The sequence below is a fragment of the Carboxydocella sporoproducens DSM 16521 genome (assembly GCF_900167165.1).
In the GTDB taxonomy this organism is placed as follows: Bacteria; Bacillota.
On the sequence record NZ_FUXM01000013.1, the window covers coordinates 1 to 48,588 of the forward strand.

General features: G+C 50.2%; 58 protein-coding genes, 1 other RNA gene and 1 other annotated feature. Of the genes, 17 read left to right on the forward strand and 42 right to left on the reverse strand.

Translation table 11 applies throughout. The features are described 5' to 3' along the window. Window positions 1–260 precede the first annotated feature (260 nt). Window positions 261–1,685: an FAD-binding oxidoreductase gene (locus tag B5D20_RS06520; protein WP_423230531.1), complete on the forward strand. Its 1,425-nt coding sequence runs from the start codon at window positions 261–263 to the stop codon at window positions 1,683–1,685. Beyond that, entirely contained in the window at window positions 1,686–2,960 is a 1,275-nt protein-coding gene (locus B5D20_RS06525; RefSeq protein ID WP_078665429.1) for a (Fe-S)-binding protein, read from the forward strand. Here the strand turns inward: B5D20_RS06525 and B5D20_RS06530 are convergent. From B5D20_RS06530 to B5D20_RS13850, 5 genes are all read right to left on the reverse strand, one after another. Further along, entirely contained in the window at window positions 2,929–3,795 is an 867-nt protein-coding gene (locus B5D20_RS06530) for a Ger(x)C family spore germination protein (protein ID WP_078665430.1), read from the reverse strand. The two genes, B5D20_RS06525 and B5D20_RS06530, sit on opposite strands and share 32 nt — an antisense overlap. 26 nt (window positions 3,796–3,821) lie before the next feature. Then, on the reverse strand, window positions 3,822–5,540 hold the full coding sequence (polX, locus tag B5D20_RS06535) for a DNA polymerase/3'-5' exonuclease PolX (RefSeq protein ID WP_078665431.1): 1,719 nt from the start codon (window positions 5,538–5,540) through the stop codon (window positions 3,822–3,824). A gap of 2 nt (window positions 5,541–5,542) precedes the next feature. Then, entirely contained in the window at window positions 5,543–6,451 is a 909-nt protein-coding gene (locus tag B5D20_RS06540) for an MBL fold metallo-hydrolase (protein WP_078665432.1), read from the reverse strand. A 46-nt stretch (window positions 6,452–6,497) separates the two neighbouring features. Then, on the reverse strand, window positions 6,498–8,294 hold the full coding sequence (locus tag B5D20_RS06545) for a putative bifunctional diguanylate cyclase/phosphodiesterase (RefSeq protein WP_159071796.1): 1,797 nt from the start codon (window positions 8,292–8,294) through the stop codon (window positions 6,498–6,500). A gap of 119 nt (window positions 8,295–8,413) precedes the next feature. Beyond that, on the reverse strand, window positions 8,414–8,572 hold the full coding sequence (locus tag B5D20_RS13850; RefSeq protein WP_159071795.1) for a hypothetical protein: 159 nt from the start codon (window positions 8,570–8,572) through the stop codon (window positions 8,414–8,416). A 121-nt stretch (window positions 8,573–8,693) separates the two neighbouring features. Between B5D20_RS13850 and B5D20_RS06550 the strand changes: the two genes are divergently transcribed. Together B5D20_RS06550 and B5D20_RS06555 are read left to right on the forward strand one after the other, a co-directional pair. Then, complete coding sequence (locus tag B5D20_RS06550; RefSeq protein WP_242952050.1) at window positions 8,694–12,200, forward strand: multicopper oxidase domain-containing protein; 3,507 nt, start codon at window positions 8,694–8,696, stop codon at window positions 12,198–12,200. A 68-nt stretch (window positions 12,201–12,268) separates the two neighbouring features. Continuing rightward, on the forward strand, window positions 12,269–13,633 hold the full coding sequence (locus tag B5D20_RS06555; RefSeq protein WP_200803477.1) for a hypothetical protein: 1,365 nt from the start codon (window positions 12,269–12,271) through the stop codon (window positions 13,631–13,633). Window positions 13,634–13,655: 22 nt separating this feature from the next. Here B5D20_RS06555 and B5D20_RS06560 read toward each other — a convergent pair whose 3' ends face one another. From B5D20_RS06560 to B5D20_RS06570, 3 genes are read right to left on the reverse strand one after another with little or no spacing between them, the layout of a single operon-like run. Further along, on the reverse strand, window positions 13,656–14,918 hold the full coding sequence (locus tag B5D20_RS06560; protein WP_078665435.1) for a YheC/YheD family protein: 1,263 nt from the start codon (window positions 14,916–14,918) through the stop codon (window positions 13,656–13,658). Beyond that, complete coding sequence (locus B5D20_RS06565; RefSeq protein ID WP_078665436.1) at window positions 14,884–16,236, reverse strand: YheC/YheD family endospore coat-associated protein; 1,353 nt, start codon at window positions 16,234–16,236, stop codon at window positions 14,884–14,886. The genes B5D20_RS06560 and B5D20_RS06565 overlap by 35 nt, the downstream gene beginning before the upstream one ends. Further along, entirely contained in the window at window positions 16,217–17,119 is a 903-nt protein-coding gene (locus B5D20_RS06570; protein ID WP_078665437.1) for a hypothetical protein, read from the reverse strand. Before B5D20_RS06570 ends, B5D20_RS06565 begins: the two co-directional genes overlap by 20 nt. 119 nt (window positions 17,120–17,238) lie before the next feature. On the opposite strand from B5D20_RS06570, the gene B5D20_RS06575 reads away from it, so the two are divergent. Next, window positions 17,239–17,604, forward strand: a complete 366-nt coding sequence (locus B5D20_RS06575) for an alpha-helical endospore appendage domain-containing protein (protein WP_200803478.1) — start codon at window positions 17,239–17,241, stop codon at window positions 17,602–17,604. Window positions 17,605–17,851: 247 nt separating this feature from the next. Here B5D20_RS06575 and B5D20_RS06585 read toward each other — a convergent pair whose 3' ends face one another. From B5D20_RS06585 to ltaE, 22 genes are all read right to left on the reverse strand, one after another. Continuing rightward, complete coding sequence (locus tag B5D20_RS06585; protein ID WP_078665439.1) at window positions 17,852–18,139, reverse strand: alpha-helical endospore appendage domain-containing protein; 288 nt, start codon at window positions 18,137–18,139, stop codon at window positions 17,852–17,854. 85 nt (window positions 18,140–18,224) lie between these two features. Beyond that, a complete protein-coding gene (locus tag B5D20_RS06590; RefSeq protein ID WP_078665440.1) occupies window positions 18,225–18,530 on the reverse strand; it encodes an alpha-helical endospore appendage domain-containing protein in 306 nt (101 codons plus the stop codon). Window positions 18,531–18,590: 60 nt separating this feature from the next. Next, window positions 18,591–19,619 (reverse strand): AI-2E family transporter, encoded by a 1,029-nt coding sequence (locus B5D20_RS06595; RefSeq protein WP_159071794.1) that lies wholly within the window; start codon window positions 19,617–19,619, stop codon window positions 18,591–18,593. 13 nt (window positions 19,620–19,632) lie between these two features. Continuing rightward, window positions 19,633–19,830 carry a hypothetical protein gene (locus tag B5D20_RS06600; RefSeq protein WP_078665442.1) on the reverse strand — a complete coding sequence of 66 codons (198 nt, stop codon included), beginning with the start codon at window positions 19,828–19,830 and terminating at the stop codon, window positions 19,633–19,635. Between the two features lie 15 nt (window positions 19,831–19,845). Further along, window positions 19,846–20,022 carry a hypothetical protein gene (locus B5D20_RS13990; RefSeq protein WP_174182985.1) on the reverse strand — a complete coding sequence of 59 codons (177 nt, stop codon included), beginning with the start codon at window positions 20,020–20,022 and terminating at the stop codon, window positions 19,846–19,848. Between the two features lie 23 nt (window positions 20,023–20,045). Beyond that, a complete protein-coding gene (locus B5D20_RS06605) occupies window positions 20,046–20,510 on the reverse strand; it encodes a PRC-barrel domain-containing protein (RefSeq protein ID WP_078665443.1) in 465 nt (154 codons plus the stop codon). Window positions 20,511–20,605: 95 nt separating this feature from the next. Further along, window positions 20,606–21,697, reverse strand: coding sequence for a tRNA 2-thiouridine(34) synthase MnmA (gene mnmA, locus B5D20_RS06610; RefSeq protein WP_278308368.1), 1,092 nt, complete (start codon window positions 21,695–21,697; stop codon window positions 20,606–20,608). Between the two features lie 32 nt (window positions 21,698–21,729). Beyond that, the gene (locus tag B5D20_RS06615; protein ID WP_078665444.1) at window positions 21,730–22,395 is read right to left on the reverse strand and encodes an amino acid ABC transporter permease; all 666 of its coding nucleotides are present in this window, start codon (window positions 22,393–22,395) and stop codon (window positions 21,730–21,732) included. 14 nt (window positions 22,396–22,409) lie between these two features. After that, complete coding sequence (locus B5D20_RS06620) at window positions 22,410–23,066, reverse strand: amino acid ABC transporter permease (RefSeq protein WP_078665445.1); 657 nt, start codon at window positions 23,064–23,066, stop codon at window positions 22,410–22,412. Window positions 23,067–23,124: 58 nt separating this feature from the next. Next, window positions 23,125–23,958: an ABC transporter substrate-binding protein gene (locus tag B5D20_RS06625; protein WP_078665446.1), complete on the reverse strand. Its 834-nt coding sequence runs from the start codon at window positions 23,956–23,958 to the stop codon at window positions 23,125–23,127. 20 nt (window positions 23,959–23,978) lie between these two features. Further along, the gene (locus B5D20_RS06630) at window positions 23,979–24,701 is read right to left on the reverse strand and encodes an amino acid ABC transporter ATP-binding protein (protein WP_078665479.1); all 723 of its coding nucleotides are present in this window, start codon (window positions 24,699–24,701) and stop codon (window positions 23,979–23,981) included. An 83-nt stretch (window positions 24,702–24,784) separates the two neighbouring features. After that, window positions 24,785–25,669 carry a response regulator gene (locus B5D20_RS06635; protein WP_078665447.1) on the reverse strand — a complete coding sequence of 295 codons (885 nt, stop codon included), beginning with the start codon at window positions 25,667–25,669 and terminating at the stop codon, window positions 24,785–24,787. Between the two features lie 12 nt (window positions 25,670–25,681). After that, window positions 25,682–26,908, reverse strand: a complete 1,227-nt coding sequence (locus B5D20_RS06640) for a sensor histidine kinase (RefSeq protein ID WP_078665448.1) — start codon at window positions 26,906–26,908, stop codon at window positions 25,682–25,684. Window positions 26,909–26,930: 22 nt separating this feature from the next. Then, window positions 26,931–27,077 carry a HepT-like ribonuclease domain-containing protein gene (locus B5D20_RS14290; RefSeq protein ID WP_107752917.1) on the reverse strand — a complete coding sequence of 49 codons (147 nt, stop codon included), beginning with the start codon at window positions 27,075–27,077 and terminating at the stop codon, window positions 26,931–26,933. Window positions 27,078–27,106: 29 nt separating this feature from the next. Continuing rightward, on the reverse strand, window positions 27,107–27,442 hold the full coding sequence (locus B5D20_RS06645) for a nucleotidyltransferase family protein (RefSeq protein WP_078665449.1): 336 nt from the start codon (window positions 27,440–27,442) through the stop codon (window positions 27,107–27,109). Window positions 27,443–27,539: 97 nt separating this feature from the next. Continuing rightward, the gene (locus B5D20_RS06650; RefSeq protein ID WP_078665450.1) at window positions 27,540–28,844 is read right to left on the reverse strand and encodes an ammonium transporter; all 1,305 of its coding nucleotides are present in this window, start codon (window positions 28,842–28,844) and stop codon (window positions 27,540–27,542) included. Window positions 28,845–28,967: 123 nt separating this feature from the next. Further along, complete coding sequence (locus tag B5D20_RS06655; RefSeq protein ID WP_078665451.1) at window positions 28,968–29,309, reverse strand: P-II family nitrogen regulator; 342 nt, start codon at window positions 29,307–29,309, stop codon at window positions 28,968–28,970. 2 nt (window positions 29,310–29,311) lie between these two features. After that, a complete protein-coding gene (gene nifU / locus B5D20_RS06660) occupies window positions 29,312–29,689 on the reverse strand; it encodes a Fe-S cluster assembly scaffold protein NifU (RefSeq protein ID WP_078665452.1) in 378 nt (125 codons plus the stop codon). Beyond that, on the reverse strand, window positions 29,679–30,878 hold the full coding sequence (gene nifS / locus B5D20_RS06665) for a cysteine desulfurase NifS (RefSeq protein ID WP_078665453.1): 1,200 nt from the start codon (window positions 30,876–30,878) through the stop codon (window positions 29,679–29,681). The genes nifU and nifS overlap by 11 nt, the downstream gene beginning before the upstream one ends. Before the next feature lie 15 nt (window positions 30,879–30,893). Then, the gene (locus tag B5D20_RS06670; protein ID WP_078665454.1) at window positions 30,894–31,346 is read right to left on the reverse strand and encodes an RrF2 family transcriptional regulator; all 453 of its coding nucleotides are present in this window, start codon (window positions 31,344–31,346) and stop codon (window positions 30,894–30,896) included. 95 nt (window positions 31,347–31,441) lie between these two features. Continuing rightward, complete coding sequence (locus B5D20_RS06675; RefSeq protein ID WP_078665455.1) at window positions 31,442–32,722, reverse strand: replication-associated recombination protein A; 1,281 nt, start codon at window positions 32,720–32,722, stop codon at window positions 31,442–31,444. A gap of 1 nt (window position 32,723) precedes the next feature. Further along, window positions 32,724–33,764: a low-specificity L-threonine aldolase gene (gene ltaE, locus B5D20_RS06680; protein WP_078665456.1), complete on the reverse strand. Its 1,041-nt coding sequence runs from the start codon at window positions 33,762–33,764 to the stop codon at window positions 32,724–32,726. Between the two features lie 142 nt (window positions 33,765–33,906). On the opposite strand from ltaE, the gene B5D20_RS06685 reads away from it, so the two are divergent. Together B5D20_RS06685 and B5D20_RS06690 are read left to right on the forward strand one after the other, a co-directional pair. Then, window positions 33,907–34,569, forward strand: a complete 663-nt coding sequence (locus tag B5D20_RS06685) for a hypothetical protein (protein WP_078665457.1) — start codon at window positions 33,907–33,909, stop codon at window positions 34,567–34,569. A gap of 85 nt (window positions 34,570–34,654) precedes the next feature. Continuing rightward, window positions 34,655–35,062, forward strand: coding sequence for an MbeD/MobD family mobilization/exclusion family protein (locus B5D20_RS06690; protein ID WP_078665458.1), 408 nt, complete (start codon window positions 34,655–34,657; stop codon window positions 35,060–35,062). 39 nt (window positions 35,063–35,101) lie between these two features. Here the strand turns inward: B5D20_RS06690 and trxA are convergent, their stop codons facing one another. The 3 genes from trxA to B5D20_RS06705 are packed head-to-tail and all read right to left on the reverse strand — an operon-like array spanning window position 35,102 to window position 36,562. Then, complete coding sequence (gene trxA, locus B5D20_RS06695; RefSeq protein ID WP_078665459.1) at window positions 35,102–35,431, reverse strand: thioredoxin; 330 nt, start codon at window positions 35,429–35,431, stop codon at window positions 35,102–35,104. Between the two features lie 22 nt (window positions 35,432–35,453). Next, entirely contained in the window at window positions 35,454–35,735 is a 282-nt protein-coding gene (locus B5D20_RS06700) for a metal-sensitive transcriptional regulator (protein WP_078665460.1), read from the reverse strand. Window positions 35,736–35,752: 17 nt separating this feature from the next. Then, window positions 35,753–36,562 carry a tRNA threonylcarbamoyladenosine dehydratase gene (locus B5D20_RS06705; protein ID WP_078665461.1) on the reverse strand — a complete coding sequence of 270 codons (810 nt, stop codon included), beginning with the start codon at window positions 36,560–36,562 and terminating at the stop codon, window positions 35,753–35,755. A gap of 420 nt (window positions 36,563–36,982) precedes the next feature. On the opposite strand from B5D20_RS06705, the gene B5D20_RS06710 reads away from it, so the two are divergent. The 3 genes from B5D20_RS06710 to B5D20_RS13855 are packed head-to-tail and all read left to right on the forward strand — an operon-like array spanning window position 36,983 to window position 37,709. After that, the gene (locus B5D20_RS06710) at window positions 36,983–37,204 is read left to right on the forward strand and encodes a hypothetical protein (RefSeq protein ID WP_078665462.1); all 222 of its coding nucleotides are present in this window, start codon (window positions 36,983–36,985) and stop codon (window positions 37,202–37,204) included. Beyond that, window positions 37,201–37,560 (forward strand): hypothetical protein, encoded by a 360-nt coding sequence (locus B5D20_RS06715; protein WP_078665463.1) that lies wholly within the window; start codon window positions 37,201–37,203, stop codon window positions 37,558–37,560. The genes B5D20_RS06710 and B5D20_RS06715 overlap by 4 nt, the downstream gene beginning before the upstream one ends. Window positions 37,561–37,565: 5 nt before the next feature. Next, a complete protein-coding gene (locus tag B5D20_RS13855; protein ID WP_159071793.1) occupies window positions 37,566–37,709 on the forward strand; it encodes a hypothetical protein in 144 nt (47 codons plus the stop codon). A 36-nt stretch (window positions 37,710–37,745) separates the two neighbouring features. Here B5D20_RS13855 and ssrS read toward each other — a convergent pair. The 3 genes from ssrS to hisS all read right to left on the reverse strand — a co-directional run bounded on the left by ssrS (window position 37,746) and on the right by hisS (window position 41,043). Beyond that, a non-coding RNA gene (gene ssrS, locus B5D20_RS06720) (6S RNA) lies at window positions 37,746–37,930 on the reverse strand. Window positions 37,931–37,976: 46 nt separating this feature from the next. After that, window positions 37,977–39,764: an aspartate--tRNA ligase gene (aspS, locus tag B5D20_RS06725; RefSeq protein WP_078665464.1), complete on the reverse strand. Its 1,788-nt coding sequence runs from the start codon at window positions 39,762–39,764 to the stop codon at window positions 37,977–37,979. A 13-nt stretch (window positions 39,765–39,777) separates the two neighbouring features. Continuing rightward, window positions 39,778–41,043, reverse strand: coding sequence for a histidine--tRNA ligase (gene hisS / locus B5D20_RS06730; RefSeq protein WP_078665465.1), 1,266 nt, complete (start codon window positions 41,041–41,043; stop codon window positions 39,778–39,780). 51 nt (window positions 41,044–41,094) lie between these two features. After that, window positions 41,095–41,327 (reverse strand) — a binding site (T-box leader). 108 nt (window positions 41,328–41,435) lie between these two features. On the opposite strand from hisS, the gene B5D20_RS06735 reads away from it, so the two are divergent. From B5D20_RS06735 to B5D20_RS13665, 5 genes are all read left to right on the forward strand, one after another. Further along, a complete protein-coding gene (locus tag B5D20_RS06735) occupies window positions 41,436–41,630 on the forward strand; it encodes a ferritin family protein (RefSeq protein WP_078665466.1) in 195 nt (64 codons plus the stop codon). A 12-nt stretch (window positions 41,631–41,642) separates the two neighbouring features. After that, complete coding sequence (locus B5D20_RS06740) at window positions 41,643–41,921, forward strand: spore coat protein (RefSeq protein ID WP_078665467.1); 279 nt, start codon at window positions 41,643–41,645, stop codon at window positions 41,919–41,921. A 140-nt stretch (window positions 41,922–42,061) separates the two neighbouring features. Further along, window positions 42,062–42,385: a DUF2325 domain-containing protein gene (locus tag B5D20_RS06745; protein WP_078665468.1), complete on the forward strand. Its 324-nt coding sequence runs from the start codon at window positions 42,062–42,064 to the stop codon at window positions 42,383–42,385. Between the two features lie 37 nt (window positions 42,386–42,422). Further along, window positions 42,423–42,809 (forward strand): YbaN family protein, encoded by a 387-nt coding sequence (locus B5D20_RS06750; RefSeq protein WP_174182984.1) that lies wholly within the window; start codon window positions 42,423–42,425, stop codon window positions 42,807–42,809. A 72-nt stretch (window positions 42,810–42,881) separates the two neighbouring features. Then, window positions 42,882–43,067: a hypothetical protein gene (locus tag B5D20_RS13665; protein ID WP_143311833.1), complete on the forward strand. Its 186-nt coding sequence runs from the start codon at window positions 42,882–42,884 to the stop codon at window positions 43,065–43,067. A gap of 36 nt (window positions 43,068–43,103) precedes the next feature. Here B5D20_RS13665 and B5D20_RS06755 read toward each other — a convergent pair whose 3' ends face one another. The 4 genes from B5D20_RS06755 to B5D20_RS06770 form a co-directional block, all read right to left on the reverse strand. After that, window positions 43,104–43,466 (reverse strand): YckD family protein, encoded by a 363-nt coding sequence (locus B5D20_RS06755; RefSeq protein WP_078665469.1) that lies wholly within the window; start codon window positions 43,464–43,466, stop codon window positions 43,104–43,106. A gap of 16 nt (window positions 43,467–43,482) precedes the next feature. Next, window positions 43,483–43,752: an SHOCT domain-containing protein gene (locus B5D20_RS06760; protein ID WP_200803479.1), complete on the reverse strand. Its 270-nt coding sequence runs from the start codon at window positions 43,750–43,752 to the stop codon at window positions 43,483–43,485. A gap of 313 nt (window positions 43,753–44,065) precedes the next feature. Next, on the reverse strand, window positions 44,066–44,428 hold the full coding sequence (locus B5D20_RS06765; protein WP_078665470.1) for a YckD family protein: 363 nt from the start codon (window positions 44,426–44,428) through the stop codon (window positions 44,066–44,068). Window positions 44,429–44,444: 16 nt separating this feature from the next. Then, window positions 44,445–44,714 (reverse strand): SHOCT domain-containing protein, encoded by a 270-nt coding sequence (locus B5D20_RS06770; protein WP_078665471.1) that lies wholly within the window; start codon window positions 44,712–44,714, stop codon window positions 44,445–44,447. Window positions 44,715–44,913: 199 nt separating this feature from the next. On the opposite strand from B5D20_RS06770, the gene B5D20_RS06775 reads away from it, so the two are divergent. Both B5D20_RS06775 and B5D20_RS06780 read left to right on the forward strand, forming a co-directional pair. After that, window positions 44,914–45,216 carry a hypothetical protein gene (locus B5D20_RS06775; protein ID WP_078665472.1) on the forward strand — a complete coding sequence of 101 codons (303 nt, stop codon included), beginning with the start codon at window positions 44,914–44,916 and terminating at the stop codon, window positions 45,214–45,216. A 94-nt stretch (window positions 45,217–45,310) separates the two neighbouring features. After that, window positions 45,311–45,634 carry a hypothetical protein gene (locus B5D20_RS06780; protein WP_143311835.1) on the forward strand — a complete coding sequence of 108 codons (324 nt, stop codon included), beginning with the start codon at window positions 45,311–45,313 and terminating at the stop codon, window positions 45,632–45,634. A 138-nt stretch (window positions 45,635–45,772) separates the two neighbouring features. On the opposite strand, the gene B5D20_RS06785 is transcribed toward B5D20_RS06780, so the two are convergent. Together B5D20_RS06785 and B5D20_RS06790 are read right to left on the reverse strand one after the other, a co-directional pair. Next, complete coding sequence (locus B5D20_RS06785; protein WP_078665474.1) at window positions 45,773–47,650, reverse strand: divergent polysaccharide deacetylase family protein; 1,878 nt, start codon at window positions 47,648–47,650, stop codon at window positions 45,773–45,775. A gap of 178 nt (window positions 47,651–47,828) precedes the next feature. After that, window positions 47,829–48,377 (reverse strand): hydrolase, encoded by a 549-nt coding sequence (locus B5D20_RS06790; RefSeq protein WP_078665475.1) that lies wholly within the window; start codon window positions 48,375–48,377, stop codon window positions 47,829–47,831. Window positions 48,378–48,588: the final 211 nt, after the last annotated feature.

Sequence of the window (48,588 nt, forward strand, 5' to 3'; positions counted from 1 at the left end):
ACTTTGCTGCTTCTCCAATGGATAATAGTTCCATACTTTTAATGTAGCAAAACAGTTAAATACAATCAATTATAGTCTAGTTTTCTGAAGCTGCTGCTTACCTCCATCCCTCTACCTTCCATCTTATCCAATCGCAGAACCAGAGAAAAGAGCAGGGCTTGCAAAATACTGTATACTTATTCATTTAGGGCAGACAGGAGGAGTGCTGTAGTCGTATAATATTTTAAGATAAGACTCAATATACATGGGAGGGAACCGGGGTGGCCTTAGCCCAACAAATCCAAACAGAAATTATCCGGATGCTTGGCCATGAGAAAGTGCTCACCAGCCCATTGGAGCTGGCTTACTATTCTTATGACAGTTCTTTTCTAGCCCGGGAAAAAAGTTTTTTACCTGATCTGGTGGTTTTCCCGACCTCTACTTCTGAAGTCGCTGCCATTATGAAACTGGCCTGGCAGCATGAAATTCCCGTCACCCCCAGGGGAGCCGGAACCGGGGAAACCTGTGGCTGTGTTCCTGTTAAAGGGGGAATCGTACTGGACCTGAGCCGCTGGAAAACCATCGAAGAAATCGATGCCGCCAATATGCAGGTCTGGGTACGCCCGGGTGTCATTCACGCTGAGCTAAATGAAGCCCTGGCTCCCTATGGACTTTTCTTTCCCCCTGACCCTGGCAGTACCCGTATGTGCACCATCGGAGGCATGGTAGCCAATAATTCCAGTGGCCTGCGGGCGGTCAAATACGGAGCCACAGAAAACTATGTCCTGGGCCTGGAAGTGGTTCTGCCCAACGGGGAAGTGATTATTACCGGTGGCACCCGTTCCAAAGCGGTAAAAAGCGTTACCGGCCTCAATTTGACCAAGGTTTTTGTCGGCTCGGAAGGCACTCTGGGTGTGATCACCAATATCCGCCTGCGCCTCTGGCCCAAACCCAAAGGCCGGGGCATAGCCATGGCGGTTTTCGCCAACCTGGAAGATGCTCCTGCCGCTATCCTGGACGTCTATCGCGCCGGTATCCTGCCTTCCGGCATCGAAATTATGGATAATTCCGCCATCCGGGCGGTAAGTGAATTCGCCCCGGAACTGAATCTGCCGGTGGATGCCCAGGCCATCCTGATCTTTGAAGTGGATGGCAATCCCGCCAGTGTAGCCTGGGAAGGAGAACAAATTCAGCAAATCGTGGGACAGCGGGCCCTGCGCATCGAATGGGCCACTGAACCCAAGCGCATGGCTGATCTCTGGCGCGCCCGTGGCGTGGTGGCAACTGCCGCTGCCCGTGTTCGCCCTGATGGCAGCCGGATTTTCCACGGGGAAGATATTTCGGTTCCATTTACCCAGGTAACCGAGGCGCTGCGCCGCATTCAGGCCCTGGGGGAAGAATTCGGGGTCAAGGTGGTGGTCTATGGCCACATCGGAGATGGCAACCTCCATACCGCCCCGGTCATCGACCCGGAAAACCCGGCAGAAGTGGAACAGGCCCACCGTCTGGCTGATGCTATCCACCGTCTGGCCGTGGAACTGGGCGGTACCACCACCGGTGAGCATGGCGTCGGCCTGGTCCGCGCTCCTTATGCACGGCTGGAACACGGTTCCGCCCTCAAAGCTATGTGGGCAGTTAAAAAAGCTCTGGATCCCAAAAATATCATGAATCCGGGGAAAGTGCTGCTGCCTGAGGAGGAGAGCTAAATGCTGGCCCATGAACCGGAACTGTTAAATCAGCTGAAAAAATGCGTGCGCTGCGGCCAGTGCCGTTCCGTCTGTCCCGTTTTTGCTGTGCTGGGCAAGGAGTCGGCCGCTCCCCGGGGCAAGGTGTTTCTGACCGAAATGCTGCACAAGGAAAAACTGCCCCTGTCGGAGGAAATGGCCGGCCAGCTCACAGCCTGTTTGCTCTGTGAAGCCTGCAGTCAGGAGTGCCCTTCCGGGATTCCCGTGCATCGCTATGTCAGTATCGCCCGCAGCCATCTGGCCAAGAAAGGGTATTATAAATTCAAGCGCCAGCTCTTCGGCAAGCTCTGGCCCAGAACCCGTTTTCTCTCTCTGGCCGGTGAGCTGCTCAAGGCCTATCAGCATCTGGGTATCCGCAGCCTGGCCCGGGGGCTGGGGTTGACCCGGTTGCTGCCCGGCTCTCTAGGGCAGGCGGAAGCCGTCCTGACCACCGTCCCCAGGCAACGGGCCCGTCAGCTGCTGCCCACAGTGACTCCTGCTCAGGGAGAAAAGCGGGGCCGGGTCTATTATTTCCTCGGCTGTGCAACTGACATGCTCTTTCCCCACATCGCCCAGGCCACAGTAAAGGCCTTGAGTCAGCAGGGCTTTGAGGTGGTAATCAGTCCGGAGCTGAACTGCTGCGGTATGCCCCAGCTGGGTAACGGCGCCCGTGATACCGCTGTCAGCCTGGCGGCCAGGGTACTAGAGCAAATCGAAACCGCCGGGGCTCAGTGGGTAGTCAGTGATTGTGCCTCCTGTGGCGCAGCTTTAAAGGAATACCCCCAGCTGCTGGCCGGTACTGAACTGGCAGCCACCGCCCGTACCTGGGCTGAGCGCACGCGGGAAGTTACCGCTTTCCTGGCCGAGCAAGGCCTGCGGGAAATTACCGCTTCCAGTACATTACCCCTGACTGTAACCATCCATGACCCCTGTCACCTGGCCCGGGGCCTGAAACAAAAAGCCGCCCTGCGTCTGTTCCTGCAGCAGCTGCCGGGAGTGGAAGTGCGGGAAATGGCTCAGGCTGACCGCTGTTGCGGGGGGGCCGGCACCTTTTTCGCCACCAACTATCAGCTGTCCCAGACTATCCTGGCGGAAAAGGTAGCCAATATCCGCCAGAGTGGGGCTCAGGTAGTGGTCACTCCCTGTCCAGGCTGTATTTTGCAAATCAGCCATGGCTTGCGGCAGCAGGGACTGCCGGTACTGGTGAAACACCCGGTGGAATTGCTTACTTCCCTTTCGCCCAGGGACTATAAATAGTGGTAGATAAACGCCGTACTCTTACTTTAATCTTCAATTCCAGATGAGCGGTGGGCATTACTTCACTCCACCGCTCTTTCACTTTTTCCCAAATTTCCGGTTTTTCAGCAGCTAGCGCCGCCCCCAGACCGAATATATCGGCTCGGGTCTGGCGTTGTTTGTTCCAGGCCAGTTGAATTTCCTGAAGTATCATTCTGGTTAAGTGCTGTTCCAATTGCTTTACATTCGGACCAGTAGCCGGGTTGGTAAATCCGCTTTTTTCCCCGAGATTGCCTTCCACCTCCAACTCTAATTGATAATAGGGTTTACCATTTCGCCAGCCAGGCTTGAGCCGTCTTTTTTCTATCCGAATAATTTCAAAGGAAATTTTTCCTCCTCCTGGCTGGGGTGCAACGATAATCCCGCTCTGTACCTTGCCTTTAACCCACAATACCCCCCGGGTCTCTCTGGCATCCAGCCAGCCTGCTAGCCGTGTACCTTTTAAAAAGGCTGCCCCAGCCATATAGAGTACTCTTTCCGGCAATAATTCCCCCCGTTGTTCTACCTCCAGCCCTAAAACCTCCCGGCTGTATTTTTGCCAGCTCAGTGGCTCAACCGCTGTCGCCAGCGGTGCCTGTGCTCCCTGGCTGGCCAGGGCAGCAAGAAAATCTCCCATTTTCACTTTTACAGTACCAGAAGTACCAGAAGCAACTTTTTCCACCTGGTCTTTAAGAAAAGTCGCCGGCAGGGGTGTATAAGGAGGAGCATTTTGCAGTACCTGGTAAGCCTTGCCTCTAGCAACCAAAACATAGGGTGTACCCCGTAATTCATGATCAGAGCTGAGAGGATTATGCAATTAAGCATAAAAAATCCCTCCCCGGGTTAGCTTTTCCAAGGAGGGATTTGGCTATTCAGGACATCCTTTGCAGTTAACCAGCCTTTACGGGCGATATTGACCCCATAAATGACATAGCCCAGTTCTTCCCGGCGATGGGCATCGGGATTGATGGCGATTTTAACTCCCAGCTCCCGGGCCCGGCGGCACCAGCGCCAGTCCAGGTCCAGGCGATAGGGATTGGCATTGAGTTCAATGGCCTTGCCATAGCGGGAAGCAGCCTGCAAAATCTCTTCCAGATCCACCGGATACCCTGGCCGGGCCAGCAACAATCTGCCCGTGGGATGGCCCAGCATGGTGACCGCTGGATGCTCCAGAGCTCGCAGCAGGCGCCGGGTCATCAGCTTTTCATCCTGTTTAAAACCGGAATGGACAGAAGCAATAACAAAATCAAAGCTGGCCAGCACCTCATCAGGATAATCCAGCCCACCATCAGGCAGGATATCCACTTCTATCCCTTTCAAGAGGCGAAAATCTATGCCTTCTTCCTGCCACTTACGGTTGAGGACATCAATCTCCCGCTGCTGGCGCTGGATATCCTCCAGGGAGAGACCGTGGGCATAATAAGCAGAGCGGCTGTGGTCAGCGATACCAAGAAATTTCCAGCCCAGCCTGCGGGCGGCCTCAGCCATATCCGCCAGGGTGTGGATGCCATCACTGTAATTGGTATGGACATGCCATACTCCCTTCAGATCAGAAAGGTTCACCAGTTCTGGCAGCTGCCCCTTTTCCGCCACTTCAATCTCGCCCAGACCCTCTCGCAGCTCCGGCGGGATATAAGGCAGGCCCAGGGCTGCATAGGCCTCACGCTCAGAAGTAGCAGCGGCTACCGGTTTCTCTTCCTGGAACAGGCCGTATTCATTGAGCTTTAAGCCCTGTTTTTTGGCCCGCTGGCGCAGGAGAGTATTGTGTTCCTTGCTGCCGGTAAAATGGAGCCAGGTCCAGGCGAATTCCTCTCCTTTGGCCAGCCGCAGGTCACAGTTGATACCAGACATCAGCTCCAGAGTCAGCTTGTTTTCGCCGCCACTTGATACCGCTTTGACCAGGGACAGTTGCTCCAGAGCTGCCCGGAATTGCTGCCAGTCAGTACCCGGGGCCAGTTCCACCACCAGGTCCAGATCCTTGACCACTTCCAGTAAACGGCGCCAGCTGCCCGCCATCTCGGCGCGCTTAACCTGAGGCAACAGACGCAGCTCGGCCAGCAAGTCAAAGCCGATGACATTGGCCTCAGCCCAGCGCCAGCGCCCGGCATATTCCCGCCGTTTCTCGATAGCGGCCAGAATATTGGCCTGGCTTTTGGCCCCAAAACCCGGCAGGGTCAGGAGCCGATTCTCCCGGCAGGCATATTCCAGTTCCCCGGGATTACTGATTCCCAGCTCCCGGTATAAGGTTCCCACTTTTTTCGGGCCCAGTCCGGGTATCGCCAGCATTTCCAGCACGCCTGGCGGAAACTCATTCCGCAGTTCTTCATAGGCAGAGGACCGCCCCTCTACTACCAGCTCCCGGATTTGTTCCGCCAGGCTCTTGCCGATACCTTTGATTTCTTCCAGCTGGCCGCTGTCAACCAGCTGGTTCAGGTCTTCGGTCAGGGTCTCCACAATGCGGGCCCCGCCGTAAAAAGCCCGGGCCTTAAAGGGGTTTTCCCCTTTCAGTTCCAGCAACTTGCCGATTTCTTCCAGCACATGGGCTACCTGTTTTTTATCCATCTTCATTCCCCTTCTGCCAGCTGCAGATGTTTGCGGATGGTCAACTGTTCCCAGGCATTGATCCAGGGATCCACCTGGAAACGGGCAGGATAAAAAATCCCCTGGACTGCGATTTCAGCTACCGAAAGACCCTGACGCCAGAGAGTCAGGATTTTTTCATGTTTATGGTCGATAATTTGCAAGTATTCCTTTAAACGCCGATAAAACTCATCTTTACTCAATAGCTCAGGTACATGCGAGGTAAGATAGTATTTTGCCGGCAGTTCCAGCAAAGCCAGAGCCGACTGCCGGTAGGCGGTGATGTCCCCATCTTCCCCCATATACCAGGGCCCGAATTCCGTCAGATCCACGTCAGCAGTAAAGACCAGTTTCTCCTCCGGGAACCAGAGACAGGCCATGCCGGCAGTATGGCCCGGTGTATGCAGGAAGACCAGGGGTAAATCCCCCAGGTCCATCGGTTCTCCATAAGGATAGGTCCCATCAACTCGGCCGGTGGACCAGAGCCATTCCTGGCGACCCCAGGGAGCCAGACTCTGTCCCTTGATCCGATCAGCCTGCAAATCCGCCAGCCAGGCCGCTACTTTTTCCTCTCCCAGGGCCCAGGTTATCCCAATAGTGCGCACTAGCTGCCGTAAATCCAGTAAATTAGGGGCATCGATGGGATTACTCCAGATTTCCGCCTGTTCTTTAAACAAATAGGTATAGACTACATGGTCAAAATGGTAGTGGGTCAGATAGACCCGCTCTACCGGCAACCTTGCTTTCAGGGCCTGCAGTTTTTCCTCTCCGGCCCCGGCATCCACCAGAGCCTTGACTTCCTTGCCTTCCAGGTAGAGGTTGTTACTGTAAGGAAAATTGGCCCCGCGCTCACCAAAGATTACTTTTATTCTCCCTTTCTCCCGGTCAAACATCTTGCTCCCCCCCCTTTTACCATCATAGGGGTTCTGGCAAGCAATGTCAAATGCGGCGCAGCAGCAAGGGCACAATTTCCCCCGGTGGTAAGGGTTTGCCAAAGTAGAAACCCTGGGCCAGGTGGCACTGGCTTTCCCGCAGAAACTCCAGCTGTTCCCGGGTTTCCACCCCTTCCGCCACTACATGTAAATTCAGGGCCTGTCCCAGGCGAATAATAGCGGTTACCACCGTAGTGTCACTGGGATGATGAGGTGCCTGACGGATAAAGGACTTGTCTATCTTCAAGGCAGTTAAAGGAAAACGGGTCAAATAACTGAGGGAAGAATAACCCGTACCGAAATCATCGATGGCTACATGAATCCCCAGTTCTCGCAGTTCCTTGAGAATATCAATGGTTCGCTCTACATCTTTAATAGCGGTGCTTTCAGTAATCTCCAGCTCCAGCCAGCGGGGATCCAGGCCGGTTTCCTTCAGTATTCCCTTGACCATGGGTACAAAATCATCCTGAAGAAACTGGCGGGCGGAAATGTTAACTGCCACCCGCAGGGAAGAAAGCCCCGCTTCCTGCCAGAGCCGGTTTTGCCGGCAGGCCTGGTAGAGTACCCATTCCCCGATGGGAACAATCAGGCCGCTTTCTTCGGCAAGGGGAATAAAATCGCCGGGGCTGATGGGACCTTTGTCCCGATGTTGCCAGCGCAGTAATGCTTCCACTCCTATCAACTGACCGTTTTCCACCAGCACCTGGGGCTGATAATGCAGGCTTAATTCCTTCTGCGCCAGGGCCTGGTCCAGATCGGCTTTCAGCTGCATGTTTTCCAGGCTTTTGGCCCCCATGTCCCGATCAAAGACCCGGCAAAGATTGCGACCCTGTTCCTTGGCTTCAAACAGGGCGGTATCCGCCTGCCTCATTAATTCCTCTTTATCAATGCCCTGCTGAGGAGCCAGGGTAATCCCGATACTGACGGAAGTATAGATTTTTTCCCCTTTGATCTTAAACGGCTCTGCCATAATTTTAATCAGCCTGCGGGCCAGCTCCAGCGCTTCCTTCTCTGTCCCAATCCCCTGAGCCAGGACGGCAAATTTATCCCCGCTGAGACGAGCAATCCGCAGCTTTTCTCCCCCGCTCTCCAGCAGGCGCCGGGCTGTTTGCAACAGCAATTCATCTCCCGCCAGAAAGCCCAGAGTATCATTGACAAATTTCAACCGGTCCAGGTCCACGAACATAACCGCCACCGTGTCCAGGTTTAGCCTTACCAGTTCTAAAGCCTGGGCCAGCTGCTCACAAAACCAGCGCCGGTTTGGTAAACCCGTCACCGGGTCCCGGTAAGCCATTTGCCGCAATTTTTCCTCCAGTTGCAGGCGTTCCAGTTCCAATACAGCCCGCATGGTAAAAATCTTTAGCACTTTTTCTACCACTTGCTGATCCCGTAGAGGCTGACGATCCAGGGCCAGCAAGAGCCCCAGCAATCTCCCTTCAGCATCAAGAAGGGGAGCAGCAACACAGCTTTCTAACTTTCCCTTCAGGAGAGGGAATGTCGGAGCCTGGCTCAACCCCTGCGGGCAGCAACAAAACTGTCCTGCTATCAGCCTGGCACAGGGGAGTTCCTTCAGATTAAAGCAGAAATTATCCCAGGCCAACCCTTCAGCCCAAACGGCAACAGTGCGCACCTGGTTAGTTTCCGGTAAATATTCACCCACCAGCACATGGCTCATTTTCAACAAGCGGGCCAGATAATAAACAAGCTGCTGGAAAAAAGCCTGACCAGTGGCTCGGGCCAGACTACCAGCAGTATTCTCCGCTAAAGCCATGTCTATTAGATTTTCTCTTTCTTTTTCTTTCATCCTGTTCGCTCTCCTCATGCTGCCATTTTTTATTTTTAATACTTCGCTACAATTCTAATAAATCCTTGTGATTAAAGACTCATTTTTTAAAAGTTGCAATTTTATGGACAATATTTGCATTAATCTCCATCGCAGTCCACATCAACTTTAGCATCCTTAATACGGATACTGATGGACATAAAGTCATTTTCCAGTTTGATTTTTTTCTTTCGCCCATCCTCCGACTGGCGAATTTTCACTTTCAGTTTGTCTTTGCTACAGTCATCATTATGGCCCATTTTGCCCACCTCCGGGCTTTTTTGCTATATTTTATGGGCATAAAGCCAGAAAGGTGTCAAAGCACTCATTTGCCCGGCGGTCCATAATATAGAGAAGGAACAAATAGCGGGAGGGATGCCCGTGTCTGCACCTGCCCGTTACTACCATGTAGTAGCTCTTTCTGTGCCCATCGTGCTCAACAGGGCTGGCGAATACAATCCCAATGGCATGATGTTTGTCCTGAAAGAAAGGGAAGCTGAACTACGGCAACAAATTGCCAGCAACCCCGGACAACCGGTGTCTCTGGTCCAGCCCCTGGTCATCCGGGCCTGTGCCGGCGAATGGGTGGAAGTGCTGCTGGAAAACCAGCTGCCCTTCCCGGTCTCCATGCATATCCAAAAAGCCGCCTATTCCATACAGACAAGTGACGGCAGCCTGGTGGGCCTGAACCAGTCATCCCTGGCCCCACCGGGTGGCTCTATCACCTATCGCTGGTTCTGTCCCCGGGAAGGGGCCTACCTGTTCAATGACCTGGCCAACCCCCTCAGCAGTGAGACTGGCAGCAATGCCAATGGCCTCTGGGGCGCACTGATCGTCGAACCTCCCGGCTCCCGCTGGACCGATCCCGAGACAGGAGGCGAATTGCCCAGTGGCACCGCAGCCGATATTCACCCGCCCGGACGTCCCTCCTTTCGGGAATATGTCGTCTTCTTCCATGACGAATTCCCGGCCGTGGCAGCTGATGGCGGCCCCATCATCGATCCCATGCATCCGGAGCCAGTGGTGGAAGTGCATACCATCAGTTATCGCTCCGAACCCAGCCGCATTCGGCCGCCCCGCGGGGGCTGCAGCGGCGAGGAATGTATGATGAGCTCCTGGGTACACGGTGATCCGGCCACTCCTGTTTTCCACGCTTATATCGGGGACCCGGCGGTTTTCCATCTCATTCATGCCGGAATCAAGGAAACCCATGTCTTTCATCTTCATCTCTACCAGTGGCATCTGGAACCGGATAATCCCCGCTCTCCCATCATCGACTCGATCAGCATCAGCCCCCAGGAAACCTATACCTTCAAACCCCTGTACGGTGCCGGCAGCCTGGCCCGTAGCTTCGGAGACGCTATTTTTCACTGTCATCTCTATCCTCATTTCGATAATGGTATGTGGGGCCTCTGGCGTACCCATGATGTGCTGGAAGATGGCAGCCGTTTCTACCCCGATGGCACCCCCATCAAGGCCCTGCAGCCTTTGCCTGACCGCCAGCCGCCGCCAGCGCCTGCTCCGGAACGCCCCGGCTTCCCCCTCTTTATTCCTGGCATTTTCGGTCAAAAACCCCCGGCTCCCCCACTGGGCATAGTCGGCGTACGAGATCCGACACCGCTGGAACGGGCCGCCTTTGCTGCCAATGCCCGGCCCGGTGCGGTTTTCGCCAATCCAGCCCCTCCCGATGCCCCGGTACGGGAATATGAGATTGTCGGTATCAGCCGTGACCTGGTCTACAATCAGCAGGGCTGGCATGACCCGGAGGGACGCCTGTACGTACTGGCCGAAGATGAAGAGGCTGTCTTATCCGGCCAGAAAGTCCCAGAACCTCTGGTGATTCGGGCCAATGCCGGTGAAGTGGTGCGGGTGAAATTCACCAACAAATTCCCCCTGCAACTGGGTGGCAATGCTTTTCAAAACCGGCATCATACCACTGAAGCCGGTATCCATATCCATCTGGTGAAATTCGATGTTCAATGTTCCGACGGAGCCGCCAATGGCTGGAACTACGACAGCAGCGCCCCTTATGGTGAGACCATTGTCTACCAGTGGTACTGTGACCGGGAATTGCATGCAGTTTTTTTCCATGACCATCAATTTGCCAACCTGCACCAGCAACACGGGGTCTTCGGCGCCCTGATCGTAGAGCCACCTCATTCCATTTATCTCGATCCCGGTACCGGCAAACCCTTGAAATCCGGCACCAGGGCCATCATCCACAACCCTTTCCTGCCGGATTTTCGGGAATTCGTCCTCTTTGTCCATGACTTTGCCCTGCTGTTCGATCGGGAAGGGCAACCCCTGAATCCGCCGCCTTTTCCTGATTCGCCCCAGGACCCGGGCGTGATGGGAATCAACTACCGCTGTACTCCATTTCTGTTCCGTCCCGGGGATCCGGCTTATGTCTTCAGCTCCCGGGTGCACGGCGAGCCCGATACCCCCCTGCTGGAAGCCTATGCCGGCGATCCCGTCCGCATCCGGCTGCTGGATGGGGCCCATGAAGAACAGCATTCCTTTATTATACACGGCCACCGCTGGCACCGTCAGCCCCGGGATCCGGCACCCCCCCGTACTTCCAGCCAGACCATCGGTATTTCGGAAGCCTTCAATTTCTTTTTCACCGCCCGGGCCCGGCAGCGCACCGATTATCTCTATTATTTCGGCGGCATCGATGACCTCTGGCTGGGTCTATGGGGTATTTTCCGGGTCCATGTCCGACCGGTTGCCCATTTGCACCCGTTGCCTGACCGGCAATATCTGCCTCTGACCGCTCCCATCCGGCCATTGCCAGCCGGTCCGGTGCGGCGTTACCAGGTGGTAGCCATGGCTCACCCCATTGTGTATAACCGCTTTGGTGATCATGATCCCAATGGGCTGCTTTTCGCTCTGGCTCGCGATGAGGCGGCCATACGGCAGGGAACGCTTGTTCCCGAACCCTTGCTGCTGCGGGCCAACCTGGGTGAAGTGGTGGAAATCCACCTCACCAACAAACTGCCGGAGTACCTGCCTTCAGCCACCTTCCCGGAAGTGCCCCTGCAAATACCCTGGCCTGCCTCCAGCCGGGTTTCCCTGCACATCCAGACCCTGACCTATCTGGGTCCGGAACAGGATGGCGCTGCCGTCGGCTTTAATCCCGACAGCACTATCCCTCCCGGCGCTTCCCGGCTCTACCGCTTTCAGGCTGACGTCCCGGGCCTGCATTTCTTCTACAGTATGACTGACCTGCGCAACCACCGGCAACGGGGGCTGTTCGGAGCCATAATTGTTGAACCGCCAGGTTCCTACTGGCTTGATCCCTATAGCGGCAAACCCCGCAGCCATGGCGCTCATTTACTCATCTATCCTCCTGGCCAACCGCCCTACCGGGAATTCGCAGTCATTGCCCACAACGGTATTGAACTTTTTGATCAGCAGGGTCAGCGGATACCTGACCCGCAGGAAGTTGAGGACTTTGAAGATCAGGGACATAAAGCCTTCAATTACCGCAGTGAACGGCTGGCTAACCGACTGGCCTTCAACCCCGATCCGGCCCTGGTCTTCAGCTCAGCTGTTCATGGTGACCCGGCAACACCCCTGTTTGAAGCCTATACCGGTGAACCCCTGGTCTTTCACTTCGGCATGGCTGCCAGCAAACCCCGCAATACCTCTTTCCTCATTCACGGCCATACCTGGACTCTGGGGACCAGTATTATCGCCTGCCAGGGAAAAGTGAGCATTGGCAACAGCTGGACCCTGTATTTACGGGAAAAAGCCGGGGGCAGATTCAGAGTGCCGGGGGATTATCTCTACCGGGCGGGGGTCTTACGCTGGGATGTCGAGGCGGGAATGTGGGGGATTTTACGAGTACATGCTGAGAAAAAGAAAAACCTGTTGAAATTAAAATGATGTTCAACGCATATCCCCTGCCTGGCGGACATAAATTGTTAGGGAAATTGTCCGAAGGGAGGGGTTTTATGTTTCTGGCCTATCGCAGTTTGAAACGATTTTTACTAAAAGTAACTGCCGGTATCCTGGCTATCGGCTTCCTGGCCGCCGCTCTGGCTTTTCTGACCCCGGGCAGCAAAGCCCTGAATGTCTGGTCCTGGAAACGCAGCAATTTCAAGGAGGTCATGGAGAAGGAGAAAAAAGAAAAGCCGGAAGTCATGGCCCGGCAGCGCAAATTGCTGGAAGAACGCTATAACCTGACCGGTAAAACCACCAAGGAAGTTACCATGTCCCGTGGTAAACCCATTCCGGTAGGTCCAACCGCCCGTCTAAAGAAAGGGATAACCTGGCAGGAGCTAGCAGGTATGAGCCCGGAAGAAATCAAGAAAAAGGGGCTATTCCCCTATTTGCCTTTACCTCATCCCCATCCGGCCAATGGCGGTATGGTCTTTCCTCCGATACAACTGAAGCAGTTTCCCGAGCTGACCCGCTTTGATGTGGATTTCGATTTACCTGACGCCTATCTGCCGGAATTTCCGCCGGCCATTTTCCTGACTACCCGCCCCGAGCTGGGCGATGTCTCGCGAGGCCAGGTGGTCACTCTGGATAATTTCTACGAGCTGTTCAAGGACATCCTCACCCCCGTCCAGCTGGAAGGCCTGCGCCTGTTAGTCACCCGCTTCCCCCAGCAACAGTTCAATGCTACCGATGACCGCAAATCGGAAAAGCCCAGCCAGGGGGTTTCCTGTTTCGATTGCCATGTTAATGGCCACACCACCGGTCAATTCCATCTTAACCCTGACAACCGGCCCCAGGAAGCCCGTTTCCGCATCGATACTCCCAGCTTGCGCGGCACCTTTATCCAGCAGCTATTCGGTTCCAAGCGTTCCCTGCGTTCCGTCGAGGATTTCACCGAATTTGAACAGCGGTCCGCCTATTTTGATGGCGACCATGTAGCTGCTGCCAAAAAGGGCATCAATCCCCTGTCCCGGGAACAGGTAATGCACATGGCCCAGTTTATTAACATGCTGGATTTCCCACACGCACCCAAGCTGAATGAATATGGTCGCCTCAATCCAGCCAAAGCCACTGAAGCAGAACTGCGGGGAGAGCAGATCTTCTTCGGCAAAGGCCGCTGCAGCAAGTGCCATCCCGCTCCCTATTATACCGACAATCTGGCCCATGATCTGAAGGTTGAACGCTTCTATGAAGGCCGCCCGGAAGGGCCTATCAAGACTTTCCCGTTACGGGGATTAAAGGATAGTCCACCTTACCTGCATGATGGGAGATTGTTGACCATCGAGGATACGGTGGAGTTTTTCAACCTGGTGCTGGAATTGAAGCTGAGTGATCAGGAGAAAAAGGATCTGGTGGCTTTTTTGCGGCAATTGTAAAAACCGCCTGACGGCGGTTTTTTTAATATCCGGCAAGAAAGCGTGCGTAAGCCATGTTTTTATAGTATATTTTTTGCAAAGCTGATCGATCCTTTCCTGCATCCATAACTATCGTATGATTGGGGTCGAGTGAATTCACTTCAATCAGCCATAAATCCAGCTTTTCATCCAAAGCAAAATCGATGCCCAGGTTACCAAGATGTATGCCTTTCTTAACTATTGAATTAGCAATTAACAGGGCAATTTGGCTCAAAGTCTCTTTAAAATTAACTGCTTTCAGACGTTCCCCTACCTGGTAGCGTTCTATGAACTGGCAATAATCCAGAGCTTTGCCCCCTGCAGAAACATTGCTAACTGCTTTCCCCGGATCACCCAATCTTACTATTAAGTCCATAGGTTCCCAATAGCCTTTTTCATTTTTAACAAGAATCAATCTAAAATCAACTATGCTATTTTCGATATTTAGCAGAGTAATTCTTTGTTGCAAAATATAATTTCCGCTATAGATTTTTTGATTAATGTACTCATTGTAATTGTTCTGGTTTATAACTTCGATGCCTTTTCCCTGGCTCCCTTTAATCGGTTTTAACATTAATTCCGAAAATTTTGCAACCATATTAATCAACTGATGTTTAGAAGTAAGTTTGATAGTTTCAGGTATATTAATAACGTTTACAATTTCTTGTTCATCTCTCAACCACAGATAAACTTCATATTTGTCAGGCACATAATCATTAAATACATAGCCACCAGTGTTATTAACCAAAAAATCACGCCACTGCTGGCTTAATCTTATTTTTTTAAAAATAACTGCTGGTATCCCTGTCATTCCTTTTTCCCAATCTTTTTTTTGGGGATTATAAATAAAAGCATTGACTTTTTCCAGTTGTCTATCTATCTGTTCCAAAGAAAACAGTAAAATCACTCCATTAATTTTATGATAACAAGAAGTATAATTTAAAAAAAATTTTCTTCTTTTAGCAACATTACTCTCTGTATATCCTGCCAGTATACCAACAAATGGCCCCAATTCTATACAATGCTCTTTTACAAGAATTTCATAATCGCAAAACAGCGGAATTGCCAGTTTTTGTAATACGTTCTCGCTAATGCCTATTATTTCATCGTTATACTTACCTTCTAAAACAATTTTTATTTCTGTAAAATTTCGACCAAACTTTAAGTAAGTACGTATCCGTTCTGCAATTCCCACTTTAACAGCAAAGGCTTTGCTAATACAAACTGTGTTCTTATGGTCTGGTATTGATTTCAGCCTCACTTGCATGATCAGTCGGTCGCACCTCCCAAATCTCAAATCCGCTTAAAGAAATAGCATATTTCAACGGTTTAGAGGCAATTTCAAAGTATTTGTTTTTGTCTAGTATTTTAAATCCCTTATAAGTCGGACGAAAATTTACTTCAATCAGCCATAGCTTTAAATTTTGGTCAATAGCTATGTCCAAACCAAATTCCCCAAAATTTTCTCCCAAAAAGTCCATTTGATTTGCCACAGAAATAGCCAGGTTATTAATGTCTTGCTCTAATTTCATTAAATTATGCTGTTCGTTATCAAATATATTTTTCAGTTCTAAAACCTTACCACCGCGAGCCAAATTGGTTACAAGTCCTTTGCTGGCAGGTAACCGACATTCTTTACCTGTAACTTCCCATGTCCTATATTTATTTTTCTGGACTATTACTCTCACATCAAAAGGAACACCAGCATAGCTTAGTAGTCTAATATATTCCTGGATAATATATCCTTGTTCTATAAATTTACCTTCTTTAATAAAACTGTTCAGCTCATCCAAATAATAATTTTGAGGTCGTCTGCCCCTGTAGTCATTAACAAAAATTTTGCCATCATCATCTAACTCCAGGAAACAGATCCCTCGACCTCGAGATAAATTAGCTGGTTTAAGGACGATTTTAGTATGTTTTTTCAAAAATTCCGTAACTAATTCAATCGAAGCCAGCCTTTCAGTGTTAGGTAAGTATTTACTTAATTCATTTTCCCGCAGAAAGATATAGGTCTGCCATTTATCAAGTCGCCTTGAGTTAAAAATTTCTATTCCATTATCTATAATTTTTTTAATTTCTCTTTTATTACTACTAAAAGCTCTACGAAAAATAACCTGGGGCAAAGGTAATACTCCATAAAACCAATATTTTTTGTCAGGATTAAAATAGAGGCCGTAAACCTTTTTTTCAGTCCAATCAATATTGCTGGCTTTAAATGCCAGATACAGTCCCCCATATTTTATATTTTCCAGACTATCAGTCAATTCACTTAAATTATTATTATGATACAAATAGCTTTGTTCCCCCAATAAAAAACCCAATACTGGACCAAACTCCAATGATTTATCTGTTACTTTAAGCTGATAACTACAACAAGTTTTAATCATTAGGTTGTCAATTAGTTTTTTGCTGATTTTGATTTCTGTTTCTGGCAGGTCCTTATTAAAAAAAACTCGGGCTTTCCCCTTGCTTTTACCAAAACAGACTTCAGTTTCTATCCCTGAAATTTTTATGAATTCTATACATCCTGATACGACAAGATTTTTGTCACTTTCTAAAGGGCTAATATTGTATAGTTTCATGATTAATTTCTCTCCTTCGGAAAGCTAGGTACGAAATTGCAGTTTCAAGATATAATTTTGCAATCCTTTTTTTATTAAAAATACGAAAATCCCAGCCACTAATATTAATCAAATAAAATTGTTTCGTTTTCGGAATATACGCAAAGTCCATATAGCAGTTAGCCAACCCTGGCAAATACCACATCAAATAATTTAGTAACTCAACCACATCTTTTTCTTCCATAGTTCTCCCCTCAGAATCATAGATAAGCCAATCCCTCATACCCCTTTTTTGACAGTAAATTCGTTTAAACTCTAATTCTTTATAAGTCGCATCAATCTTATAGTATGCATATTTCTTTTTTATTAAGTTATAAAATAATTTTTTTTGAGCATCTTTATCTATTATAGATTTATAGTTGTTCTTGACAATCAAATAACTATCTTTATGGTTTTTAGAGAAATAAAACCAGGGGGCATAAGAGTCTTTTTGCGAAACAGCAATACAATTGGTTATACTTTCAGAGTTCAACCTTTCCAATAAGTATTTATCGTATAACTCGCTGTAACGCAAAATTTCATAAATTTTAGCAGGATAAATTTTATTAATCGGGTTAATCAATGTGATTTTTTCCTCCATCCTAAGCTGTTTCATTATTTTTTTATTTTTAGATTTGCGGAACACTACTGTATTTAAAATGACTTCTGGGACTGGGCCTTCGAATGAAACCTCATCCATTTGGTTGATTAATATTCCTTTTGCTGTTAGATCTACTAAAGATAGCTCATCAAGTGTTAATAAAAGATATTTCTCAATACGTTGAACGGATAATTCTTTAATTATTCTTTTGAAGGTATGTGTTATGATTTTGTTTTTACTAACAATAAACCCAAAATCAACCATTGTTCTGGCCACCCTATACTTTTTTTACCATTGTATGAACAGGGACATTTTGATGTTATACCTAAGGTCAAGTATGCATATATTTTCAACGAAACAAAGTTTTGAAAGGAGATGGCATAATGAGCATGCCGAATATTCCCGAACAAAAATTTAGACCTTCATTTAAGCAGGTGATTATAGATTTACTGGAGTCTATAGCTCTTGAAGAAACCGCCTTATCTCATCTGGTAAATGCTGAAGCTGAAAAAATACAACATATTCTCAATCAATCAAAGAGCATTTGCCCTAGAGAACTCTTAACGATAAACAAAACCGTCAGCCGTATTCTAGATGCAGCGATAATAAAAGAATGGCTATTATTAAAAAAATTAGATTTAATAGCAGAAATTGAAATGAAAAATGAGCCTTCTCAGGATTATGAAAAAACGAAAAATCATTGTGTATTTAATACCTGGACCCCGCCAGAAAAAGAAATAAAAAAATGACCCTTTACGGGGCCCTTATTTTTTTCCTCAATATTTCGGAGGCAAATTTTATCTGTTTCAGGAATATTATCTCCTTATTATTAAGCAATGCTATGATCGCCCGAACCAAACACATACATACTACGCTATATCCTCTTTCTTTAGTATTAATGCTATTCTTTGCAGCAATTCTTAATTCCTGTTCCAAGTTTTTTATTAATGAATTAATTGGGGAGTCGGGTATATACACACACCTCCTCTCTTGCCTTTACGGTGCAGGTATCTGTAGCACATCTTCAAGTTTAAACTGTAAGAGCATTTCTTTTTTGATAACGCTTCGCAATGTTCTTTCTACACTGCGATTAATAGTAATAATGTCCTGCATGGTCGGTGGAGGATCAGCAGCTAATACAAATTGAATTTTTTCTGCCTCGGCATTAATCATGTGCGCCAATCCCAGTTCTTCAAAAGCAATTGAGGCCAGTAGCAGGTTTATTACATCTTCCCTGTCAATTGTAATGTTAGGGTTAATGTCAGGTATGTTCGGAAAAGACATTAAATCTACCTCCTTTCATTCTCACTATCATAGATATTGAATACACAAAAAAAATATGCATAAATTTTTCTTTTAGGGCTTGTCTTTAGGTATGTCCAACATTTCTTTTTTCTTCCTTAATCAGTCTTAATACATCTTGCAGCTTCATACTTAAAACAATTTCTTTAAATAATAAAACTTTAATTACTTCTCTGACTTTATCATTTATCTTAACTAGTTGTCTTATACTCTGGTATGACGTTATCACTTCCTGAAGTTTTTCTGCTTCTGCATTAAGCATATGGGCCAGAGCCAGCTCTTCAAATGCGATCGATGCTAGTAACATATTATTAATATCCCGTCTCGATAATTCAATATCTGGTGTAACATCAGGTAATTGTGGCATCGACATCAAAATCACCCCTTGTCAAGTAGGTGATTTATTATATGCTGAACTTATAGTATGTGACCGCTATTCAACCAGCAGCAAAAACACATAGCGCAAAATCGCCTTGCCGATCGCCGTGAGGGGTACTGCCAGCAGCAGTCCCCACAGCCCCGCCACTTCCCCTCCGGCCAGCAGGGCGAAGATAACCGTCAGGGGATGCAGATTGAGTGCATCCCCTAATATTTTCGGTGAAAGCAAATGGGCCTCTACCTGCTGAATGACCAGAATCACCACCGCAGCCGCCAACGCTTTTGACCAGCTGATCTGCAGGGCCAGCACCACCGCCGGTATCCCGCCCAGGATGGGGCCAAAAAAAGGGATCAAGTCCAGGATACCGGCTACCACCCCCAGAAACAGGGCATAAGGTACCCCTAGCAGGGTCATCCCGATCCCAGTCAGCGCCCCTACCAACAGGCAAATGAGCAAGTGACCGCGGATAAATTTTTTCATTATCTGATCCAGTTCATCCAGCAAAGCCAGCGCATGGAGACGGGCACTGCCAGGCAAAAGCAATTCCCAGCCTTGATGCAGCCGCTGCCAGTCCAGCAGAAAGTAAAAGGCAAGGATGGGAAGCAACAGAATAGTGCCGATCTGCCCGGCCAGGGCCAGAATCCCGGCCGCCCCCTGCGCCAGCCAGCCTTCTACCCCCTCCCGGGCCTGGCCCAGCCGTTCACTCAACACTTTTTGCACCTGGGCGGGCAGACCGGCTCCGTCCAGGCGGGCCAGCCAGTTTTGCCAGAACCCCTCCCAGCGTAACCAGATCCCGGGTAAAACCTCTCCTACCTGGCTCAGCTCCCGCAGGAATACCGGCAGCAAAAAAAAGGCTACTGCCAGCACCAGTCCGGTCATGATTGCATATAACACCAGCAGGGCTTGCAGCCGACTGAGCCCCCGGCTCTCCATCCTCGCTACCAGCGGCCCCAGCAAATAGGCCAGCAGCCAGCCCCCAAGAAACAGAAGTAAGATTTTACGTATCAGCCAGAAAAAAAAGAGCGCCCCCAACAGCATTCCGACCAGGAAACTGCGGCGGGCGATAGTTTTAACTTTGTGCATCCCCATCACCATTTTAATCCAGCATATTTTTGATATCCCTGACACCGTCCCGCACATCATTGACCATTTTGGCCGCCCGGGCTGTGACCCGCCGGGTTTTCCCCAGCAAAGTCCGTTTGGGAGTGGGTTTAAGCTGTGGTCCGGCTACCAAACCGATGATTGCTCCCAGCACACTTCCAGCAACCAGCCCATTCCAGAAACTTCTGGCCATGTTCGACACCTCCTGTTAGAGATAGGGTTCAGCCAGTTCCTCATCCCAGGCCATTAAACTGCCATCCTCAGCTACATCAAATACCTGGATTTCATTGCCCTGACGGCGAAATTCCACAAAACAGTCCCAGCAGTAAAACTGGTCCACTCCCACTTTCCCGGTGCTTTTGCCTCCACAAACGGGACAAATCATGATAAAATGACTCCTTTCTCTCTTCAGGCTTCATTCATAGTTTGACCCGCTTTTTCACTTTCTAACCATATGAGCTGGCCATTTTCCCAGGTTAATTGTTGCCATGGTATTTCAGTTCTTCCCTGCCATAAATCATCAAAAATGGAGCGAGCCAGCTCTATCCCTGCCAGTTTGCCGCTACTTTTATCCAGCACCAAATCCCCCACCAGGCCTATTTCCTGTTTTTGCCGATCATACAAAGGTTGCTCCAGCCAGTTCGGACAGGCTACCATACAGTCCGGCAGCGCTTCCCCGGCCACCACCAGTCCATCCTCCCGCAAATCCAGCAACTGTTCCCAGGTGTACCAGTTATCTTCAGCAGTGGCCAGGGCCCGCAGCTGGCCCTCTTCATCCACCGCCAGCTGACGCACTCGACCCAGCATCTCCCCCTGCGGGTTGTATACTGGCAAACCTGTCAAATGCCGGCCCCGGCACAGATTTTTCTCCATTTTTCATCCCTCCGGTTTTGTTAGTATGTGCAGAGAGGAGGGAAAATAAAAAGAAAACTGCCAGCTTAATGGCAGTTCTGGTAGGTTGCATATATTCATAGTTTTTTAATCACCCCGCCGCCGACCACATACTCACCCTGGTAGAACACCACCGCCTGACCGGGAGTGATGGCACGCTGGGGCTCCTGAAATCTCACCAGCACCCGGTCGCCATTGCCTGCTTTTTCCCCCAGTGGCTGGACGATAGCCGCTGCCGGCCGGGCGGCATAGCGAATTTTAGCCTCCACCGCCAGGGGCTGTTCCAGCACGGGCAGGGCAATCAGATTCAGTTCATCCGCTAACAGCTCGCCGGCATAAACTTCCTCCGCTTCCCCCAGAATCACTGCATTCCGTTCCGGATCGATATCCACCACAAACATGGGCTTACCCAGGGCAATGCCCAGCCCTTTCCGCTGTCCAATGGTATAATGGACAATTCCTTTGTGTTGTCCCAGCACCCGGCCCTGGCGGTCCAGGAAAGGTCCAGGCTTGATTTGCTCACCCAGCTTTTCCTCAAGAAAAGCGCCATAATCATCATCTGGCACAAAACAGATTTCCTGGCTTTCCGGCTTGTTGGCCACCGGCAATTCCAGCTTTCTGGCCAGTTCCCGGGTTTGTTCCTTCACCATTTCCCCCAGGGGAAAGAGGGTATGGGCCAGCTGCTCCTGGGTAAAGGTGTACAGCACATAGGACTGGTCCTTGCGCTGATCCACCCCTTTGCGCAACAGCCAGCGCCCCCTCTGTTCATCATATTCCCGGCGGGCATAATGGCCGGTCGCGATATAGTCAGCTCCCAGAGCCCGGGCCTTGCGCAGGAAGGCTTCGAATTTGATTTCCTTGTTACAGGCAATACAGGGATTGGGGGTTTCCCCCCGCAAATAGGACTGACAGAAATAATCGATTACCTTTTCAGCAAACAATTCCCGAAAGTTGAGGACATAAAAGGGTATCCCCAGTTTGTCACAAACCCGGCGGGCATCATTGATGGAGGAAAGAGAGCAACAGCCCCCGTAATCCTCATCTTCAATTTCCCGCGGGGAGATTTGCAGGGTTATGCCGATAACATTATATCCTTGCTCTTTTAAAAGAGCGGCCGCTACCGAACTGTCCACGCCTCCGCTCATGCCAACCGCCACTGTGGGTTTCACTACAAATCACCTCAGGATATACTATACCACAATCAGTGGCCATAGGCCAACTTGCGTTCCAGGCGGCGGCTGTAGGAAGTCAGGGCATAGCAGATGACAAAATAGATCACTGCCTCCACCAGCAAAGTCTGCATCGGGTTATTGTAACGGCTGAAGAAAACCTGGCCCTGGCTGAACAGCTCCGGTACCGAAATGATGAAACAATAGGAAGTATCCTTGATCAGGGAAGTAAACTGGCTGACCAGGGGCGGTATAATTTTCTTGAAAGCCTGGGGCAAAATAATATAAGCCATAGTCTGGGCCCAGGTGAAACCCTGGGAGCGAGCCGCTTCCCATTGCCCTTTAGGCACCGCCTGAATTCCACCCCGGAAAATCTCCGCTACCAGAGCAGAAGTAAAGATGGTCAAAGCCACCACCCCGGCCCAGAAGGGCGAAAGGCTGATCCCCATCCGGGGCAAGGCGAAATAGGTAAAAAAGATGATCAGCAACAAGGGGCTATTGCGCAAGGCATGGATATAGAGATAGGCCGGCCCGCTCAGGAACTTCCAGCCCGAAATGCGCATCAGAGCCAGCAGCACACCGAAAAACAGACTGAAGGCTATGCTCAGGGCGGCTAACCCCAGGGTCCAGCGCAAACCAGCCGCCAGAAAGGTCAGGTTATTTAAATCCAGAAAGGGAGCCCAGCCACTTGTAGTCATCCTTCAGCCCTCCTTTAATGATAACCTTGAGCTACCCGGCGTTCCAGGTATTCCACCAGGGCACTCAGGGGAATTGTCAAAGTCAGATAGAGTAAGGCAGCAAAAATATAGACTTCAAAAACGATAAAAGTTTCGGCAGAAACCAGGTTGGCATTATACATCAGGTCAGCAACGGCAATGGTGCTGAGAATGGCCGAGTTTTTCACCAGGTTTACCACCTGGTTGCCCAGCGGGGGCAAAGCTACCCGCAAGGCCTGGGGCAGAATGATATAACCCATGGTTTGCAGATAAGTGAAGCCCTGGGAGCGGGCCGCTTCCCACTGTCCTCTGGGAATGGACTGGATGCCAGCCCGAAACACTTCGGCAATATAGGCACCGGTATAAATGCCCAGCCCCAGGGTGCCACAGGTAAATTCCGACAGGCTTACCCCCAAAGAGGGCAAACCCTGATAAAAGAAAAAGACCTGAATTACCAGGGGTGTATTTTGAAAAAACTCCACATACCATTTGCCGATAAACTGGGTTACCGGGTTTTCGATAACCCGCAAAACCGCTACAATTACGCCAATCGCCAGGGCCAGAACCAGGGCCAGCAAGGATACCTGCAGGGTAATGGCCAGCCCGGAGAAGAATTGATCCGAGCGTTGCCAGACATCTGCCCAGTTGGTCATACAAACTACCTCCTCCGGTGCAATTTAAAGGGGTCCCCGGGCAGGGGACCCCGGCCGCTTACTTGGGGGGTTCTTCTTTAAACCACTTTTTATACAGTTCAGCGTACTTGCCGCTGTCCTTCATTTCCTTCAGCCAGTCATTGACAAACTTGACAAAGTCATCATTGCCTTTCTTGAAGCCCATACCGTAGGGTTCGGAAGTAAAGAGCCCGCCTACCAGTTCTACATTAGGATCCTGCTGGGCAAAACCAAGCAAGATGGAGTTATCGGTGGTCATAGCATCAGCCCGGCCATTTTGCAGAGCCAGGAAGGCTTCGGGATAGGTGGGGAATTCCAGCACCTGGGCTTCCGGAGCCTTGGCCCGAATGTTCTTGGCACTGGTGGAACCCTGGACAGTCGCTACTTTCTTGCCTTTCAAATCATCCACTGATTTAATGGAGCTGCCTTTCTTGACCAGCAGGGACTGACCGGCTTCAAAATAGACATCGGAAAAGTCAATTTGCTTTTTCCGCTCTTCAGTAATGGTCATGGTACCGGCCACAATATCCACCTGGTCGTTTTGCAGCATAGGAATCCGGGTTTTGGATTCAACCTTGACGAATTCCACTTTGCTCTCATCACCAAAAATCTTTTTGGCCAGTTCCTTCATCAGGTCGATTTCAAAGCCTTCTACCTGGTTGGTCTGGGTATTGAGCATGCCAAACAGGGGGACATCATACTTGACACCGGCAATCAATTTGCCCCGCTGTTTGATTTGCTCCAGTTTGCCAGCCTTTCCGGCTGCCGGCTGGTTTTCCGCCTGTTTCTGCTCTCCGCCGCCTCCGCAGCCGGCCAGCAGTCCAAGAGACAGGATCCCGGCGAAAGCCAATGCTATCAGTTTTTTCAGTTTCATCGGTTCAACCTCCCTTGTTTTTAGAGAATTTTGCTTAAGAAGAGCCTGGTTCGCTCCTCTTTGGGCTCTTTGAAGAAATGTTCCGGGGTGCCTTCCTCGATAATGCGCCCCTCATCCATGAAAATCACCCGGTCGGCCACTTCCCGGGCAAAGCCCATCTCATGGGTAACCACCACCATGGTCATTCCCTCCCGGGCCAGGGACTTCATTACATCCAGTACCTCATTGACCATTTCCGGGTCCAGGGCTGAGGTAGGCTCATCGAAGAGCATGATTTTCGGCTTCATGGCCAGACCCCGGGCAATGGCCACCCTTTGCTGCTGGCCACCGGAAAGCTGGCTGGGATAGGCGTCAGCCTTTTCAGCAATGCCTACCTTTTGCAGATAGTAACGGGCGATTTTTTCCGCTTCCCGGGGGTCCATTTTTTTGACCTTGATGGGAGCCAAAGTGATATTTTCCAGCACCGTCTTGTGAGGATAGAGATTGAAATGCTGGAAAACCATGCCGATTTCCTGCCGTAAGAGATTTATATTCACCTTTGGGTCATCCAGCCGGAAACCGTCCACTATCAATTCACCGGAAGAAATCTTCTCCAGCTGGTTGATACAGCGCAACATGGTGCTCTTCCCTGAGCCGGAGGGGCCGATGACCACCACCACTTCCCCTTCCCGGATTTCCAGATTGATATCCTTGAGGACATGATGGTTGCCGAAATATTTATTGACATTCTTGAACTTGATCACTGCTCTCACCTCTGGCTCCATTTTGGTGACCAGCCCACAAAAAACTACAAAAAAATAACTGGAGCCTACATTGTATACTCCAGTTATTGATGCGTAACCTCATCATAAAGGGCCATGATGAATTTTTTCAGGTTGATCTTGCCCTTTTCTCCTCGCAATTTGGCCCGTACTTCGTTAAAATCAAAAAAGCGGGGAGCATAGTATTCAAAAAGAGGATCATGGTAATCTTCCGCCCCTAAAGCGGCCAGATGTTCCATAGCTTCGTGTACTGCCCGGCGAATGCGCTGCTCCAGGGTACCCAGATCCACCTCTTCTCCAGTTTCCTGGCGGTAGCGTTCCTGCAATTCCTGATATAGCTCTTTGAGCTGCAGGTTGGCCGGAGTGCGCCCTTCTTCTTCCTTCTCCCGCAAAATCTCCACCAGCCAGTTCAGTTCCCGGCTGCCCATTTCCCCCGCCAGTCCCAGGTCCCGCAAAACCCGGCGCATTTTCTTGCTGCCGCTCTCCCTGTCACTGCTCCGTTCCGGTTGCTGGTTGCCCACCATCCAATCCAATGCTGCCAGGGAATTGCGCACCTGGGCCAGGGATTGGGTCAGGCGCAAATTGGCCAGCACTTTTTGCAAAACCGACACTACTTCCACCCGGTTGATGGGTTTGTGGATATAAAAATCCACGCCCGCCTGATAGGCACCGGCCACCATTTCCTTGTTTTCCACCTGAGAAATCATGACAATGGCCCCCGTAAAACCTCTTTCTTTCAGGGCAGCTACTACCTCAACCCCATCCTGACCGGGTAGCAACAAGTCCACCAGCACTACATCGGGCCGGACCTGCATCACCACCATATCGGCCATTTCCCCGGTCTCCAGTTCCCCGACTACTTCCCCTAAACCTTCCTGTTCGATGATCATACTCAACATGCGCCTGCAGATACGGTCGTCATCGATAATCATGAATTTGAATTCGCCCATATGTCGCCTCCCCTACAAGGGTACTTTTATAGTAAAAACGGTTCCGGTTCCCGGCTGGGAAGACAAACTGATCTCCCCGCCCAGATGCTCTACCATATCCCGGACCTGGGTCAGCCCTATCCCGGTGGAAGGCCGCCCTTCCGGGGTAAATTTGGTGGTAAAACCGGGTTCAAACACCAGCTCCTGGTCCCGGGGGGCAATCCCCGGGCCATTATCGGCTACCAGCAGCTCCAGTTTACCCGCTACCAGCCCGGCCCGCAGGATGATCTGTCCTTCCTCCATGGCCTCCACTGCATTTTGCACCAGGTTGTTCAAGATGGAAACCAGCGGATAAATACGGTCAGTGACATACTGTCCTTCCGCCTCAGTCTGTATTTCGATCTTCCTGCCCAGAGTTTGGGCGTAGGCCCGGTTGGTGGCTGCCACCAGCTCCAGAATTTCCTCTACCGTCAGCACCTCAGTTACCGGCTCTTCGGCCAGCAGCTGATTTAAGCCTTCTTCCAGCCGTTTCAGATCTTTTTTGATTTCATGGACCTCTTTGGCCACATCCAGGGCCATTTTGGCCAGGGGATCAGGAACCGGTTGACGATTTTTCAATTTCTGATAGAGTTCATGGCTGCGCGCCATTACCGTTTCCACCTGGGCCATGGATTTGCGCAGAAAAAAAGCCTCCATGTGCAGGTTAGACCCCACCAGTAACCGCCTGAGCAGGTGTTCCTCTTCCACTTCCCTGGTGGTCCGATGCCGTTCCTGCAGCAGGACATCGGCCAGCAAAACCACGGCTAACCCCCGCAGCACGGCTACGACCAGCAAGGCCCACAGTTTTCCGGGGGTGAGCAGCTCCAGATTGAAACCGGTGCGTACCAGCATCTCCACCAGGTTGGCCCCGCCATCAGCCAGAGCCACCAGTCCCCCCAGTTGCAGGGGCTGTTCCCGCTTGCTCTCCCAGCCCGCATTATGCAAGAAGAAAACCAGGGTCAGGTAGTAGGCCAGGGCCGGCAAATGCAGCCACAAAGCCTCGCTCCAGCTTAGCCCGTGATAGCTGGCCAGCCCTATCCGCCAGGCAACAGTGGTCAGGCCCACCACCAAGCCGGTCAGGCGCAATGGCAGCTGGCGCCAGAATATCAGGGCCAGCAGAAAGAACACACTGCCCAGGCCAAAGCGAAAAGCCGTCCCGAAAGGCTGAATTTTCACTTCCCCCAGCAGGGCCGTACCGATAGCTACCAGTAAAACTAGCATTGTAGTCCTCCAACTAAAGTTTTTATTGCTGTATCTCAGTTTCTTTTAAAATGTTAATTATACTTTTTTTGAAAATAGGGATATTTTTGTTGATAATATTCCATACTACAACAAAATTAATAGCTCCATACTTATGTGCGGCAATATTACGTAACACAACTAAATTCATCTAGTGCCTTATAAATGTCTTCTATATCCTCAAGAATTACCAGGAGTATTTTCCTGTCTCTTGTTTCCATAAATTTCTATAGCCTCCTTTAAAATATCATCTCTCATAACAGGGTTAATACATCTGTATTCTAGAATATCTACATTCTTCTTTAGTGCCCTTTTAACAGCTGCCTCGAATTTTAAGTATTTTTCCAGTTCAAAAGTGTCATCCAATAAAACAAGCAGATCCACATCGCTACTCATGCTGGCTTCCTTTCTGGCATAAGAGCCAAAAACAGCAGCTCTTTTTAACCCAAACTTCCTGAATATCGGTTCAAGTTTATTTTTTATGTCCTCTAAAGAATAAATAGACTCTTTTGACATACTCCCAGTCCTTTCGATTTTGTATTACTATCCTCATTTTATCATAAATTTTCTTTACCTTGCCAGCAAAAAACCGGCCCGAAGGCCGGCACATACTCTAATTGGTTTCTACCTTTTCCACCCAGCTTTCCGCCAGAACTGATGGCAATGCTGCTGTACTGAAGCTACCGTTGACCAGTTCATTATAGGCCTGGAAGCCGTGCTCGGCTATATCCAGTCCCTCCAGTTCCTCTTCGGCACTTACCCTGATGCCGATTGTCGCAGCCAGCAGCCGGAACAACAGGTAAGTTGCAGCAAAAGCAAAGACTGAAACGGCCAGTAACCCAATCAACTGCACCTGGAACAAATGCCAGCCACCGCCATAGAAGAGGCCACCGTCTTTGGCCAGCAAGCCCACCGCCAGGGTGCCAAAACTGCCGCCAACCCCATGGACGGCAATAGCCCCCACTGGATCATCAATGCGCAGGCGGTCAAAGAGACCAATAGCTTCCACCACCAGCAAGCCGGCAATCAGGCCCACCGCTACCGCAGCCGCCGGTTCCAGATAGGCGCAACCAGCGGTTATAGCCACCAGCCCGGCCAGGGCCCCGTTAATAGCCATACTGACATCGGCCTTGCCAAAACGGAACATTGTGTAGAGACAACCCATCGTACCCCCGGCTGCTGCCGCCAGGTTGGTATTGAGAGCAATCAGGCCGATGTCTTTGTGCAAAGCGGAAAGAGTGCTGCCCGCATTGAAGCCAAACCAGCCAAACCAGAGGATAAAGCCCCCCAGTGCTGCCAGCGGGATATTATGTCCAGGAATGGCATTGATAGTGCCATCCTTACCATACTTGCCCAGCCGCGGCCCCAGCACCATCGCCGCCGCCAGGGACGCCCAGCCGCCAACGGCATGCACCGCAGCGGAACCGGCAAAATCCAGCATGCCCAGGTTATGCAACCAGCCATTGCTATTCCAGACCCAGCCGGCAGCCAGCGGGTAAATCAAGCCGGTCGCAACCGCACTGAAGATCAAATAAGCACTGAATTTCATCCGTTCTGCCACTGCACCTGATACGATAGTGGCCACTGCCACGGCAAAGGCAGCCTGAAAGAGCCAGAAAACAGAGACTGGTATATTAAGGCCCAGAAAGCTGAAATCCCCCTGCAGGAAAAAGCCGCTCCTACCAAACCAGCCGTTGCTTTGGCCGTACATCAAGCCAAAACCGATTGCCCAGTAGGCCAGCAGGCCCAGGGCGCAATCCATTAATACTTTCATGATGATATTCAATGTATTTTTGGAGCGGACAAACCCCGCCTCCAGGGCCGCAAAACCGGCTTCCATAAAGAAAACCAGAGCTGCTGCCAGCAAAACCCAGATAGTATCCAGACCCACAGACAGATTTTGCAAATTCAACTCCATTGTCCTTTCTCCTCCTCCTCGTGGAATAAAAAAACAAACGCCGACAAGACAGTCTACCTTGACTGTCCTATCGGCGTCATCGCCTTTTTCAACCGGTACCCCATCGCACCGGGTTAAAACTTATTAAGTAAGAGCTGCCTCTCCTTCTTCTCCAGTTCGAATCCGGATGGCATTTTCCACTGCTGTCACAAATATTTTACCATCACCTACGGCGCCTGTGCAAGCAGAATTTAGTATAACATTCATAATTTCTTCGACACAGGCATTGGGTACCACCAGTTCCAGTTTCACTTTGGGTAAAAGGTTGAGGTTGATTTCCGTACCCCGATAAAGCTGAGTCCGCCCTTTTTGCAGTCCACAGCCTACTACCTGGGAGACAGTCATACCCTTGATCCCGTAGGCTTCTAATGCCTGTTTAACCTCATTCAGTTTCTCCGGCCGAATTACGGCTTCGATTTTTTTCATCCTTACTCACTGCGTCCCTGCTTTTGCAGATAATCCTTGATCGCTGCGTGCAGAGCATCAGCAGCCAGGTTGGAACAGTGCATTTTCTGGGGTGGTAGACCTTCCAGAGCTTCAGCCACATCTTTGTTAGTGACCTGCAGGGCTTCCTGAATGGTCTTGCCCTTGACAATCTCAGTGACCATGGAACTGGTAGCTACTGCTGCCCCGCAGCCGAAGGTCTTGAATTTAATATCTGTAATCACATCATTGTCCACTTTAATGAAAATTTTCATGATATCCCCACAGGAAGGATTGCCGACCTGCCCTACCCCATCGGCATCGGGAATTTCCCCCACATTGCGGGGATTGGTGAAATGGTCCATTACTTTCTCAGTGTACATGATGATAACACTCCTTTGCTTCAATAGTCACTCCCGGTCCCAGGGGAGACATTTCCCGCAGCCGCTGTACAATTTTCGGCAACTCCTCCAGGACATAATCCACATCCTCTTCTGTATTGACCTTGCCCAGGGTCAGGCGGAGGGAACCGTGAGCTACTTCATGGCTCAGCCCCATGGCCAGCAAGACATGGGAAGGATCCAGGGAACCGGAAGTACAGGCTGAACCACTGGAAGCGGCGATACCCTTCATATCCAGCATTAAAAGCAGCGATTCGCCCTCAATGAAGTGGAAACTGAAATTGACATTATGGGGCAGCCGTTCAGTCGGATGGCCATTGAGCTTGACATAATCCATTTTTTCCATAATGCCTTTGATCAGCTTGTCCCGCAAAGCCTGCAGGCGCGGGCTTTCTTCTGCCATTTCCGCTACAATTTTTTCCGCTGCCAGGCCAAAGCCGACAATCCCCGGCACATTTTCCGTACCGGCCCGGCGCTTGCGCTCCTGGGCCCCACCGTGGGTGATAGGAGTGATGCGGGTACCGCGGCGGATGTAGAGAGCTCCTACTCCTTTCGGCCCATAGATTTTATGGGAGGAAAGGGAGAGCAGATCCACCTGCAGCTCATCCACATTCACCGGAATCTTGCCAAAAGACTGCACGGCATCGACATGGAAGAGCACTCCATGCTTTTTGGCCAGCTGGCCAATTTCAGCAATGGGCTGGATGGTACCCACCTCATTGTTGGCATGCATGATGGTAATGAGGATGGTGTTTTTGGTTATAGCCTTTTCCACATCCTCCACCCGTACCCGGCCATATTCATCCACAGGCAGGTAAGTGACAGAATAGCCATTTTTCTCCAAATGTTTGCAGGTATCCAGTACAGCGTGGTGTTCCACCGAGGAAGTGATGATATGATTGCCCTTCTTGCAGTTAGCCTGGGCTACCCCCAGTATGGCCATATTATCCGCCTCTGTACCGCCACTGGTGAAAATGATTTCCTGGGGATTGGCACCGATAGCTTTTGCCACCCGCTCCCGGGCCTCTTCCACCGCCTTGCGGGCTTCCCGGCCAAAGGCATGAATGCTGGAGGGGTTACCGAAATCCTCAGTCATGTACTTGACCATAGCCTGGGCAATCTCCGGATCCACCGGAGTGGTAGCACTGTGGTCCATGTATATGCGCCGCATTTGCTTTCATCTCCTTTAAATATAGTACATATAAAAATCACCTTGCTGTTTCAACTTCTCTGCTTCTTCCAGCATATCGGCCAGAGTGATGGAATCCAGCACCTGGTCGATGGTTTCCTTCACCCGCTGCCAGACCAGCCGGGTAATACAGACATCCAGGCGATTGCAGCTTTCCTGCATCTCCTCACCGACACACTCTACCGGAGCCACCGGGCCTTCCAGCACCCGGATAATGTCCCCGACGGTGATCTCCTTCGGGTCCCGGGCCAGGATATAACCTCCCTGGGCTCCGCGAATGCTTTTGACCAGGCCAGCCTTGCGCAGGCTGCCCACCAGCTGTTCCAGATAGTGTTCGGAGAGGTTCTGGCGTTCTGCCACGCTTTTTAAAGGAATCGGTCCTTCCCCGTAGTGCTGGGCCAGATCGAACATAGCCTGCACCCCATAGTGACCGCGCGTGGACAGCTTCATGCCCCTCACCTCAATTCCTAGCAAATTCGTCGGTTTTCTTTCTGGTCATATAATAGCATACAGGGGTATATTTGTCAATTTGAAATCCAACTATTTTACTCGTCTTTTTTCTCCTGTCGGGGCCAGTACTGCCGACCCCGCAGATCATCGGGCAGATATTGCTGTTCCACCCTGGCCCCCGGATAATTATGGGGGTACTTGTATCCCTGTCCGTGGCCCAGATCCCGGGCTCCCGCGTAATGGGTATCCCGCAAATGGAGGGGAACCGGTCCCCCTTTGCCAGCCCGCACATCAGCCAGAGCCGCATCAATAGCCTTGATAATCCGGTTTTCCTTGGGTGCCAGTGCCACATAGAGAGCAGCCTGAGCCAGCGGTAGCCTGCCTTCCGGCATACCAATCCGTTCCACCGCCTGGGCAGCAGCTACCGCCACCACCAGGGCCTGGGGATCAGCCAGTCCCACATCTTCGGCGGCATGGACAATAATCCGGCGGGCTATATACTCCGGCTCTTCCCCCGCCTCCAGCATGCGGGCCAGATAGTGCAGTGTGGCATCGGGATCGGAACCGCGCATGCTCTTGATAAAAGCCGAAATCACATCATAATGCTGGTCCCCGCTTTTATCATAAAGCAAGGCCGGGCGCTGGATGGATTCCTCCGCCACCGCCAGGTCTACCAACCGCCTGCCGTCTTCCTGCGGCGGAGTTGTCAGCACCGCCAGCTCCAGGGCATTCAAAGCCGTGCGAGCATCACCGTTGGCCATCCGGGCTAAATGCCGCAGGGCCTCCTCGGTCACCTCCGGCCGGTAACCGGCCAGGCCCCGCTCCTCATCGTCGAGAGCGCGACGCAGCAGTTCCAGGATGTGCTGTTCAGTCAAGGGGCGGAATTGAAAAACCCGGGAGCGGGAAAGCAAAGCCTTATTCACTTCAAAGTAGGGATTTTCCGTGGTCGCCCCAATCAAAATGATGGTCCCATCCTCTACAAAAGGTAACAGGGCATCTTGCTGGCTTTTATTAAAACGGTGAATCTCATCAATAAACAAAAGAGTCCGCTTTTGCTCGTACAGCAGGCGTTCTTTTGCCGCTGTTGTGACCTGGCGCAGCTCACTGACACCAGAAGTCACGGCATTGAGCTGAGTGAACACAGCCCGGGTCTGGTTGGCGATTACTTTGGCCAGGGCCGTTTTTCCCGTGCCCGGCGGACCGTAAAATATCATGGAACTGAGCTGGTCAGCCTCAATGGCCCGGCGTAAAAGCCGCCCCGGCCCCACAATTTCCTCCTGCCCCACAAACTCCTCCAGGGTACGAGGGCGCATGCGGTCCGCCAGGGGAGCCATTTTCCCCCGTCCCGTCAGATTAGCCTGTTCAAACAGATTCATACTATCTCCCTTTCCGGCAAATCCTCTCGATTTCCATTAGTGCCTGATCAATATCCAGATCATCGATATCTTTATGGGTAACAAACCGCACCAGATTGCCGCCAAATGCTGCGGCCAGTACCCCCTGTTCTTTCAATTTGCCCAGGAAAACCGCCGGACTCAAGCCTGTTGCCATAATATCAGCCACTACGATATTAGTTTGTACCCGTTCCAAGTCCACCTTCAGCCCGGGAATGGCAGCCAATCCCTCCGCCAGCTGACGGGCCCGCCGGTGGTCCTCTGCCAGCCGCTCCACCATGGTCTCCAGGGCCACCATTCCAGCTGCCGCAATTATCCCGGCCTGACGCATACCACCGCCCAGCATTTTCCGCAAACGCCGGGCGCGGGCAATGAACTGGGCAGACCCGACCAGCATGGAACCGATAGGAGCTGCCAGACCCTTGGAGAGGCAAAACATCACCGAATCCATATCCTTGGTCAGCACCTTTACCGGCAGTCCAAGGTAGGTGGCAGCATTGAAAATCCTGGCCCCATCCAGATGAATGGGAATTTGATATTCCTTGCCAATCTGGCCAATAGCCTCCATTTCCTGAAGCCCCATTACTGTTCCCCCCGCCCGGTTATGGGTATTTTCCAGGCAGATCAAGGCCGTGCGTGGAAAATGAATATCACTGAGGCGAATGGCCTCCCGCACCCTGGCAGCCGGCAACACCCCTTTTTCCCCGCGGATGGTACGGGTCTGGACTCCGGCCAGGGCGCCCAGGCCTCCTACCTCATAGAAAAAGACATGAGCTTCTGCCTCTACTATAACCTCATCTCCCCGCTGGGTATGGGCCAGCACCGCCAGCTGGTTGCCCATAGTCCCGCTGGGTACCAGCAGGGCCGCCTCTTTGCCAAACAGCTCGGCCGCTTTTTCCTCCAATCGCCGAACCGTGGGATCTTCCCCGTAAACATCATCCCCCACTTCCGCCCGGGCCATGGCTTGCCGCATCTCCTCGGTCGGCTGGGTTACGGTATCACTGCGTAAGTCTATGTACTTCACTTTTTTCCCCCCTGTGACAGTTTCTGTTTTTTTCCCATTCTACATTCTTCCCCAAAAACCTTCTCTTTCCTCGCCATCTTTCCCCACATATTCCCGGGAGCTAGCTGCATATCAATGAACAAAAGGCAAGGAGGGAAGGGATATGGAAGAAATTCAGTTACAAATTCCAGTCTGTCCGGTGACTCATCGGGAACCAAACCGCTTTAGCTGGCAAATCAGCAAATATTTACCCCAGGCTCGTACTGGCCACGTACTGGCTGTGGAAATCCAACAGCTTTTGCATTTCAAAATTCCCTCCAGTTTGCTTCTGGGCCTGACCGGACTAAAACTTTCCTCCCATCTCCTGGCTGATTTCAACCGCCATGGTGGCTGGTTCTGGCCGATAACTATCAAAGCTGGCTGGACAGCCTACTTGCCTGTTTCTGAATGTCAGCCCCTGCTTTATCTCGGTCCGATAGCTGTTCCCTCAATGGTTTCCGCAAGCTACTGCCGGGAAGCCCCTCCCTGTCAGGTAGATATAAAAATGTCTTTACTGGATGACTTCCCGTTACAGGGTCCTGTTTTGGAAGCCCCTAATGCCTTGATTTTTCTAGTATCCCATTCCAGTAGCAAAACCGCCTGGAATACTGCTCTGCAAAGAGCCACCCTTTGTTTGCAGAAAAACCTGGGCCTGGTCTTCTCCCGGGCCCAGGCTCTGGCCAGAGAAGTGGGCAGCTGGCAGATCTGCAATAATCAGCAGACTCTGGTGGCTTTTTCTCTCCCTAGACGGCTGATCGCCCATCCCTATAAAATTATCGCTCTCTAAAAATTTTCTCCCCAAAAACACTTGTTCTCCACTATGCCCATTTGCTATAATTTATTCAGGATTTTCTATGGGGGGAGGGAAAAAGGTGGAACAAATGTTATACCAGATACTGCATGCTGTTGAAAACTTGCATAGCACTTTCAATCAGCGCTTCGACCGGCTGGAACAACGTATGGATAACCTGGAGCAACGCATGAATGGCCTGGAACAACGTATGGACAACCTGGAGCAACGCGTGAATGGCCTGGAACAGCGGGTTGACGGAATTGATACACGCCAGGGTGAGCTGTATCTTGTGACCCGTTCTATTGAACACCGCACCGAATATATTTCCGCTGCTTTGCAACGGACAACAGAAGATGTTGTTGAATTATCCGGTAAAGTTGAGAATATCAACAAAAAACTATTTAATATTCAAGCCTATATCGATTACCAGACCAGCAAAATTGCCGAAAACGAGCGAGAAATTTATTTACTGAAACAGGCCAGATGAAACTAAAAGGGCACCCACCAGGGATGCCCCTTTGTTTATTTAGATGTGTTTGGCCAAAATGCGGGCCAGTTGCTCTTTGGTCTGGTAGCCAACAATCCGCTCTACCGGTTTGCCATCTTTGAACAACAACAAGGTGGGAATGCTCATGACCCCGTATTCAATGGCTGTTTCCCGGTTTTCATCCACATTCAGTTTGCCCACTACCACTTTGCCGACATATTCATCGGCCAGCTGGTCAATTACCGGTGCGATCATGCGGCAAGGGCCACACCAGGCTGCCCAGAAATCCACCAGTACCGGTTGAGTAGCTTCCAGAACCTCCGCTTTCCAGTTGGCATTAGTAAAGGTTTTAACATTTGCGCCTGCCATATGTAATCTCCTCCTTTTTTTCTTATTTAGCGAAGCGCATCAGCACTTCTACTAAATGTTTGACATACTCATCCTGCCGCCCCTGGCTGCAGGCTGATTCCAGACACTTGACGGTATTGCGCTCTACAATGGTCACTCCGACAGCCTGAACAGCTGCCTTAACAGCGGCGATCTGGGTGAGGATCTTCAGACAATCCTGGTCCTCTTCAATCATCCGCTGTATCCCTTTGACCTGCCCTTCTATCCTTCTCAGCCTTTTTAGTATCTCCTCTTTGCCTTCTACCGATACTTCGGTACTGTTCACTATCCTCACCCCCTATACTATACCCGGGTATCTTGCTTTTTATTATATGCCCCTTTTGTCCTTTTGTCAACAAGACCGCATAAATCTTTTACCACTTCCCCGGCCATAATCATCCCTACTACCGGAGGTACAAAAGAAACACTGCCTGGAATCTGACGCCGCAAGGTGCAGCTGCCCCGGCCCTGTTCGCTGGTGCAAACACAATTGGTCTTACAATCAGCCAGCCCTACCCTGGGTGGGATGGGTGGCTCTTCCGAATAAACCACCTTGACCCCCCGGTAGATCCCCGCTTTGCGCAATTCCCGCCGGAGTACCCGGGCAAGAGGGTCGACCGCCGTTTCAGAAATATCTGCCACCCGGAAAGCAGTAGGATCCAGTTTGTTTCCTGCTCCCATGGCGGAAATTATGGGGATATTCAACGCCAGACAGCCCTTGATCAAGTCCAGCTTGCCGGTGACATTATCAATGGCATCCACTACATAATCATAGTCTGGCCTGAGCAGGCGCTCTCTATGTTCAGGAGCATAAAATTCCTTGATGGATTCTACCTCTGCTCCGGGATTGATCAATTTGATCCGTTCCGCCATCAATTCCACTTTAGGCCGCCCCACTGTATTGCTCAAAGCATGAATCTGCCGGTTGATATTGGTTAAACAGACATCATCATAGTCCACCAGCACCAGTGACCCTACCCCGGCTCGAGCCAGGGCTTCACAAGCATAAGAACCCACCCCGCCAATACCAAAGACTGCCACCCGGGCCTGGCGCAGCCGTTCCAATCCTTCTGACCCCAGCAGCAATTCTGTGCGGGAAAATCTGTGCAACATACCTGTCTTCCTCCTACAGCCCATAGAATAGTTCTTTTTCCCATCATACCCTATTTCCTTTCCCAAGCGCAAGCCCAGAAAAATAGGCTAACCGCCGAGCACCCCTGACCGCCTTTTGCCGTAAGATAAAGCAGAAATCGGGAAGGGGGGAAGCTCCTATGCATTACTATCCCAATTTTATCTTCATCATTGTGGTGATTGTGGTCATCCTCTTGTTACTGGATGTCCTGTAATCTGAAGTATTAAAAAGGAGGGATTCATATGGGTCATCGCCGGAATAGAGAAGTGGTTGTTATCGTGGTGATTATTATCGTGTTGCTGTTGCTGGGATTCCCCTTCTGGCCCTATCCTGGCAACCAGGACTAAGCTCCGCGGAAAGCCCTGCGGGGCTTTCCGTCTTTGCGAAAGAAGGGATAATCAGTGGCCAAAAGAAAAATCATCATTCCCCTCTCCAGTGGCCAACCGGTAGCATCTCCGGCCAGAACCAGTGCTGTCAGCCGCCCGGAAACGGAGTGGCAGGTCTGGCTGGATAAGTTTTTGTCCATTTTGGTTATAGCCGAAGAGTTACTGGCAGTAGCTGAACCGGTACTTTCTGCCTGGACAGAAATGAAAAATCAAAGGCGAGGTGGCAAAAAAAGATGAGTAAAAAAATTACCCCCCAGGAAATTATGGCCCTGGCCCTGAATTTGCTGGCCAACCCCAACAAATTAAATTTCAGCGTAATCGTTTCTTTGCTGGAGCAATTCGGCGGCGATATGGATTCCGAAACCAAAAACAAACTGTTAACCTGGGGCAAAAAAGTTGATGCCGGCGGCAGTCTCAGCGCTGCCGAGCTGGAAGAAGTTAGACAGCTAATCCGACAGGGAGCTGCCAGCGCAACTCCGGAAAGATTGCAGCTGGTAAAGACCCTTTTTACCACCCTGCAGCCCCAGTTTAGCAAGATGCCTCCTGCCTGGCAACAAGTGATTAATTTGATCGCTGAAGAATTGAAAGGGTGAGGGCAATGGCAGGTAAGACCAAAAAAATCAAGATAGACCCCAGCCAGCTTAACAACTGGGCTGCACAAGCTAAAGTCTGGATCAGCGCTCTCAAGCTGGCTTTAAATGGGGCCCGTACTATCATCAATGAAAAACAGAAAAAGCAGTAGGCCTTTTGCCTACTGCCTGTTTATAAATTAATAGCGGACAACCCCATGATGCCGTGGGCCCGCCTGTTTCAGAACCTGCTCCCAGCAGGTGGGTGCCCTCCTGCGGGCTTCTTGAGTCCCCTGACTATGGGGGCATTCATTCCACCAGCAGAGACCGGGCTCCCTTTTCTGAACGTGTTGGCTCTAAACACGCGCTGACCTCACGCACACCGCAGGGTTTTATCTGCCTTTATCTTAACACAAACCCGATGGTTTGACAAGACAGCATTACTTCCTGGGTATAACATCCAGCTTGATATGCAGTTCCTTCAATTGTTTAGCACTTACTTCCGAAGGCGCTCCGGTCATCAGACAGCTGGCACTCTGGGTTTTGGGGAAAGCGATGACATCCCGGATGGTATCCCGGCCTGCCAGCAGCATCACCAGGCGGTCGATACCAAAAGCAATGCCACCATGGGGCGGAGTGCCATATTCAAAAGCCTCCAGCATAAAGCCAAATTTTTCTACAGCCTCCTCCTGACTTAAACCCAGGAGGCGGAACATCTTTTCCTGCACATCCCGCCGGTGAATCCGGATAGAGCCACCACCGATTTCCACCCCGTTCAGAACCATATCATAAGCTTTGGCCCGCACCCGGCCCGGATCAGTATCCATCAGCTCAATGTCTTCATCCATCGGAGAGGTGAAGGGATGGTGCATGGCGACATAGCGTTTTTCTTCCTCATCCCATTCCAGCAAGGGGAAGTCCACTACCCAGAGGAAATTCATGGCCTCGGGGTCAATCAGACCCAGTTTCTCCGCCAGATGTACCCGCAGGTGGCCCAGGGAGTCGGCCACAATCCTGGGCGTATCCGCCCCAAAGAGCAGGAGGTCACCTGTTTCCGCCCCCAGCCGCTCCAGGATAGCCTGCAGCTCTTCCTCCTTGAAGAATTTGGCAATAGGAGATTTGGGGCCTTCCGGGGTCATCTGGATATAGGCCAGGCCTTTGGCACCATAGATAGCCACATACTGGGTCAGCTCATCCAGCTCCTTGCGGCTGAAGTGGGCACAGCCTTTAGCATTGATAGCCTTGACCACTCCGCCGTTATCGGCAGCAGCCCGAAAGACCTTGAATTCACAGCCAGCGGCGATATCGGTCAAATCCACCAGTTCCATGCCAAAGCGAGTATCGGGCTTGTCCGAGCCATAGCGGGCCATGGCTTCGGCATAAGTCAGCCGCGGGAAAGGAGTAGGCACTTCCCGGCCCAGGGTAGTCCTGACCACTTCCGCAATCATCTCTTCCATCAGGGTCAGCACCTCTTCCCGTTCCACAAAGGACATCTCCAGGTCCAGCTGGGTAAATTCCGGCTGCCGGTCACTGCGCAGGTCCTCATCCCGGAAACAGCGCACGATCTGGAAATATTTGTCCATACCAGCCACCATGAGTATTTGCTTGAAAATCTGGGGAGACTGGGGCAGGGCAAAGAATTTGCCCGGGTTGACCCGACTGGGCACCAGGTAATCCCTTGCCCCTTCCGGGGTGGATTTGGTCAGCATGGGAGTTTCAATTTCCCAGAAGCCCCGGGCGTCCAGATAGTCCCGAATAGTTTTGACCAGCCGATGCCGTAAACCCAGGGCCCGCTGCATCTCCGGCCGCCGCAGGTCCAGGTAACGATAGCGCAGGCGCAGGTTTTCATCTACATCGATATTGTCCTGGATATAGAAGGGCGGTGTTTTGGCCCCGTTCAGCACCTTCACTTCCCGGGCATACACTTCCACTTCCCCGGTAGCCAGGTTGGGGTTAACAGTGCCTTCTGGACGCAAGCGCACTTCCCCTTTGACAGCAATGACGTACTCATTGCGAATCGCTTCCGCTTTAGCAAACGCCTCCTGATCAACTTCCGGGCTAAATACCACCTGGGTGATACCCTCCCGGTCCCTGAGGTCCACGAAAATCAGGCCGCCATGGTCCCGCCGCCGCTGGACCCAGCCCATGAGAATTACTTCTTTGCCGGCATCAGCTGCCCGCAAGCTGCCGCACATCATGGTCCGCTTCCAACCCTGTAATGCTTCCATTGCCTTTTCCTCCTTACGGTTTCAGTTTTTCTGTCAAGTAATCCACTACCTGTTCCAGCTTGAGAGCCTGCTGGCTGCTATCGCTCATGCTCCGAAGCTGCACTTCGCCGCGCTGCAGCTCATCGCCACCTACAATCACGGTGTAACTGACCTTGAGCCGGTCCGCCTGTTTCAGCTGGGCCTTAAGGCTGCGCCCCAGCAGGTCAGTTTCGGCAGCCAGGCCGCGGCTGCGCAGCTGCTGGGTCAACACCAGGGCCTGTTCCCGGGCTTCCGTGCCTAATACTGCCACAAAGACCCGGGTGCCGGCCTCCTCCGGCCAGGCTACCCCCTGTTTTTCCATAGTCAAAATGGTGCGTTCCAGGCCCAGGGCAAAGCCGATGCCGGGCACATCCTCACCGCCCAGTTCCCCCACCAGGCCATTATAACGGCCACCGCCGCAGATAGAACTCTGGGCCCCGATATCCTTGACCATAATTTCAAAAGCGGTCTTGGTATAATAGTCCAGGCCCCGCACCAGTCGCTCATTGACGGTAAAAGGTACACCCAGGGCCTTCAGAAGGGTTTGCACCTGGTCGAAGTGGTCCTTGCAATCAGGACAAAGTTGCCGGGTAATGGTAGGCGCTCCCCGGGTAGCTGCCTGACAACCTTCCTGTTTACAATCCAGAATCCGCAGGGGATTGCGTTCAAACCGGCTCTGACAATCCTTGCAGAGGGAAGCCAGCTGCGGACGCAAAAACTCCTGCAGAGCTTCCCGGTGCCGGGCCCTGCAGACAGGACAGCCTACACTGTTGATGTTTAGCTCCAGGTCCTTGATACCCAGGCGCCGGTATATTTCCATGGCCATGGCGATTACTTCCGCATCCACCACCGGCTCATCCGAACCGAAAACCTCAACTCCAAACTGATGGAACTGGCGGTAGCGCCCGGCCTGAGGCTTATCATAGCGGAACATGGGACCAATATAATAGACCTTTACCGGCTGGGGCCCGGCATGGAGCCGGTTTTCCAGATAGGCCCGCGCTGCTGCCGCTGTCCCTTCTGGCCGTAAGGTTACAGAACGACCGCCTTTATCCAAAAAAGTATACATTTCCTTTTCCACGATATCGGTGGTTTCCCCTACCCCGCGCTGAAAGAGCTCGGTATGCTCGAAAATAGGGGTACGCAATTCACCATAGCCATACTGACGGCAAACTTCCCGCAAAATTTGCTCTACATACTGCCACTTCCAGGTCTCCTGCGGCAAAAAATCATTGGTTCCTTTTGGTCTCTGGGTTAGCATCCTTTCACTCCTTTCCCATTCCCTCCAAAACTAAAAACCCGTCCCTGCTTGCGCAGGGACGGGTCATTACCCGCGGTGCCACCCTGGTTGAACAGCCAAAAAGCCGTTCCCCTCTCGCCCGTTAACGGTGGGCAACCGGGCCAGCCTACTATCCAGCTAAAGCTGAAGTTCGACCGCCAACTCCCGGGTGTCTTTCACCGGCTTTTCCTGAAAGGGGCTTCCAGTCACGACCCCTTCTCCCTGGCAGGCCAGTCCCGGCTACTCTTCCCGTTCCTTGTCATTACCATATCTGGCTAATAGTTTATCCTTTTGCTTGCTATTTGTCAAGAATTCACGCTAATAAATGGCCGTAAGATATGCCAAACTATTGCCTGAGAAAGGAGGGAACAAGGATGGCTTTAACCGGTAAAGAAGCTTCTCTGATCAATGACCACATCGCTATGGAAACAGCCTGTATCAAGCATTTGCAGTTTGCCGCCGAAAACTGCACCGATCCCCAGTTGAAAGGCATGTGCCAGGCTATGATTGCCGACCATCAGAATTTCATTAACACTCTCTCCCGTCACATTCAGACCAATTTGCAATAGGAGGTGAAAGCTATGCCCGCCAAACTGAATGACCAGGATTTAATGCAACTGTTGCTCTCTGACCACAAAGCCTCAGCCCAGCATATGTTGATGTGCGTACTGGAGTGCGCCAATGACGCTCTCCGCACCGACTGCCAGAATATCCTCAATAAGACCCTGGATCACCAGAAGCAAATCTGGCAGGCCATGAACCAGCGGGGCTGGTATCAGGTTCAGGCTGCTACTGTACAGGAACTGGCCCGGGTGCAAAATCAGATCAACCAGGCTACCCAGCAATTGCAAATGCAGTAAGGCCAAAAACTGCCGTCCGTTGGGCGGCAGTTTTTGGCTTTTATGAGAACACTTTGTCTTGACATTGCTGAAAAGAAAGCATATAATGAAAATGAAAATCATTCTCTATGCATATGGGGGTAAAATGGAGGTGAGCTGTTTTGACAGTCTTGCTGGTTGGGGCCGATCAACTTGGTAACATCCCAAAAGAACTGAAACAATATGGTTGTAAAGAAATAATTCACTGGAGCGGTCGTAAAGCCAAAACCAGGAAAAAAAGTATCCCTGCCAATGTGGAAATTGTACTCGTTTTTTACGATTTTGTGAGCCACGGACTGATGGATGTTATAAAGGAACAGGCCAAACGCCGCCAACTTCCCATTGTGTTTTCCAGACGGGGAACTTGTGAGTTGAGAAAAGCTTTGTTACATTTCAGGGATAAAATGCAAATGTCTAGTGATTCGCAGGTGAAAGCTACGATATAATAGAGGCGAATAAATTTTTCATGAAAGGGGGAAAGGGATGCGCAGTATTCTGGTTATTTTAGGTTTTCTTTTTGTCGTATTAGGGATACTGGGTATGTTTTTGCCAGTTTTACCCACTACCCCCTTTTTGCTGTTAGCTGCAGCCTGTTTTGCCAGAAGTTCAACCAAAGCCCATCGGTGGCTGTTAAGCCATCACATTTTTGGTCCACCCTTAAGACAATGGGAAAAAACCCGTACAATTAGTCTACGGGCCAAAGTTATTTCTCTGCTCATGCTCAACCTCTCTATTGGCTTTTCAATTTGGATGCTACGTAATAACTTACCAGTGCAAATGCTCCTGGTCATGTCCGCTCTCGGAGTCAGCACTTATCTTTACCGCTTACCTACATCCACGCCGAAAAAGCTTACCTCTGAAAAGGAATAATATTATTGTCCTCAATTTACAGATACTAGTATTTTAGTTTTGCAAAATCGTATGCCTGCTAGTGCTCCCTTTGTGGAAAAAGAAATGCAAAAAATAATTAATGATGAGTATCAGACAACATATCTAATTTCGTATAAAAATGGTTTAGCTAAAGTAGATTTTGAGTTTACCAGTCTTGAACATGTAAAAAAAATAAAGGATAAAAATAAATACCTTTTAAATGAAGAAAAAAATTCCTTACCGCTTTGCAAGATTTAATAAAATAAAAAAGGGGGCTATCTACCCCCCTTTTCCTTACAATCCCTGAGTTTGAACGCCCCAGCCGCCCCGCATCATGGGCCCGCCGAAACCGCCATTAGCACCAAAACCAAATCCCCCACAGCCGCCACCTTGCATCATGCCAGGCCCGGGCAGGATTCCGTTTTGTTCCCGGTATTTTTCCATCTGGTCCATGCGGTCCTTCATCAGTTTACCCTGTTCAGGAGTTAGTTGCCCGGCTTCCACATACTTGTCGATCATCTTCTTGCGCAGCTCAACGATTTGTTTTTGCAGATCCAGGATTTCCTTCTTCTGAGCGTCAGTGATGGCCGCAAAAGCCGGAACCGCAAAAGCCACCAGAAGTACTGCCGCTACCAGAGCTAACCATTTCTTTTTCATCTTCATCATCCTCCTCCTATTTTTTTAAATCTTCCAGCATTTGCTGGTATTCCTCCCGGGTAATTTCACCCCGGGCATAGCGCTTGCGCAGAATTTCTTCCGGAGTTTCACCATGGTTACCGCCGAAACTGCCAAAACCGCCTTTGTTCAAGAATCTGATCGCCAGGTAAATCAAAGCTCCCCAGAACAGGATATTGAACAGCATGCCAATGCCCATCATCCACCAACCTCCTCCATTAATAAAGGGATCATATCCCCAGCCGCCAAACCAGCGTCCCATCATCATCTTACCTCAACTCCTTTCGTGTTCCTTCTCTTGTCTTTAGTATACCCCTCGATTGTGACAAAACTAAGGCCGAATTGTGGCAGAAAAATGAATAATTTGGCGATAATTGTTGGCAAATACTAGTTGGTTTTTTGATATGGCGGGGCTGCAAATTACAGGTATAGTTGGCTACTGAAACTAAAAAGGTTATAGCTATCGATCCATATAATAAAGATATTATTACTGCCTAGAGAATCGAGATACTGGCAACGCGGGTATAAGGTCGGCAAATCTGACCAGCAATAAGAAAAGGGGCTATCTCAGCCCCTTTCACTTACAATCCCTGAGCTTGAGCGCCCCAGCCGCCCCGCATCATGGGCCCGCCGAAACCGCCATTAGCACCAAAACCAAATCCCCCACAGCCGCCATCTTGCATCATACCAGGCCCGGGTAGGATTCCGTTTTGTTCCCGGTACTTTTCCATCTGGTCCATACGCTCTTTCATCAGCTTCCCTTGTTCAGGGGTTAGTTGCCCCGCTTCCACATACTTGTCAACCATCTTCTTGCGTAACTCGACAATTTGTTTTTGCAAGTCCAGGATTTCCTTCTTCTGAGCGTCAGTGATGGCCGCAAAGGCCGGAACCGCAAAGGCCACCAGAAGTACTGCCGCTACCAGAGCTAACCATTTCTTTTTCATGTCCATCATCCTCCTTTTATTTTTTCAGGTCTGCCAGCATTTGCTGGTATTCTTCCCGGGTGATTTCACTCCGGGCATAGCGCTTACGCAGTATTTCTTCCGGGTTTTCGCTCTGATTACCGTCAAAACCGTTAACACTGCTTTTGTTCAAGAATCTGATCGCCAGGTAAATCAAAGCTCCCCAGAACAGGATATTGAACAGCATGCCAATTCCCATCATCCACCAACCTCCTCCATCAATAAAGGGATCATATCCCCAACCGCCAAACCAGCGTCCCATCATCATCTTACCTCAACTCCTTTCGTGTTCCTCCTCTTGTCTTTAGTATACCCCTCGATTGTGACAAAACTAAGGCCGAATTGTGGCAGAAAAATGAATAATTTGGCGAAATTTGCTGGGAAATAATGGTTGTTTTTTTTTTTTTTTTGATATTCTATAATTTTATTGGACGCCCAAAGAATAATATTGGAAGGGAGGAACAGAAATGAAAATTCGTCATATAATTGGTTTAGTATTAACTTTCTTTATGCTCTCAATAAATGGTCAGGCTTTTGCAACGCTCAAAGAGAATAATACTGTTGTTGAAAGCAAGGAGCTTAAAGCAGACTCCAATAGTGAAGTAATTCTTGACAAAGTTAAACTCGTAAAATATTCCAACGGAGAATTAAGTATCCACGGCTCTGCGAAAAGAAAATTCGGTGAACCAGCACAATATTATAGAATAACAGTTGATGGAAAAAAAGGAACATATAATACCAAACTACTACCTATTCCGGATAAATATTAACTATTACTGTACAAGGGGCCTGTATATGGCTCCTTGTACAGTAAATTTTACATATCTATCTCAACAAACCTTATTGAAGGAGGTAGAGGTAGAGGTGATGTTTTTAATTATTTGGGGTATGCTTGGTTTTGCCGTTTTCTTTCTCTTCACTCTAAAACTATCTAGTAACAAGGAGCATGAAGAATTAAATAAATTAATCAAGATGATAAAGATACTTATATTTGTTTCACTTATTTCTATTGCTTTTTTTTATTTATCCTACTATAGTTTGTATGGCAATTGGCCAGTATGGTTATCAATTATTTTCCTTGCAGTCACAATTGGCTGGCCTTTTTTTCAATATATGCCTGGGTCAAAGAAAATTCAAATCTTAAGAAATATTTACCTGCCATTACACTTTGGTGTAGCCCACTTGTAATATTAGCCGCCTCTGACGATTTTGAAAGATTATTTAACATAGATAGAGTTCCTAGGGAATTTATTCCTTTAATAATCTTATTATTATTTACTATAGGTATCTTAAGTTGGTCTGTGCCAAAAATGAGATAGTATCTTATTATCTGCGGCTGCGTTCCGACCACAGGTCGGCCACATAGACCAGCTCAATCCCCTGTTCCTCCAGCCAGGGCACCATTTCCCGCAAAGCCTTGGCCAGATTGGGTCCCGTTACCCCCACATGGCCAATGGCAATAGCTTCTCCGTTTTGCCTGCAAACCCGGGCCAGTTCGCGGATTTGTTTCTTGATCGCCGTCACGGAATTGATGTCATCCAAAAAGACCGAACGTTCCAGCACTGTCATGTTCAACTCCCGGGCCAGGACCGGCACAACTGTATCCTCCGTTGTACGGCTGTCCAGATAGATCAGGTTTTTCTCCTTGGCTACCCTGAGCACCTCGTACATCAAATCCTTGCGCCTGGTGATTTTTGACCCCATATGATTATTCATGCCGCTGGCATAGGGGACATCTGCCAGATCCTCCAGCACCGTCTGGCGCACCTGTGCTGGAGTCATATCTGCCGTCACAGCCCCAGGCCCCAGCCAGCTTTTCTTCCCTTTTTCCGGCTCCATCGGCAGATGCAAAAAGACCTGATAACCCAGACGATGAACTTTTTCCGCCGTGGGCCGGGTCAATTCCAGTTTGGGCATAATGGCCAGGGTTAATGGTCGCCGCAAAGCCAGCATTTCCTCCAGACCCCGATTGCTCCCGGCCAGGTCATCGATTACGATAGCTACCTTTAATTTGGGTTTGATGGGGGTTAAAACCCGGGTTAGATCCAGATGTTTTCCAAAAGTCTCCCGTTCTTGACCATTAATCAGCACTTTGACCCCATTGATACCCGGTATACTGCAAACTGTTTCCGTCAAGGCCCAGAGAGCCAGTTGTTCCTGGCAACTGCCCCCCGCAGTGGGTACTGCTGCCGTCGAGAAATTGAGGACTGCAATCCCGTTATCTATCTCCACTCCCAATAACCTGGTGTCGAGCACGAAAACCGGCTCCAAACCCTGTTGCGGAGGCCCGGCCAGCAGCTGTTCCACCAGCAAACGCACCAGTTCCTTACTGTTGTGCGGCTGGGCCCAGGTTTTCACTTCCCCCGGCAGGCTAACAGCCACCAGCTTTTCCCCATCGGCCGTGGGGAAATATACCTGTAAGCCAGGCCCATCGGCAGCCAGTGTAGTTTTTGTTGCAGTCGGCTCAGGTACAGGAATATCCTGTTGCAGGAAGTAAGCATAGATACCGGCCGCAATCTGTTCTGCCAGCCGTTTCTGATAGGCTTCCTGTTTTAATAGCTCCCGTTCCCTGGTATTGGTCATAAAGCCTGTTTCAATGATCAAGCCGGGGTAAGAACTATGTCGCAGCAAATAATATTCCGCCGGACGGGCCTGATGGGGCTTACCTCCCTCCTCTACAGCCGCCTCATTCAGTTTTTGCTGAACCAGAGTAGCCAGTTGAGCAGCGGCTGGTATCCGCCGGTTATAAAAGACCATGGGACCGGAGGTCTGGGGCCGCCGCGGATTGGCATTGACGTGGATGCTGACAAATAAATCAGGCCGGTAATTTTCAATTATTTCGATCCGTGACGTCAGGTCCTGCCGATGCCGGGAAGTATAACGCTTTGCTTCGTCCTGTAAGGCTTTGTCATCTTCCCTGGTCATAATCACCTTGACCCCCTGCTGTTCCAGCTCCTGCCGCAGCTTCAGGGCTATCGCCAGATTGATCTCCTTTTCCAGAAAACCGGGGCAATTAGCCCCACCATCAATGCCGCCGTGGCCCGGGTCAATCACAATCACCCTGGGCCAGAGGGGATAAAAAACCTGGCGGGCCAGTTCCCAGCCAATTCTATAGACAAAAATAACTATAACTAGTATAATAAAAACATATGTGGTAAATTTTAACTGACGCCAGGAGAGAAAAAAAATCACCGGTCTCCGCACTCTACCTCCCCCATTTCAGACTAAAATTCAGTAAAGTTTATGCGAATACCAGCTTGGTTTATTAGTTTCGACATAAGTAAAAGGGGCATATCACCAGCCCCTTTTATTTATGCTTACATTTATTAGCCACAAGCAGTAACAAAATTAAAGACATAGGCTTTGCCCTTGGCGATTTCGGTTATTTGATTAAACGAGATAATTCCTTAAACTCTGGTGTCCCCGCCTCTTTCATCAAATCAAAGAATACAGATTCAGTATTGGTAATGACTGCTCCCATTTGTTGCATTAAGGATAATGCATTCAAATAGTTTTCTTTACTACGTGAGCAAACGGCATCACTAACAACGAAAACGTTATATCCAATTTTCAATAAGTCTCTAACAGTTTGGAAAACACAGACGTGTGCCTCCATTCCTGTAACTATTATTTTCGGTCTACCTATCTTCTTTAAATCCGCAACCAACTGGTCTGTACATGCTGAAAAAGTTATCTTTTCATAAATCGTTACTTGATTAAAGTTGCTTGCAACCTCTTCTACTGTCTTTCCCAGGCCTTTTGTATACTGTTGTGTAACCACCACCGGTATATTTAGCCTATTAGCTATAGTTAGCAAGATATTTGTCTTATTAATAATTTGACTTCCATATTTCATTACCGGAACTAGTCTCTCTTGTATATCAATGACCATTAAAACCACTTCGTCCTTATTCACAAAAAATTTGTCCATTATTTACACCTGGTTCAAAAAACTTGACTGTTTTTATCTCCAGCCAAACCGGCCCCCAGACCAGGTCTTCGCCTCCTTTCCGAACATTTGATTTGCCCTCCGAGGGGCAGGGCGACAGGGGACCTCGGCCCGGGAGTCCCACCCGGAGCCCGAACGAAGAGGTTATCCTCTCCCGTACCCCAGGCTCGCCTTCGGAATGTCTTTCGGCACC

What these genes read in the sequence shown, in the direction of transcription:
- B5D20_RS06525 (WP_078665429.1), top strand. Translation starts at nt 1,686, where the DNA reads ATGCTGGCCCATGAACCGGAACTGTTAAATCAGCTGAAAAAATGCGTG.
- polX (WP_078665431.1), bottom strand. Translation starts at nt 5,540, where the DNA reads ATGGATAAAAAACAGGTAGCCCATGTGCTGGAAGAAATCGGCAAGTTG.
- B5D20_RS06540 (WP_078665432.1), bottom strand. Translation starts at nt 6,451, where the DNA reads ATGTTTGACCGGGAGAAAGGGAGAATAAAAGTAATCTTTGGTGAGCGC.
- B5D20_RS06545 (WP_159071796.1), bottom strand. Translation starts at nt 8,294, where the DNA reads ATGAAAGAAAAAGAAAGAGAAAATCTAATAGACATGGCTTTAGCGGAG.
- B5D20_RS13850 (WP_159071795.1), bottom strand. Translation starts at nt 8,572, where the DNA reads ATGGGCCATAATGATGACTGTAGCAAAGACAAACTGAAAGTGAAAATT.
- B5D20_RS06555 (WP_200803477.1), top strand. Translation starts at nt 12,269, where the DNA reads ATGTTTCTGGCCTATCGCAGTTTGAAACGATTTTTACTAAAAGTAACT.
- B5D20_RS06560 (WP_078665435.1), bottom strand. Translation starts at nt 14,918, where the DNA reads ATGCAAGTGAGGCTGAAATCAATACCAGACCATAAGAACACAGTTTGT.
- B5D20_RS06565 (WP_078665436.1), bottom strand. Translation starts at nt 16,236, where the DNA reads ATGAAACTATACAATATTAGCCCTTTAGAAAGTGACAAAAATCTTGTC.
- B5D20_RS06570 (WP_078665437.1), bottom strand. Translation starts at nt 17,119, where the DNA reads ATGGTTGATTTTGGGTTTATTGTTAGTAAAAACAAAATCATAACACAT.
- B5D20_RS06575 (WP_200803478.1), top strand. Translation starts at nt 17,239, where the DNA reads ATGAGCATGCCGAATATTCCCGAACAAAAATTTAGACCTTCATTTAAG.
- B5D20_RS06585 (WP_078665439.1), bottom strand. Translation starts at nt 18,139, where the DNA reads ATGTCTTTTCCGAACATACCTGACATTAACCCTAACATTACAATTGAC.
- B5D20_RS06590 (WP_078665440.1), bottom strand. Translation starts at nt 18,530, where the DNA reads ATGTCGATGCCACAATTACCTGATGTTACACCAGATATTGAATTATCG.
- B5D20_RS06595 (WP_159071794.1), bottom strand. Translation starts at nt 19,619, where the DNA reads ATGCACAAAGTTAAAACTATCGCCCGCCGCAGTTTCCTGGTCGGAATG.
- B5D20_RS06600 (WP_078665442.1), bottom strand. Translation starts at nt 19,830, where the DNA reads ATGGCCAGAAGTTTCTGGAATGGGCTGGTTGCTGGAAGTGTGCTGGGA.
- B5D20_RS13990 (WP_174182985.1), bottom strand. Translation starts at nt 20,022, where the DNA reads ATGATTTGTCCCGTTTGTGGAGGCAAAAGCACCGGGAAAGTGGGAGTG.
- B5D20_RS06605 (WP_078665443.1), bottom strand. Translation starts at nt 20,510, where the DNA reads ATGGAGAAAAATCTGTGCCGGGGCCGGCATTTGACAGGTTTGCCAGTA.
- B5D20_RS06615 (WP_078665444.1), bottom strand. Translation starts at nt 22,395, where the DNA reads ATGACTACAAGTGGCTGGGCTCCCTTTCTGGATTTAAATAACCTGACC.
- B5D20_RS06620 (WP_078665445.1), bottom strand. Translation starts at nt 23,066, where the DNA reads ATGACCAACTGGGCAGATGTCTGGCAACGCTCGGATCAATTCTTCTCC.
- B5D20_RS06625 (WP_078665446.1), bottom strand. Translation starts at nt 23,958, where the DNA reads ATGAAACTGAAAAAACTGATAGCATTGGCTTTCGCCGGGATCCTGTCT.
- B5D20_RS06635 (WP_078665447.1), bottom strand. Translation starts at nt 25,669, where the DNA reads ATGGGCGAATTCAAATTCATGATTATCGATGACGACCGTATCTGCAGG.
- B5D20_RS06640 (WP_078665448.1), bottom strand. Translation starts at nt 26,908, where the DNA reads ATGCTAGTTTTACTGGTAGCTATCGGTACGGCCCTGCTGGGGGAAGTG.
- B5D20_RS14290 (WP_107752917.1), bottom strand. Translation starts at nt 27,077, where the DNA reads ATGAATTTAGTTGTGTTACGTAATATTGCCGCACATAAGTATGGAGCT.
- B5D20_RS06645 (WP_078665449.1), bottom strand. Translation starts at nt 27,442, where the DNA reads ATGTCAAAAGAGTCTATTTATTCTTTAGAGGACATAAAAAATAAACTT.
- B5D20_RS06650 (WP_078665450.1), bottom strand. Translation starts at nt 28,844, where the DNA reads ATGGAGTTGAATTTGCAAAATCTGTCTGTGGGTCTGGATACTATCTGG.
- B5D20_RS06655 (WP_078665451.1), bottom strand. Translation starts at nt 29,309, where the DNA reads ATGAAAAAAATCGAAGCCGTAATTCGGCCGGAGAAACTGAATGAGGTT.
- nifU (WP_078665452.1), bottom strand. Translation starts at nt 29,689, where the DNA reads ATGTACACTGAGAAAGTAATGGACCATTTCACCAATCCCCGCAATGTG.
- nifS (WP_078665453.1), bottom strand. Translation starts at nt 30,878, where the DNA reads ATGCGGCGCATATACATGGACCACAGTGCTACCACTCCGGTGGATCCG.
- B5D20_RS06670 (WP_078665454.1), bottom strand. Translation starts at nt 31,346, where the DNA reads ATGAAGCTGTCCACGCGCGGTCACTATGGGGTGCAGGCTATGTTCGAT.
- B5D20_RS06675 (WP_078665455.1), bottom strand. Translation starts at nt 32,722, where the DNA reads ATGAATCTGTTTGAACAGGCTAATCTGACGGGACGGGGGAAAATGGCT.
- B5D20_RS06685 (WP_078665457.1), top strand. Translation starts at nt 33,907, where the DNA reads ATGGAAGAAATTCAGTTACAAATTCCAGTCTGTCCGGTGACTCATCGG.
- trxA (WP_078665459.1), bottom strand. Translation starts at nt 35,431, where the DNA reads ATGGCAGGCGCAAATGTTAAAACCTTTACTAATGCCAACTGGAAAGCG.
- B5D20_RS06705 (WP_078665461.1), bottom strand. Translation starts at nt 36,562, where the DNA reads ATGTTGCACAGATTTTCCCGCACAGAATTGCTGCTGGGGTCAGAAGGA.
- B5D20_RS06715 (WP_078665463.1), top strand. Translation starts at nt 37,201, where the DNA reads ATGAGTAAAAAAATTACCCCCCAGGAAATTATGGCCCTGGCCCTGAAT.
- B5D20_RS13855 (WP_159071793.1), top strand. Translation starts at nt 37,566, where the DNA reads ATGGCAGGTAAGACCAAAAAAATCAAGATAGACCCCAGCCAGCTTAAC.
- aspS (WP_078665464.1), bottom strand. Translation starts at nt 39,764, where the DNA reads ATGGAAGCATTACAGGGTTGGAAGCGGACCATGATGTGCGGCAGCTTG.
- hisS (WP_078665465.1), bottom strand. Translation starts at nt 41,043, where the DNA reads ATGCTAACCCAGAGACCAAAAGGAACCAATGATTTTTTGCCGCAGGAG.
- B5D20_RS06735 (WP_078665466.1), top strand. Translation starts at nt 41,436, where the DNA reads ATGGCTTTAACCGGTAAAGAAGCTTCTCTGATCAATGACCACATCGCT.
- B5D20_RS06740 (WP_078665467.1), top strand. Translation starts at nt 41,643, where the DNA reads ATGCCCGCCAAACTGAATGACCAGGATTTAATGCAACTGTTGCTCTCT.
- B5D20_RS06750 (WP_174182984.1), top strand. Translation starts at nt 42,423, where the DNA reads ATGCGCAGTATTCTGGTTATTTTAGGTTTTCTTTTTGTCGTATTAGGG.
- B5D20_RS06755 (WP_078665469.1), bottom strand. Translation starts at nt 43,466, where the DNA reads ATGAAAAAGAAATGGTTAGCTCTGGTAGCGGCAGTACTTCTGGTGGCT.
- B5D20_RS06760 (WP_200803479.1), bottom strand. Translation starts at nt 43,752, where the DNA reads ATGATGATGGGACGCTGGTTTGGCGGCTGGGGATATGATCCCTTTATT.
- B5D20_RS06765 (WP_078665470.1), bottom strand. Translation starts at nt 44,428, where the DNA reads ATGAAAAAGAAATGGTTAGCTCTGGTAGCGGCAGTACTTCTGGTGGCC.
- B5D20_RS06770 (WP_078665471.1), bottom strand. Translation starts at nt 44,714, where the DNA reads ATGATGATGGGACGCTGGTTTGGCGGTTGGGGATATGATCCCTTTATT.
- B5D20_RS06775 (WP_078665472.1), top strand. Translation starts at nt 44,914, where the DNA reads ATGAAAATTCGTCATATAATTGGTTTAGTATTAACTTTCTTTATGCTC.
- B5D20_RS06790 (WP_078665475.1), bottom strand. Translation starts at nt 48,377, where the DNA reads ATGGACAAATTTTTTGTGAATAAGGACGAAGTGGTTTTAATGGTCATT.